Source organism: Pseudomonas sp. BIGb0558 (assembly GCF_024807515.1).
Taxonomy (GTDB): Bacteria; Pseudomonadota; Gammaproteobacteria; order Pseudomonadales; family Pseudomonadaceae; genus Aquipseudomonas; species Aquipseudomonas yamanorum_A.
In genome coordinates, this window is the sequence record NZ_JANUEW010000012.1 from 1 (window position 1) to 54,731 (window position 54,731).

General features: G+C 60.7%; 61 protein-coding genes and 1 tRNA gene. 25 read left to right on the forward strand and 37 right to left on the reverse strand.

Annotated features, from left to right (window positions below; all coding sequences use genetic code 11):
* Positions 1-172: 172 nt before the first annotated feature.
* Genes M2400_RS16080 through M2400_RS16115 form a run of 8 tightly spaced genes read right to left on the reverse strand, consistent with a single transcriptional unit; the run spans position 173 to position 9,686 of the window.
* Positions 173-724: a GNAT family N-acetyltransferase gene (locus M2400_RS16080; protein ID WP_259197342.1), complete on the reverse strand. Its 552-nt coding sequence runs from the start codon at positions 722-724 to the stop codon at positions 173-175.
* Positions 721-2,121, reverse strand: a complete 1,401-nt coding sequence (locus tag M2400_RS16085) for an LLM class flavin-dependent oxidoreductase (RefSeq protein ID WP_177043891.1) — start codon at positions 2,119-2,121, stop codon at positions 721-723. The genes M2400_RS16080 and M2400_RS16085 overlap by 4 nt, the downstream gene beginning before the upstream one ends.
* A gap of 36 nt (positions 2,122-2,157) precedes the next feature.
* On the reverse strand, positions 2,158-3,816 hold the full coding sequence (locus M2400_RS16090; RefSeq protein ID WP_259197341.1) for an ABC transporter ATP-binding protein: 1,659 nt from the start codon (positions 3,814-3,816) through the stop codon (positions 2,158-2,160).
* On the reverse strand, positions 3,813-4,676 hold the full coding sequence (locus M2400_RS16095; RefSeq protein ID WP_177078958.1) for an ABC transporter permease: 864 nt from the start codon (positions 4,674-4,676) through the stop codon (positions 3,813-3,815). Before M2400_RS16095 ends, M2400_RS16090 begins: the two co-directional genes overlap by 4 nt.
* Before the next feature lie 15 nt (positions 4,677-4,691).
* A complete protein-coding gene (locus tag M2400_RS16100; protein WP_259197340.1) occupies positions 4,692-5,744 on the reverse strand; it encodes an NADP(H)-dependent aldo-keto reductase in 1,053 nt (350 codons plus the stop codon).
* A 32-nt stretch (positions 5,745-5,776) separates the two neighbouring features.
* Complete coding sequence (locus tag M2400_RS16105; protein ID WP_177043895.1) at positions 5,777-7,030, reverse strand: acyl-CoA dehydrogenase family protein; 1,254 nt, start codon at positions 7,028-7,030, stop codon at positions 5,777-5,779.
* A 23-nt stretch (positions 7,031-7,053) separates the two neighbouring features.
* The gene (locus tag M2400_RS16110) at positions 7,054-7,986 is read right to left on the reverse strand and encodes an ABC transporter permease (protein WP_259197339.1); all 933 of its coding nucleotides are present in this window, start codon (positions 7,984-7,986) and stop codon (positions 7,054-7,056) included.
* Complete coding sequence (locus tag M2400_RS16115; protein WP_259197338.1) at positions 7,983-9,686, reverse strand: ABC transporter substrate-binding protein; 1,704 nt, start codon at positions 9,684-9,686, stop codon at positions 7,983-7,985. The genes M2400_RS16110 and M2400_RS16115 overlap by 4 nt, the downstream gene beginning before the upstream one ends.
* A gap of 423 nt (positions 9,687-10,109) precedes the next feature.
* Between M2400_RS16115 and M2400_RS16120 the strand changes: the two genes are divergently transcribed.
* Positions 10,110-12,260, forward strand: a complete 2,151-nt coding sequence (locus M2400_RS16120; RefSeq protein WP_177115334.1) for a TonB-dependent receptor — start codon at positions 10,110-10,112, stop codon at positions 12,258-12,260.
* 73 nt (positions 12,261-12,333) lie between these two features.
* Here the strand turns inward: M2400_RS16120 and M2400_RS16125 are convergent, their stop codons facing one another.
* Both M2400_RS16125 and M2400_RS16130 read right to left on the reverse strand, forming a co-directional pair.
* Positions 12,334-12,954: an NADPH-dependent F420 reductase gene (locus M2400_RS16125; protein ID WP_259197337.1), complete on the reverse strand. Its 621-nt coding sequence runs from the start codon at positions 12,952-12,954 to the stop codon at positions 12,334-12,336.
* Positions 12,955-13,006: 52 nt separating this feature from the next.
* Positions 13,007-13,948 (reverse strand): SDR family oxidoreductase, encoded by a 942-nt coding sequence (locus tag M2400_RS16130; protein ID WP_259197336.1) that lies wholly within the window; start codon positions 13,946-13,948, stop codon positions 13,007-13,009.
* Between the two features lie 141 nt (positions 13,949-14,089).
* Here M2400_RS16130 and M2400_RS16135 point away from each other — a divergent pair, with 141 nt between their 5' ends.
* Positions 14,090-14,542 (forward strand): helix-turn-helix domain-containing protein, encoded by a 453-nt coding sequence (locus M2400_RS16135; RefSeq protein WP_177043901.1) that lies wholly within the window; start codon positions 14,090-14,092, stop codon positions 14,540-14,542.
* A 78-nt stretch (positions 14,543-14,620) separates the two neighbouring features.
* On the opposite strand, the gene M2400_RS16140 is transcribed toward M2400_RS16135, so the two are convergent.
* The gene (locus M2400_RS16140; protein WP_177121299.1) at positions 14,621-15,220 is read right to left on the reverse strand and encodes an NADPH-dependent F420 reductase; all 600 of its coding nucleotides are present in this window, start codon (positions 15,218-15,220) and stop codon (positions 14,621-14,623) included.
* A gap of 15 nt (positions 15,221-15,235) precedes the next feature.
* On the reverse strand, positions 15,236-15,970 hold the full coding sequence (locus M2400_RS16145) for an SDR family NAD(P)-dependent oxidoreductase (RefSeq protein ID WP_177078967.1): 735 nt from the start codon (positions 15,968-15,970) through the stop codon (positions 15,236-15,238).
* A gap of 111 nt (positions 15,971-16,081) precedes the next feature.
* Between M2400_RS16145 and M2400_RS16150 the strand changes: the two genes are divergently transcribed.
* Positions 16,082-16,444: a helix-turn-helix domain-containing protein gene (locus M2400_RS16150; protein WP_177043904.1), complete on the forward strand. Its 363-nt coding sequence runs from the start codon at positions 16,082-16,084 to the stop codon at positions 16,442-16,444.
* A gap of 84 nt (positions 16,445-16,528) precedes the next feature.
* On the opposite strand, the gene M2400_RS16155 is transcribed toward M2400_RS16150, so the two are convergent.
* The 9 genes from M2400_RS16155 to thrS form a co-directional block, all read right to left on the reverse strand.
* Positions 16,529-16,605 (reverse strand) — tRNA-Pro (locus tag M2400_RS16155).
* A gap of 90 nt (positions 16,606-16,695) precedes the next feature.
* Positions 16,696-17,052 carry a MerR family transcriptional regulator gene (locus tag M2400_RS16160; protein ID WP_003174972.1) on the reverse strand — a complete coding sequence of 119 codons (357 nt, stop codon included), beginning with the start codon at positions 17,050-17,052 and terminating at the stop codon, positions 16,696-16,698.
* Positions 17,033-17,335, reverse strand: coding sequence for an integration host factor subunit alpha (gene ihfA / locus M2400_RS16165; protein ID WP_002553164.1), 303 nt, complete (start codon positions 17,333-17,335; stop codon positions 17,033-17,035). The genes M2400_RS16160 and ihfA overlap by 20 nt, the downstream gene beginning before the upstream one ends.
* A 3-nt stretch (positions 17,336-17,338) precedes the next feature.
* A complete protein-coding gene (gene pheT / locus M2400_RS16170; protein WP_259197335.1) occupies positions 17,339-19,717 on the reverse strand; it encodes a phenylalanine--tRNA ligase subunit beta in 2,379 nt (792 codons plus the stop codon).
* 26 nt (positions 19,718-19,743) lie between these two features.
* Positions 19,744-20,760 (reverse strand): phenylalanine--tRNA ligase subunit alpha, encoded by a 1,017-nt coding sequence (gene pheS / locus M2400_RS16175; protein WP_003219939.1) that lies wholly within the window; start codon positions 20,758-20,760, stop codon positions 19,744-19,746.
* A 109-nt stretch (positions 20,761-20,869) separates the two neighbouring features.
* Positions 20,870-21,226, reverse strand: a complete 357-nt coding sequence (gene rplT / locus M2400_RS16180; protein ID WP_003219940.1) for a 50S ribosomal protein L20 — start codon at positions 21,224-21,226, stop codon at positions 20,870-20,872.
* Between the two features lie 28 nt (positions 21,227-21,254).
* Positions 21,255-21,449, reverse strand: coding sequence for a 50S ribosomal protein L35 (gene rpmI, locus M2400_RS16185; protein WP_002553160.1), 195 nt, complete (start codon positions 21,447-21,449; stop codon positions 21,255-21,257).
* A gap of 59 nt (positions 21,450-21,508) precedes the next feature.
* Positions 21,509-22,060 (reverse strand): translation initiation factor IF-3, encoded by a 552-nt coding sequence (gene infC, locus M2400_RS16190; protein WP_169850653.1) that lies wholly within the window; start codon positions 22,058-22,060, stop codon positions 21,509-21,511.
* Positions 22,060-23,982: a threonine--tRNA ligase gene (gene thrS / locus M2400_RS16195; RefSeq protein ID WP_177078969.1), complete on the reverse strand. Its 1,923-nt coding sequence runs from the start codon at positions 23,980-23,982 to the stop codon at positions 22,060-22,062. The genes infC and thrS overlap by 1 nt, the downstream gene beginning before the upstream one ends.
* Positions 23,983-24,346: 364 nt before the next feature.
* On the opposite strand from thrS, the gene M2400_RS16200 reads away from it, so the two are divergent.
* Positions 24,347-24,661, forward strand: a complete 315-nt coding sequence (locus M2400_RS16200; RefSeq protein ID WP_259197348.1) for a hypothetical protein — start codon at positions 24,347-24,349, stop codon at positions 24,659-24,661.
* Positions 24,662-24,950: 289 nt separating this feature from the next.
* Positions 24,951-25,163, forward strand: coding sequence for a cold-shock protein (locus tag M2400_RS16205; RefSeq protein WP_003179963.1), 213 nt, complete (start codon positions 24,951-24,953; stop codon positions 25,161-25,163).
* Positions 25,164-25,236: 73 nt separating this feature from the next.
* On the opposite strand, the gene M2400_RS16210 is transcribed toward M2400_RS16205, so the two are convergent.
* Together M2400_RS16210 and M2400_RS16215 are read right to left on the reverse strand one after the other, a co-directional pair.
* On the reverse strand, positions 25,237-25,557 hold the full coding sequence (locus tag M2400_RS16210) for an I78 family peptidase inhibitor (RefSeq protein ID WP_177115339.1): 321 nt from the start codon (positions 25,555-25,557) through the stop codon (positions 25,237-25,239).
* Positions 25,558-25,703: 146 nt separating this feature from the next.
* Positions 25,704-26,009 (reverse strand): hypothetical protein, encoded by a 306-nt coding sequence (locus M2400_RS16215; protein WP_177043907.1) that lies wholly within the window; start codon positions 26,007-26,009, stop codon positions 25,704-25,706.
* Positions 26,010-26,154: 145 nt separating this feature from the next.
* On the opposite strand from M2400_RS16215, the gene M2400_RS16220 reads away from it, so the two are divergent.
* Complete coding sequence (locus tag M2400_RS16220) at positions 26,155-26,367, forward strand: hypothetical protein (RefSeq protein ID WP_003219951.1); 213 nt, start codon at positions 26,155-26,157, stop codon at positions 26,365-26,367.
* A 33-nt stretch (positions 26,368-26,400) separates the two neighbouring features.
* Here M2400_RS16220 and M2400_RS16225 read toward each other — a convergent pair whose 3' ends face one another.
* From M2400_RS16225 to M2400_RS16255, 7 genes are read right to left on the reverse strand one after another with little or no spacing between them, the layout of a single operon-like run.
* On the reverse strand, positions 26,401-27,429 hold the full coding sequence (locus tag M2400_RS16225) for a nucleoside hydrolase (RefSeq protein WP_010175635.1): 1,029 nt from the start codon (positions 27,427-27,429) through the stop codon (positions 26,401-26,403).
* A gap of 26 nt (positions 27,430-27,455) precedes the next feature.
* Positions 27,456-27,860, reverse strand: coding sequence for a D-ribose pyranase (gene rbsD / locus M2400_RS16230; RefSeq protein ID WP_177043908.1), 405 nt, complete (start codon positions 27,858-27,860; stop codon positions 27,456-27,458).
* Complete coding sequence (gene rbsK, locus M2400_RS16235; RefSeq protein ID WP_259197334.1) at positions 27,857-28,774, reverse strand: ribokinase; 918 nt, start codon at positions 28,772-28,774, stop codon at positions 27,857-27,859. The genes rbsD and rbsK overlap by 4 nt, the downstream gene beginning before the upstream one ends.
* 23 nt (positions 28,775-28,797) lie before the next feature.
* A complete protein-coding gene (locus M2400_RS16240; RefSeq protein ID WP_003219958.1) occupies positions 28,798-29,820 on the reverse strand; it encodes a LacI family DNA-binding transcriptional regulator in 1,023 nt (340 codons plus the stop codon).
* A gap of 3 nt (positions 29,821-29,823) precedes the next feature.
* Positions 29,824-30,801: an ABC transporter permease gene (locus M2400_RS16245; RefSeq protein ID WP_003219960.1), complete on the reverse strand. Its 978-nt coding sequence runs from the start codon at positions 30,799-30,801 to the stop codon at positions 29,824-29,826.
* The gene (locus M2400_RS16250) at positions 30,798-32,351 is read right to left on the reverse strand and encodes a sugar ABC transporter ATP-binding protein (RefSeq protein ID WP_177043910.1); all 1,554 of its coding nucleotides are present in this window, start codon (positions 32,349-32,351) and stop codon (positions 30,798-30,800) included. The genes M2400_RS16245 and M2400_RS16250 overlap by 4 nt, the downstream gene beginning before the upstream one ends.
* Before the next feature lie 58 nt (positions 32,352-32,409).
* On the reverse strand, positions 32,410-33,369 hold the full coding sequence (locus tag M2400_RS16255; protein ID WP_259197333.1) for a sugar ABC transporter substrate-binding protein: 960 nt from the start codon (positions 33,367-33,369) through the stop codon (positions 32,410-32,412).
* A 568-nt stretch (positions 33,370-33,937) separates the two neighbouring features.
* On the opposite strand from M2400_RS16255, the gene M2400_RS16260 reads away from it, so the two are divergent.
* The 3 genes from M2400_RS16260 (at position 33,938) to M2400_RS16270 (ending at position 36,201) form a co-directional block, all read left to right on the forward strand.
* Positions 33,938-35,026, forward strand: a complete 1,089-nt coding sequence (locus M2400_RS16260) for an asparaginase (RefSeq protein ID WP_010175648.1) — start codon at positions 33,938-33,940, stop codon at positions 35,024-35,026.
* 229 nt (positions 35,027-35,255) lie between these two features.
* Positions 35,256-35,507: a DUF1654 domain-containing protein gene (locus tag M2400_RS16265; RefSeq protein ID WP_177043912.1), complete on the forward strand. Its 252-nt coding sequence runs from the start codon at positions 35,256-35,258 to the stop codon at positions 35,505-35,507.
* 4 nt (positions 35,508-35,511) lie between these two features.
* On the forward strand, positions 35,512-36,201 hold the full coding sequence (locus tag M2400_RS16270) for an endonuclease (RefSeq protein WP_177078972.1): 690 nt from the start codon (positions 35,512-35,514) through the stop codon (positions 36,199-36,201).
* Between the two features lie 42 nt (positions 36,202-36,243).
* On the opposite strand, the gene M2400_RS16275 is transcribed toward M2400_RS16270, so the two are convergent.
* Positions 36,244-36,636, reverse strand: coding sequence for an SPOR domain-containing protein (locus tag M2400_RS16275; RefSeq protein ID WP_256390381.1), 393 nt, complete (start codon positions 36,634-36,636; stop codon positions 36,244-36,246).
* Between the two features lie 247 nt (positions 36,637-36,883).
* Between M2400_RS16275 and csrA the strand changes: the two genes are divergently transcribed.
* Positions 36,884-37,078, forward strand: coding sequence for a carbon storage regulator CsrA (csrA, locus tag M2400_RS16280; RefSeq protein ID WP_003192511.1), 195 nt, complete (start codon positions 36,884-36,886; stop codon positions 37,076-37,078).
* Between the two features lie 120 nt (positions 37,079-37,198).
* Here the strand turns inward: csrA and M2400_RS16285 are convergent, their stop codons facing one another.
* A complete protein-coding gene (locus M2400_RS16285; protein WP_259197332.1) occupies positions 37,199-37,657 on the reverse strand; it encodes a DUF2214 family protein in 459 nt (152 codons plus the stop codon).
* 212 nt (positions 37,658-37,869) lie between these two features.
* Here M2400_RS16285 and M2400_RS16290 point away from each other — a divergent pair, with 212 nt between their 5' ends.
* Both M2400_RS16290 and M2400_RS16295 read left to right on the forward strand, forming a co-directional pair.
* Positions 37,870-38,088, forward strand: coding sequence for a hypothetical protein (locus M2400_RS16290; protein WP_371321481.1), 219 nt, complete (start codon positions 37,870-37,872; stop codon positions 38,086-38,088).
* 116 nt (positions 38,089-38,204) lie between these two features.
* Entirely contained in the window at positions 38,205-38,519 is a 315-nt protein-coding gene (locus M2400_RS16295; protein ID WP_259197331.1) for a hypothetical protein, read from the forward strand.
* A gap of 17 nt (positions 38,520-38,536) precedes the next feature.
* Here M2400_RS16295 and M2400_RS16300 read toward each other — a convergent pair whose 3' ends face one another.
* Complete coding sequence (locus M2400_RS16300; protein ID WP_177043917.1) at positions 38,537-39,211, reverse strand: HAD family hydrolase; 675 nt, start codon at positions 39,209-39,211, stop codon at positions 38,537-38,539.
* A gap of 251 nt (positions 39,212-39,462) precedes the next feature.
* Between M2400_RS16300 and M2400_RS16305 the strand changes: the two genes are divergently transcribed.
* The 7 genes from M2400_RS16305 to M2400_RS16335 all read left to right on the forward strand — a co-directional run bounded on the left by M2400_RS16305 (position 39,463) and on the right by M2400_RS16335 (position 44,340).
* Complete coding sequence (locus tag M2400_RS16305) at positions 39,463-39,675, forward strand: phage infection protein (RefSeq protein ID WP_177043918.1); 213 nt, start codon at positions 39,463-39,465, stop codon at positions 39,673-39,675.
* A gap of 169 nt (positions 39,676-39,844) precedes the next feature.
* A complete protein-coding gene (locus tag M2400_RS16310) occupies positions 39,845-40,615 on the forward strand; it encodes an alpha/beta fold hydrolase (RefSeq protein ID WP_177078975.1) in 771 nt (256 codons plus the stop codon).
* 111 nt (positions 40,616-40,726) lie between these two features.
* Positions 40,727-40,978, forward strand: a complete 252-nt coding sequence (locus M2400_RS16315; protein WP_177043920.1) for a DUF2790 domain-containing protein — start codon at positions 40,727-40,729, stop codon at positions 40,976-40,978.
* Positions 40,979-41,028: 50 nt separating this feature from the next.
* On the forward strand, positions 41,029-41,700 hold the full coding sequence (locus M2400_RS16320; RefSeq protein WP_010175671.1) for a heavy metal response regulator transcription factor: 672 nt from the start codon (positions 41,029-41,031) through the stop codon (positions 41,698-41,700).
* A complete protein-coding gene (locus M2400_RS16325) occupies positions 41,697-43,097 on the forward strand; it encodes a heavy metal sensor histidine kinase (protein ID WP_177043921.1) in 1,401 nt (466 codons plus the stop codon). Before M2400_RS16320 ends, M2400_RS16325 begins: the two co-directional genes overlap by 4 nt.
* 93 nt (positions 43,098-43,190) lie before the next feature.
* Positions 43,191-43,736: a hypothetical protein gene (locus M2400_RS16330; RefSeq protein WP_259197330.1), complete on the forward strand. Its 546-nt coding sequence runs from the start codon at positions 43,191-43,193 to the stop codon at positions 43,734-43,736.
* A 100-nt stretch (positions 43,737-43,836) separates the two neighbouring features.
* Entirely contained in the window at positions 43,837-44,340 is a 504-nt protein-coding gene (locus M2400_RS16335; protein WP_177078976.1) for an SPOR domain-containing protein, read from the forward strand.
* Between the two features lie 3 nt (positions 44,341-44,343).
* On the opposite strand, the gene M2400_RS16340 is transcribed toward M2400_RS16335, so the two are convergent.
* Positions 44,344-44,769 carry a GNAT family N-acetyltransferase gene (locus M2400_RS16340; RefSeq protein ID WP_259197329.1) on the reverse strand — a complete coding sequence of 142 codons (426 nt, stop codon included), beginning with the start codon at positions 44,767-44,769 and terminating at the stop codon, positions 44,344-44,346.
* Between the two features lie 165 nt (positions 44,770-44,934).
* Between M2400_RS16340 and M2400_RS16345 the strand changes: the two genes are divergently transcribed.
* Positions 44,935-45,855, forward strand: coding sequence for an SGNH/GDSL hydrolase family protein (locus tag M2400_RS16345; RefSeq protein ID WP_259197328.1), 921 nt, complete (start codon positions 44,935-44,937; stop codon positions 45,853-45,855).
* Positions 45,856-45,878: 23 nt separating this feature from the next.
* Here M2400_RS16345 and M2400_RS16350 read toward each other — a convergent pair whose 3' ends face one another.
* The 3 genes from M2400_RS16350 to M2400_RS16360 form a co-directional block, all read right to left on the reverse strand.
* Positions 45,879-46,355, reverse strand: a complete 477-nt coding sequence (locus M2400_RS16350; RefSeq protein WP_259197327.1) for a hypothetical protein — start codon at positions 46,353-46,355, stop codon at positions 45,879-45,881.
* A 55-nt stretch (positions 46,356-46,410) separates the two neighbouring features.
* Positions 46,411-47,040: a flagellar biosynthesis protein gene (locus M2400_RS16355; RefSeq protein ID WP_259197326.1), complete on the reverse strand. Its 630-nt coding sequence runs from the start codon at positions 47,038-47,040 to the stop codon at positions 46,411-46,413.
* 101 nt (positions 47,041-47,141) lie between these two features.
* Positions 47,142-47,915 carry an AraC family transcriptional regulator gene (locus M2400_RS16360; protein WP_259197325.1) on the reverse strand — a complete coding sequence of 258 codons (774 nt, stop codon included), beginning with the start codon at positions 47,913-47,915 and terminating at the stop codon, positions 47,142-47,144.
* A gap of 211 nt (positions 47,916-48,126) precedes the next feature.
* Between M2400_RS16360 and M2400_RS16365 the strand changes: the two genes are divergently transcribed.
* The 5 genes from M2400_RS16365 to M2400_RS16385 all read left to right on the forward strand — a co-directional run bounded on the left by M2400_RS16365 (position 48,127) and on the right by M2400_RS16385 (position 54,694).
* A complete protein-coding gene (locus tag M2400_RS16365) occupies positions 48,127-49,743 on the forward strand; it encodes an APC family permease (protein WP_177043932.1) in 1,617 nt (538 codons plus the stop codon).
* Positions 49,744-49,773: 30 nt separating this feature from the next.
* Positions 49,774-50,700: a 4-hydroxyproline epimerase gene (locus M2400_RS16370; RefSeq protein WP_259197324.1), complete on the forward strand. Its 927-nt coding sequence runs from the start codon at positions 49,774-49,776 to the stop codon at positions 50,698-50,700.
* 38 nt (positions 50,701-50,738) lie between these two features.
* Positions 50,739-51,686 carry a dihydrodipicolinate synthase family protein gene (locus tag M2400_RS16375; protein WP_259197323.1) on the forward strand — a complete coding sequence of 316 codons (948 nt, stop codon included), beginning with the start codon at positions 50,739-50,741 and terminating at the stop codon, positions 51,684-51,686.
* 179 nt (positions 51,687-51,865) lie between these two features.
* On the forward strand, positions 51,866-53,437 hold the full coding sequence (locus M2400_RS16380; RefSeq protein ID WP_259197322.1) for an aldehyde dehydrogenase (NADP(+)): 1,572 nt from the start codon (positions 51,866-51,868) through the stop codon (positions 53,435-53,437).
* A gap of 3 nt (positions 53,438-53,440) precedes the next feature.
* The gene (locus tag M2400_RS16385) at positions 53,441-54,694 is read left to right on the forward strand and encodes an FAD-binding oxidoreductase (protein WP_259197321.1); all 1,254 of its coding nucleotides are present in this window, start codon (positions 53,441-53,443) and stop codon (positions 54,692-54,694) included.
* Positions 54,695-54,731: the final 37 nt, after the last annotated feature.

Genomic DNA, 54,731 nt, shown 5'->3' on the forward strand with positions numbered 1-54,731 from the left:
TTTTGCGGACTATCGACGTGAATAAGCCAGATTACGGACCATAATGTGTCAACCATGTCCCCGCACATGTGTCCACCATGTGTCCGGTCCGTACACGCTTTTGCAAAGTGACTCGCTGTAAGAGCGAAACCATAAGCCGCCGTTACCTAACTAACGGATATGTACACAACCCTCACCCCCCAGAAATCACCAAAGGCACCCGATAACGCACCAACGGCAACGGCTCATCATGTTCCACCACAGTCTTTTCAGTATGCAGCTCAGCCACAAACCCAAGCGCCCGATAGAAACCCAGAGCACGCCGATTCCCCTGCACCACCCAAACGGTCGCACTGGTATACCCAGCCTCAACCAACTGATCCCGAACCCGCCCCCAAAGCCGCGTGCCAATCCCCTGCCCCCAAATCCCGGGCAACAGATTGAGCGCACGCAATTCTCCAGTGGCCGACGACGCATCCACATCCCGACTGCTGCCAAAGGACGCCCACGCCACCAACTCCCCATCCAGCTCCACCACCCACACCGACAATGTGCCGCCGGCTAGGGCCTGGGCCAGAAAAGCCGTGCGCTGGGACACGCCACCGTTCAGGTCAGCAAGAAAACGCTCGGACAGAATCTCCCGATACGCCGCCTGCCACGTCTGCAAATGAATGTGCGCCAACTGCGGCGCATCTTCCACCCGTGCCGGCCTGAAATACAGCTCGCCCTGAAGCACCCCGCTCACGACGAAAACCGCAACGGCAACGCCGCCTGAAGCAACGCCGCCGGATCCCGATAACGCGCGCCAAAATGATCATGCGGCAACCGCGCCCGCCCAGCCCCGAACAACCGCTCCCGCAGCGTCTCCCCCTCGTTGTACCGCTCACGAAACCGCCCCCGACGACGCAACTCCGGCACCACCAATTCGATAAAATCCCGCGCCGTCTCAAACGACAAATATTGCCGCAGATTAATCCCGTCGATCCCATCCTCATCCAGCCATTTCTCAATGGCGTCCGCCACCACCGTCGGCGTACCCGCCACAAAAAACCGCTCGCGATTAAAACCACCAAGCTGCGCCAATACCGCCCCAACGGTGGAGTCCGCTTTGTACCGACTCAAACTCTCCCACCCCTTGACCTGCAGACTCACCAGATCACTGATCAACGTATCGCGCGGATACGCCGTCAAATCGATCGCAGACTGCCCATGAGCCAGCGACGCCTCGACACTCACCAGCTTGCGATAACTGTCGAGCTTGGCACTGACCTCCTCATCGGTCCGCCCAACGATCACCCCAGCCATGACGATAAACTTCACCCCCGCCGGATCGCGATCATGCTCCACCGCCTTCTGCCGCATGGCCTGGATATTCGCACGCACCTCCGGCGCATCACTTCCACCGGTGAACACCACTTCAGCATGCCGCCCCGCAAACTCGATGCCGGCAGGCGACCCGGTGGCCTGGAACAGCACCGGCGTACGCTGCCGCGAAGGCTGGCACAGGTGCGGCCCGGCAACCTTGAAGTGCTCACCCACGTGGTTGATGTAGCGCACCTTGTCCGGATCGGTATAGATCCGCCGCTCGCGGTCGACAATCACCGCATCGTCGTCCCACGAGCCCTCCCAAAGTTTGTACAACACGTCGAGGTATTCGTCGGCGATCTCGTAGCGGTGATCGTGGACCACCTCGGTGTCGTGCCCAAAGTTGCGCGCCGCATTCGGCAGGTACGAGGTGACGATGTTCCACCCCACCCGGCCCTTGGTCAGGTGATCAAGGGTGCTCATGCGCCGCGCAAAGGCGAACGGCGGTTCGTACGTGGTGGAAAAGGTCGCACCAAAACCAAGGTTTTTGGTCACCCCGGCCATCGCCGGAATCACCAGCAACGGATCGTTGCTGGGGATCTGCATGCCTTCACGCAAGGACGTTTCGGGGCCGTCGCGAAAGCGGTCGTAAGTGCCGATCACGTCAGCCAGGAACACCCCGTCAAAGGTGCCGTATTCCAGCAATTGTGCAAGCTCGGTCCAGTAGTCCAGGTCGTTGAAACGGTGCCGGTTGTTGTCCGGGTGCACCCACAAACCATGGACGATGTGACTGACGCAGTTCATCTCAAACAAATTCACGTGCAGTTGCTTGGGCACCAGGAGCACTCCTTCGTAGATGCTTTTTCCAGGACGTCAGATCGCTACGTTCAGGTAGAACGGGACTGGCGTGTAGTCGGTTTCAAGGGTCGGAATCGCGTCGATCAGCGCGCGGGTATAGGCGTGGGCCGGGCGGTCGAACACGGCCCGTACCGAGCCGGACTCCACCACTTCGCCGGCCTTCATCACCAGCACGCGCTCGCTGACGTGGTTGATCACGCCAAGGTCATGGGAGATGAACAGGCAGGCCAGGCCGAGGCGGCGCTTGAGGTCGTCGAGCAGCTCCAGAATCTGTGCCTGTACCGACACGTCCAGCGCCGACACCGGCTCATCGCAGATCAGGATGTGTGGCTCGCAAGCCAGGGCCCGGGCAATCGCGATGCGTTGACGCTGGCCGCCGGAGAGTTCGATGGGCCGGCGCGACAAGGCGCTGGCATCGAGGCGCACCAGGTCCAGCAGTTCCAGGGCGCGGTCGCGCCGGGCATGCCGCGGTACACCGGCCACCACCAGCGCTTCGAATAGCACACGTTGCACGGTGTAGCGCGGGTCGAAGGAGCTGAGCGGGTCCTGGAACACCACTTGCACTGCACGCCGGGCTTCGCGTTTTTGCTTGGCGTCGAGGTCGGACCAGCGCTGGCCCTTGATCCACACCTCGCCAGCGTCGGCGGTTTCCAGGCCGAGTATCAGGCGGGTCAAGGTGGTCTTGCCGCAGCCCGATTCGCCCACCACCCCCAGCGTCTCCCCACGACGCAACTGCAACGACACCTGGTTCAGCACCGTGCGGGTTTTGCCGTCGGGGCCGACAAAGGTCTTGGACAGCTCGCGCGCTTCCAGCAGTACTTCGCCCTGGGGCGCAGGCTCGGGTTCAACCGCCGTGAGCAGTCGGCGGGTGGGCTGGAAGTGCACGGCCTTGGCGGCCCGCAGCAGCAGTTGCGTATACGGATGACGCGGGTCTTGCAGGACCTGTTCGGTGCTGCCCTCCTCCACGATCACCCCATGGCGCATCACGGCCACGCGGTCGGCCAGGCGCGAGACCACCGACAGGTCGTGGCTGACCATCAGCAGTGCGTTGTGTTCGCCGCGCAGGCTTTCCAGCAGCGCGATGACCTGAGCCTGCACCGTGGCGTCCAGTGCGGTGGTGGGTTCATCGGCAATGATCAGCCGCGGGTTGCAGGCAATGGCCGAGGCGATCAGTGCCCGCTGGCGCAAACCGCCGGAGAGCTGCCAGGGGTATTGGCTGGCGCGCAGTTCGGGTTCCGGCACGCCGACATCCCGCAACAGCTCCAGCACCCGCAGGCGGCGTGCTTCCAGGCCCAATGCGGTGTGCAGGTGCAACGGTTCCTCGATCTCGGCACCCACGCGGCGCAGCGGGTCCAGCGCGCCAAGGGCATCCTGCATCACAAAGCCGATGTTCGCGCCGCGCAGTTGTTGCCAGGCCCGCTCGTTGAGCTGGCGCAGGTCGATGCCCTGGAAAGCCAGCTTGGCGGCCTGCACGTGGGCGTCCTTGCCGGTGAGGCCGGCCAGGGTGCGGGCGGTGACGCTTTTGCCGGAGCCCGACTCCCCCACCAGCGCCAGGCATTCGCCGCGATGCAACTGCAGGCTGACACCGTGCAATACCGGTTCGGCCTGACCGAAACGTACGGTCAAGTCGCGGATGTCGACCAGTGGGCCGAGGGTATGGATATTCATCGTCATAGGGGCTTTCCTTCGCTGCGGCGCAACAGTTCGCGGCCGATGGCACTGATGGAAACAACGGTCAGCGTGATGATCAGGGCGGGCCAGGCCACCAGCCACGGCGCATTGGCCAGGAAGCTGCGCCCGATGGCCAGCATGCCGCCCCACTCAGGCGCGGGCGGCGGTGCGCCGAAGCCGAGGAAGCTCAAGGCGGCACCGGCGGTGATCGCACCGCCGATGCCGATGGTGGCGAGGATCAGCACCGGCTTGAACGCATTCGGCAGGATGTGCCGCAGCACCACCGCCAGGTGCGATTGGCCGAGGGTGACGGCGGACTCGACGTAGCCGGCGTTGCGTACGGTGAGGGTTTGCGCCCGCACCAGCCGCGCATACCGCGGCACGCCGGCGATGCCCACGGCAAGGATCAGGTTGGCGGTGCCCTGGCCGAAAAACGTGATGATCACCAGCGCCAACAACAGGTCGGGAAACGACAGCAGCACGTCAATCCCGCGCATCAAGGCGCCGTCCAGCCAGCGCGGGCCGAGGCCGGCGATCAGCCCGAGCAAGGTGCCCCAGGCCAGGCCCAGCGCAGTGGCGGCCAGGCCCATGAACAGCGACGAGCGCACGCCGTAAATCAAGCGGCTGAGCACGTCACGCCCATTCTCATCGGTGCCCAGCCAATGCACGTTGCTCGGTGCCTGGAACGCCAGGCGCGCCGAGGCATCCAGCGGGTCATACGGGGCCAGCCACTGTGGAAAAACAGCGGCCAGCAGCAACAGCCCGACAAATACCCCGGCGAGCAACAGCCCCGGTCGCAGCTGGGTAAAACCGGCAAGACGCAACGGACGATTGCCGATCAACGTTTCAATGCTTTGCGTCATGCCAGGCTCCTGGTACTAGGGCGCGGGGTTGGGAATGCGCTGGTGGATGGCCTGGATCTGCGCCTTGATCTCGTCGCTGAGGCTCACGTCCAGCGCGCCGAGGTTGTCGCGCAATTGCGCCAGGCTGGTTTGCCCGGTGAGCGCGCTGGTGACGAAGGGTTTGTCGATGATGAATGCGAGGGCCAACTGGGCCGGTGTCAGGCCGTTTTGCCGGGCAATTTCCACGTAGCCGGTGATGGCTTCCTGGGCCGAGGCGCTGTCATAACGGTTGAAGGTGCGGTACACCGCCGACAGCCGCGAACCCTCGGGGCGTGCGCCACCGAGGTACTTGCCGGTGAGCGCACCGAAGGCCAGCGGCGAGTACGCCAGCAGGCCGACGCCTTCGCGGTGGCTGAACTCCGAGAGCCCGCCTTCGTACAGGCGGTTAAGCAGGCTGTAGGGGTTTTGCACGCTGGCAATCCGCGGCAGGCCAAGGCGTTCGCTTTGCTTGAGAAACTCGGCGACGCCCCACGGGGTTTCGTTGGAGACGCCGATATGCCGCACCTTGCCGGCCTTGACCTGGTCGGCCAGCACCGCCAGGGTTTCCTCGATGGCAACGCTTTGGTTGTCTGCCTGATACGGGTATTCGCGCTGGCCGAAGATGTTGGTGGTGCGGTCGGGCCAGTGCAGTTGGTAGAGGTCGAGGTAGTCGGTGTTCAGGCGCTTGAGGCTGCCGTCCAGGGCTTCGACGATGTTGCGCCGGTCGTGGTGGCTGAGGCCGTCGCGGATGTGCTGCTGGCTGTTGGGGTCACGGGCCGGGCCGGCAATTTTGCTCGCCAGGATCACCTCGTCGCGTCGACCACTGGCCGCCAGCCAACTGCCGATATAGCGCTCGGTGGTGCGCCAGGTTTCGGCCTTGGTGGGCGTGGGGTACATCTCGGCGGTGTCGATGAAGTTGATGCCTTCGGCCAGCGCCAGATCAATCTGCTGATGGGCATCGGTTTCGGTGTTCTGGTGGCCCCAGGTCATGGTGCCCAGGCCCAGCACGCTGACTTGGAGATCGCTGTTGCCCAGTTGACGGTAACGCATGGGTGATCCTTTTTTATTCAAGGGTTGGAGGCTCATACCGCACTCGCTTCGTCGCGGGCGGCCTGCTGCTCGGCGTCGGCGGCTTGCAGGCTGCGCCACGCGGCGTTGGGAGTGACGTCGTTGAGGTAGTAATTGCCCAGGGCCCGTTCGCGAAAGATCGCCGGGTTGTGGGAGGCCAGGGTGCGGGCGTTGCGCCAGTGGCGGTCGAAGCGGCGCGACTCGCTGGTGGCAGAGGCGCCGCCGACTTCGAACAGCAGCGTGGTGGCTTCCAGCACTTGTTCCAGCACAATCTGCTGGGCTTGAAAGGCGCGGATCTCGGCCTCGGTGTAATGCTGTTCGCTGGCGTAGCCGCCCTGCTCCGCGTCGTGCACTTGCTGCAGCACCTCGGCAACGGCCAGCACCTGAGTGCGGGCCGCGTAAGCCAGGCTCGACAGGCGACCGATCACCCGCTGCACCAGCGGGTCATCCTTGGGACTCGATTGCCCCGGCACGCCAAACGCACGGGTGCGGCCTTTGACGAATTCGGTGGCGTCGCGCAGCACCGCGTTGGCGATGCCGGCCAGGGTCGCCAGGTGGAACAGTTGGTAGAACGCGCTCAGGTAGGACTCGGCACGCAGCTCGTCTTTCTTGAAGCGCCGCACGATGTGCTGCGCCGGTACGTCGACCGCCTTGAAGCGGGTGGTGCCGCTGCCGGTGAGGCGCTGGCCGAAGCCGTCCCAGTCGTCCTCGACAGTCACACCCGGCGCATCGGTACGCACCGCAAGGCTGACAAAGTCCTCGCCATCCAGGGCCACGGCGGCAATCCAGTTGGCGTACAGCGTGCCGGTGCAGTAGTACTTCTCACCGTCCAGCTGCCAGCCGGAGTCGACTGCGCTGAGGGTCACCGAGTTGCGGGTGGTGTCGGTGCGCTCGGCCATGGCGGCGCCCCACAGTTCGCCGTCGACGACTTTGGCGAACCAGTAATCCTGGGACTCGCTGTCGCGGCTGGACAGCCGGCCTTCAACGAAACCGAAATGCGCACGCACGATCTGCGGCAGGTTTGAATCGGCCTCCCCCAGTTCAATCAACAGGCGAAACAACTGCGGCAGGCTGGCACCCAGGCCGCCCTGGGCCTGCGGCACGCGCAGGGCACCAAAGCCGGCTTCCCGCAGCCATGCCACCGCATCGTGGGCCAGCTCGCGCTGCTGCTCGCGGGCGACGGCGGTGTCGGCTATCCGTGCAAATACGTCGGCGAAACGCTGGTGCAAGTCGGCATAACTCACTTCAGCGGGGATCGAAGCACTCATGGTTTTTCCTTCTTCAAAGGCACTCACGCTTGATTGGCCCGGGGGTCGATCCAGCGGTTGATCAAATCGACAGCCAGGTTCACCAGCACGTACACCGTGGCGGCGAGCAAGGTCACGCCCAACACCATCGGCACGTCTTTGTTGCTGGTGGCGTCGAGCATCAAGCGCCCGATGCCCTGGCGTGCAAACAGCAATTCCACCACCACCGCGCCGCCCAGCAGGCTGGCGAACACGAACCCGGCCAGCGTTACCAATGGCACCAGCGCGTGGCGCAAGGCGTGACGCAGGCGCACGGCGGTTTCGGACAGGCCGCGTGCACGGGCCATGGCGATAAAGGGTTGTTCGAGGGTGTCTTCCAGGGACTGGCGCAGCAGTTGGGTCAGCACCGCCGCCACCGGCAAGGCCAGCGCACCGGAGGGCAGGATCAACGAGCGCCAGCCCACCGAACCGGACGGCGGCAACCAGTGCCAATGAAACGAAAACACCAGCAACAGCAGCATGCCGATCACGAACGAAGGCGCCGACGACAGCACCAGCTCGCTGCCTGAAGCAACCGAGCGAACCCAGCGCGAACGGTTGGCAGTGAGGATCGCGCACACCAGCGCCAACACCACCGCCAGCAGCGCGGCGCTAAGGGACAATTGAATGGTTGCGCCGATCTGCTCGGCAATCGCCTGCTGCACCGGGATGCGCAGGCGGTAGGACTCGCCCAGGTCGCCGTGAGCCAGACGCAGCAGATAATTGCCGTATTGCACGATCAGCGGTTGGTCCAGGCCGTACTCGGCCCGCACCCGCGCCAACAGCTCCGGGGTGGGCATCGCATCCGGGCCACCGAGGATCGCCAGCGCGGTGTCACCGCCGCTGAAGTTGACGGCCAGAAAGGTCAGCGTCGCCGCGCCCCACAGCACGCCGATGCCCGCCAGCAGGCGCCAGGCGATGGATTTGAACAGGCTCATGGTTGCCCCCGGTCCAGCCAGATGCTGGTGAAGAACGGTACGTTGTGGGAGGTGTCGAAAATCACGCCCTGGACTTGTCGGCCATAGGCAGTGAGTACCTGAGCTTCCACCGAAGGCACCGACGGCACGGTTTCAGTCAGGCGCTTTTGTGCTTCGCCGTAGAGCGCCTGCAACTCAACCGGATCGCGGGATTGGCGAGCGGCGCTGAGCACTCGATCCAACTGCGCATCACGGAAGCGCCCAACGTTCTGGCCAATCCTTTTATCGGTGCTGATGGACTCGCTGTGATAAAGCACGAACATGCCGTCGGGTGTGTTGGTGTGCCAGTAACCGTCCGCCATCGCCTGGAACTTCCCGGCATAGCGCCGCTCGATCACCCGGGTCAGCGGCAGCATCTCGACGGTCATCTCAAAGCCGACTTTTTTCAGGTCGGCCTGGATGGCCACCGAAACGCTGCCGGGAAAGGCCGGGCTGCTGTAGGCCAACAAGGTCGCCTTCAGGCGCTGCCCGGCCTTGGTCCGATAGCCCTGGGCGTCGCGCCCTGTCCAGCCGGCGTCGTCGAGCAAGGTATTGGCCGCCTTGACGTCGTAGGCCAGGGCCTCTTTGTTGGGTTGATAAAACCGGGTATTCGCCGCCAGGAAATCGGCTTTGGCGATGTATTCGCCGAAGCCGGAAATCCACGCCAGACCTTCGCGGTCGACGGCTTTGGCCACGGCGCGACGTACTCGCACGTCGTCGAAGGGTGCCTGCTCAACGTTGAACACGATGCCGCGGCTGGGGTTGCCCTTGCGAATCCGACTGCGCATCACCAGGTTGGGGTTGGCGCGGATGGCGGCGGCGTTCTGGGCTGGGGCGTCGAGGGCGAAATCCGACTGGCCGGACTCAAGTGCAGTGAAACGAATCATGGCTTCGGGGACGTAGCTCAATTCGATACGGTCCAGGTATGCCTCACCCTTGTGACGGGTCACCGGCGGCGCCCAGTTGTAGCCGGGGCGCTTGATGAACACTGCGCCCTGGTCACGGGTGTAGCTCTGCAACAGAAACGGGCCGCTGCCAATGGGATGTTCGGCGATGGTCTTCGGCGCCTCGCGGATCTGCCTGGGGGAGATCATGCTCAGCCAGGACTGCGCCAGCACATCCAGGAAGGGCGTGTAGGGTTCGCGCAAATGGGCTTCGAAGGTGTAGTCGTCGATGACCTTGCCATCCAGATACGGCGCGATATAGGCCGCTGCCAACGGGGACTTGGTTGCCGGATCGCGCATGTGCTCCAGGTTGGTTTGCAGCGCCTGGGCGTTGAATTTCTCGCCGTCGCTGAAGGTCACGTCATCGCGCAGGTGAAAGGTGTAGGTCTTGCCGTCGTCGGAGATGTCCCAGGAGCGGGCCAGCCAGGGGCTGATATTGCCCTGCTCGTCCTGATACACCAGGCAATCGAAGAGAATCCGACCCATCCACTGGATGTTGCCGTTAGACAGTGCATGAACATCGAAACTGCCGGCGTCGGAGGCGGCTGAGACTCGCAAAGTTCCTCCGCTACGCCCCGGTGACGACTCATGAAAGTCCGTCGCCGAATAAGTCACTACACCGTTGGTGACCGTGCCATCAGCCGCAGACGTTTCATGTTTCGGTGCCGCAGCCGGCGAACAGGCATTGATCGCCAGGGACAGTGAAATAACCGCGGAAAGTTTCAGGATGGTTGTCAATGACGCTTCCTTTGAGGAACTCTGAAAGTTTGCAACTACACGGTGTAATGCAGTGAGCATGCCAGTCTTCAAGAAATGCCTTTTTGACCAACAGACAAGCGCACAACCCTTACAAACAGGGCTTTTCGCTACCAAATACTTATATGGTTATACCCGCAATATCACACTGGGTTGTTGGTAGCCTTACACACTGCTTATCAACTGTTGCGTTCGCGACAGTTACAGTAAACCGGTTAAAAAAGTTGACTGTTGAGAATTAAACATCGATTCAAAACAAAGTGTCCGGTAGAACACTTCACCCCCACTAAACCACCGTATTCCTTGATAAATAGCGTTGGCACAGAAACTGCTCAGAGCGAAACAGGCATGACTATTCGAATAGAAAGCTGGGGCTCATTTATCTATTCACAAGGAACACGCTTAATGGATCCAATCTTTCGGGGAGAGTTGCAAAAGTTGACACTTGCCGTGCGGCAGGCAACTTGGCTGGCCATGTTGGGACTGGGCTCGGCCCTGGCATTTTCCGCCAGCGTACAAGCCGATGACGAAGTCACGCCCGCCACCGGGACGCGGCTGAAAACGGTGACGGTAGAAGCACGAAAAATCACGCCCGTTGAGGCGGCAAAAAGTCAGTTGTCCGAAGTGCCAGGCGGTACCAGCGTGGTCGACAGCGAACAAGTGGCCAAGGGACGGACCGCCACTTTGCAGGACACCCTCGCCTATCAGCCGGGCGTGTTCGTGCAGTCCACCGGCGGCAACGACGCCGCCAAGATCTCCATCCGCGGATCGGGCGCCAACACCTCGCCGGGGTACTTCCGTGAGGGCATCAAGTTCCTGTTCGACGGCCTGCCGATCACCGGGCCGGGCGGTACACCCTACGAATTCCTCAACGGCTCGGGGGTGAACTACACCGAGATCCTGCGCGGTGCCAACGCCTTCCAGTACGGCGCGCTGAGCCTTGGCGGCGCCATCAACTTCGTCAACCAGACCGGCTACACCGCGCCCGGCCTGCGAGTGCGGGCGGAAACCGGAAGCTACGGCTACAACAAACAAAGCCTGAGCGTCGGCGGCGTAGAAGGTGCGTTCGATTACTATCTGAATGCCGACAACTACCGCAGCGACGGTTACCGCGACTACAGCCTGTCGAAAAGCCAGGGCGTGGTGGCCAACTTTGGCTACCGCTTCAGCCCGCAACTCGAAACCCGAGTGATGCTGCGCTACCGCGACGAGTTCCACAACGACCCGAGCGCCACCACCCTGGATGCGGTCAAACACCGCTCCGACCGCGCCAGTGACACCGCCGAAAGCAGCGGCGCCGGCAGCCGTCGCCCCGGTAGCGTATGGGCCGGCAGCAAGACCACCTACACCTTCGACGACGACGCCACCCTGTCGGTGGGTTTCGTCTACTACCAGTACGCCCACAACAACAGCCCGAACAGCCCGAGCAACCCCAGCTACTGGGACTGGCATGACCTGAGCGCGGTGATCAACTACGACCGCCGCGACACCCTGTTCGGCCACGAAAGCCGCTCCAGCCTGGCCTTCACCTCCACCGAACACCTCAAGGGCCAGGTCGACTCCACCTTCGCCAACAAACAGACGCGCAAGTTCGTCGACTACAGCTCCTCGTTCGATCACGTGTTCTCCGTGGGCAACGACCTGGAACTGGTGGACGGCCTGTGGCTGACCAGCGGCGTGTCAGCGATCAACGTACGCCGCCATGCCGACGTCAAGGAAGCGCTGGTGGCCAACACCACCACTTACCCGAGCGACGTGACCTACGACAACTGGAGCCTGGCACCGCGACTGGGCGTGCGTTATGAGTTCACCCCGCAACTGCAAGTGTTTGCCAACGTCAGCCGCTCGGTCGATCCACCGGCGTCGTGGGAATACTCCGGCTCCGGGCCGACCACGCCGTACGTACGGCCGCTGGTGGAGCAAAAAGCCAACACCGTGGAAATCGGCATCAAGGGTTCGTCGGGCATCTTCGACGGCAGCCTGGCGCTCTACCGTTCGTGGGTGAAAGATGAATTGCTCAACGTGCAGATCATCCCGGCCACCTCCACTGCCGCGGCGATCACCGGTGCCTTCAACGCCACACCGACGATCCACCAAGGCATCGAGGCCGGCTTGAATACGCGCCTGTGGGAGAACACCTCGGGTGAAAAGGTCACCCTGCGCCAGGTGTACACCTACAACGACTTCTACTACCGGCACGACCCGACCTTCGGCGACAACCAGTTGCCGGGGATTCCGAAGCATATCTACCAGGGCGAGCTGCAGTATCAGCACCCGGCGGGCTTCTATACCGGGGTGAATGTGCAATCGGCGTCGCGTACGGCGGTGGATTATGCGAACAGTTTCTATGCGCCCTCCTACACCATCTTCGGGGCGAACGTGGGGTATGAGACGCCGAGCAAGGACTGGAAGGTGTCGCTGGATTTGAAGAACCTGACCAACCAGAAGTACGTGACGGCAGTGCAGCCGCTGTATGACGCGAAGGGGCAGGATACGGCGTCGTTGTATCCGGGGGATGGGATTGGGGCTTATGTGGCGGTGGAAATGAGGTACTAGGTCGGAAATGATCAAGCATCGGCGGCTGGGGTTAGTCGTAGCCCCAGCCGCCGAGCCCATCACCGAAAAGGACTCAGCCGATATCGACATTCATGGCGATGTCCCAGGTGCCGGCGCCGTTTTTGGCCAGGCCGATCATCATCAGGCCGAGCCACTCGAGCGACTGGGCCATCTGCAGGCCGCCGACATCCAACGGACGCAGCCCGAGACTCTCGAGGAAGGTCGAGAAGCGCGCCTTGGTGTCCGCATCGTCCGCCGCGATGAACGCATCGAGGCGTTCACCCTTGGCAAGTACGTGGCCGAAGAGCGTATTGAACGCCTTGACGACATGCGCGGTGGCCGGGGCGACCTTGGCGATCTCCTGCGCGCCGGAGCTGCCCTGGGAAGTAACGAGACCCGAGAGATCGGGAGCGACCGGGTTGGTGATGTCGATGATCACCTTACCGTCGAGCGCTTTCCCGAAGTCGGCCAGTACCGCGAGCGCATGGGTGTACGGTACGGCGAGAATGACGATGTCGCCCGCCGGAGTGGCGCCGTAAGTCCCGGTGATCGCTCCGGATGCGAGCTTGTCGGCAAGCGCCTGGGCCTTGGCGGGATCGCGGCTGACCACCTCGACGGTGTATCCGGCCTTGGCGATGCGGCCGCCGACCGCTGTGGCCATGCCTCCCGAACCGATGATGCTGATAGTGCTCATGTGCAGTCTCCGTTTGAAATCGGGTAGTTTTCCAGCATGTGCCCTCATCCCATCAGCCGGCCGGGAAGTAATGACCGTTATCCAGGTCGGCGAAGAGTCCGGGCTGGGTCGGTTCCCAGCCAAGCAGCCGGCGCGTGATGGCATTCGATGTCGGGGTGTCCAGCGTGACCAGATTCGCAAGGAACCCGAAGTATCCGGGCAGCATCAGCACGTCCGCGGGGATTGGCACGGCCGGCAGATTCAAGCGGCTGGCAATGGCTTCGGCGATCTGACGGTATGGGATAGCGACCTCGGCGATTGCATGCCAGTTTCTGCCCGCTGCGCCTTTTTCCAGCGCCAGGCGAAATACGGTGGCGAGGTCGCGGACATGCACGGCACCCCAACGGTTGGCACCGTCTCCGGGATAGCCGACGACGCCCTTTTCCTTGGCCAGCCCGATCAACAACGCAAGGAAGCCGGCGTTATCGGTGGAGCTGTGCATGATCTCCGGGATCCGCACGATAGAAGACCGTATGCCCTTTTCGGCGAGACCGATCACCGTGGTTTCCACGATGTTGCGAACCCGCAGGGTGTTCTTGTACGGATCGCCGCCAGGAAGGGGCGGATCCTCCTCGGTGGCCGGCCGGCCCAGGCCCTCCCACCCGGGCGAGCCGACGCTACCAGACACGACCAACGGCTTTGCGCTCCCGGCCAATGCCTCGCCATAGGCGAGCATGATCTCAAGCTCGGCGGCTGCAACGGCGTTGATCCCGCCGGTTGGAATCAGATCCTGCCGATGCGCGAGGTGAATGACGCCGTCCGAGGCTGCGGCCGCTTCCTTCAGCCCGTCGAGATCCTCGAGATTGCCGCGACGCACCTTGGCGCCGAGCGCAGCAGCCTGCGCCGCGGCCGTGTCGGACCGAGCGAGGGCCGTGACCTCATGGCCGGCAGCGATAAGATCGGAGATGACGTATGGACCGGAATGGCCGGTGCCGCCGGTAACAAAAACATGCATGTGCGTGTTCCTCGTGAGTGATGGGGTGCGCGAAAGGTGTTGGGGACTCAACGTAGGAACCATGCTGGTCGCATCACTTGTAAAAAGCAAGTGATCTGGCGAATCTTACTTGCGCCACGCAAGTGATGCTAAGATGCGGCCATGAAAAAAACTCTCAAAGAAGACTTTCGGTCCCATTGCGCGGTGAACTACGGCGTGGAGATTTTTGGCGACCGGTGGTCGCTCTTGATCATTCGCGACATCGTTTTTGTGGGAAAGAAAACGTATGGCGATTTCCTGAAATCGGAAGAGGGAATCGCGACCAATGTGCTGGCTTCCCGATTGGCCTTTCTGGAGGAGCAAGGGGTTCTCTCCAAGGCCCCCAGCCCCGACGACAGGCGCAAGGACTTTTACACGTTGACCGAGAAGGGCCTGGACCTCATTCCCATTGTGATCAACATCGTGCTCTGGAGCGCGAAGCATGATTCGAAGTCGTACGTGCGGCGCAGCGAGGAGTTTTTTGCTCGATTAAGTCAAGACCCGATGCAGGTGAGCGAGGAAGTGAAGGCGCTGGTCCGCAATGGCGGGTGCATCTTTCCTGAGAGCGGAGGATGAACAAGGCGGCTGATGCCGCCCTGTCTATCGGCGAGGACCTGAGGTCATCTCGCATCAAAATGTGCGATCACTGATCCCTCAATCGAACTTGACCAAGTCCTTGAAGATCAGCTGACCCCAGCTGTTTCCGCGCGCCTGCACAAGCAGCCCGCCTTCCGAAAGCCCGCCAAGTTTGATCGGCGAAAAACCGAGATTTTCCGCGAGCACACCAATCTCCGCTGCGGCGCCGTCATCGTCGCTCGCCAGGAACACGACTCTCCTGCCACCCTGTACGGCCGGGTCCTGGTCTAGAACGGCAGCGGCCAAATGGTTGAACCCCTTGACCAGTCTCGCACCCGTGAAGGCCTGCGCGACGACCCTGGAGGAAGGCTGACCTCCCAGTTCCTCAGGCGGCACACCGTAGGCATTGGTCACATCGATGACGGTCTTGCCCTTCCAGGTCGGCAGTGTCTTTGCGACATCCGGGTGAGACTCAAAACGAACGGCCAAAAAGACGGTATCCGCCTCGAGGGCTTGCGCCAGTGTGTTTGGAATAACCCCGGGGCCGATCGCGGCCGCTTCGGCTGCAAAACTTTTCGGATCGCGCGTGGTTGCAACGGATACTTCGATGCCTTTGCGGGCAAATGCCTTGGCAAGCGCCTGGCCGAGTTTGCCGAAGCCGATAATGGCGTAACTCATAAAAATCTCCTTTGGTCAGATTTGCGCCAGGCCGCCGTCGACGGCGAGCTCACTGGCAGTCATGAAGCTGCTGTCCCGGGACGCAAGAAACGCGGCTGCCGCTCCGATTTCCGCCGGATCGGCCATGCGCTGGAGCGGATTCATCGAGGCGAAGACCTTCATGCCTTCTTCGCCCAGCGCTGCCTTCGCGAGTTCGGTCGCAGTCGGCCCGGGCGACAACACATTGACCCGGATACCCGTGCCCTTCAGATCTTCCGCCCACGTGCGCGCGAGGTTGCGCACGGCCGCCTTGCTTGCGCTGTAGACGCTGAATGCCGGGGCGCCCGTGGTGCCGGCGCTGGATCCGGTCAGGATGATCGAACCGCCCTGCCCCATCAGCGGCAGCGCCTTCTGGACCGTGAAGATCAGGCCCTTCACGTTGGTCTCGAAGGTTTCGTCAATGTGCTCGGCGGTGAGCTTGCCGAGCGCAAGCGGGCTACCCGCCCCGGCATTGGCGAAGACGATGTCGAGGGTTCCGCGCTCGGCCTTCACTGCCGCGTAGAGTCGGTCGAGGTCGGCCTGATCGGAGACCGAGCCCTTCACCGCGCGGGCATTGGGCCCGAGCTCGGCCACGGCGGCATCGAGCGCTTCCTGGCGGCGGCCGAAGATGAAGACAAAGGCACCCTCTTCGATGAAGCGTTTTGCTGCGGCGAGGCCGATGCCCGTAGCGCCGCCGGTGATCACGGCGGTCTTTCCATTCAGTCTGGTCATGACGTGCATCCTTCGTTGGCGTTGTACCCAAGCAGGAAATTGCTTGCTTGAGACGAGGATGCAGCGCTGCTAACCTAAGGACAAGTATGCACCTTTTGGTAAGTATCAAAAATGACGACAACATCTGAAATCTGCGACACCGGCTGCGGGCTCAACGCCACGCTGCGCATCATCTCGGGCAAGTGGAAACCGCTGGTCCTGTTTTTCCTGCGCGGAGGCCCGAAACGCTATGGCGAGCTCAAGCGCTTGATCCCTGGCGTCAGCGACAAGGTACTGATCCAGCAGTTGAAGGACCTGGAAGCCGATCAGGTGCTTGCACGGACCGACTACAAGGAAGTGCCCCCGCGCGTGGACTACACGCTGACCCCGCTTGGCCTTAGCCTGGCGGATGCGATCATCCCGCTGTGCACATGGGGAACCGAGAACGCGGCGCAAATGGCAGACATCTTTGCCAGGCGCGACGCGTTGGCCTAGGGAAGAGCCGGCTGTTCTGTGAAGGGTAAAATGCAGGCAAATAAAAAGGCCGCGAGATAAATCTCGCGGCCTTTTCAAATTATATGGTCGGGACGGAGTGATTCGAACACTCGACCCCTAGCACCCCATGCTAGTGCGCTACCGGACTGCGCTACGCCCCGACTAGGCGTGTTACTGGGTTTGCTTCGCGACGAAGCGATCAGGAATATACCGCAAGCTTTTGAAATGTGGAAGTATTTTAAAAGCCGGAATTACTTCTTCAAAACCACCAGCACATCTTCCAGTTCGGAGATCATCTGGCGGATCAGTTGCTTGTATTGGGTGGTGTCGTCTTTGGCTTCATCACCGGACATACGCTGGCGCGCGCCGCTGATGGTGAACCCCTGGTCGTACAACAACGCACGGATCTGCCGGATCATCAGCACATCCTGGCGCTGATAATACCGACGGTTCCCGGTGCGTTTGACGGGGTTGAGTTGAGGAAACTCCTGCTCCCAATAGCGCAGCACGTGCGGCTTTACCGCACAGAGCTCGCTGACTTCACCAATGGTGAAGTAGCGTTTGCCTGGGATGACGGGCAGTTCGTCGTTATGACTTGGTTCCAGCATAAGCCTCAACTCGGGCCTTCAACTTCTGCCCTGGACGAAAGGTGACCACACGGCGAGCCGTGATCGGGATTTCTTCTCCCGTTTTTGGATTGCGGCCAGGCCGCTGGCGTTTGTCCCGCAGGTCAAAATTGCCGAAACCGGACAATTTGACCTGTTCGTTGTCTTCAAGAGCGTGCCTGATTTCTTCAAAGAACAGCTCGACCAATTCCTTGGCCTCGCGTTTGTTCAGGCCCAGCTCTTCATACAGACGTTCCGCCATCTCAGCTTTCGTCAAAGCCCCCATACGTCACTTCCTTAACGTGGCGTTCAACCTTTGTTCGAGCGAGGTGAGGATATTTTGTGTCGTCGTATTCACCTCATCGTCATTAAGAGTGCGCGATGGATGCTGCCAGGTCAAGCCAACTGCAAGGCTTTTTCTATGCGGATCAATGCCTTTACCCTGATAGACGTCAAATAGCCTGAGGTCTGTCAGCCATTCCCCTGCATTTTCACGGATTACGTCCAGAACCGCACTGGCTGCAACACCTTGATCAGCAATCAGCGCCAGATCACGTCGTACTTCAGGGAAACGCGACAACTCGCTGAATTTAGGCATTTTGCCCGAGGCGACTTCAGCCAAGACTAGCTCAAAAACGAAGACTGGACGGTCCAGCCCCAGGGTTTTCGACAGTTCAGGGTGAATCGCACCCACGAAGCCCACCAGGCGACCTTCACGTTCGATACGTGCGGTCTGCCCCGGGTGCAACGCCGGGTGTTTGCCTGGGGTGAAAGTGAAGGCATCCAGCGCACCGGCAAAGCCCAGTACCGCTTCCACATCGGCCTTGACGTCGAAGAAGTCGACGGTGTCGCGCCCCTGTGCCCAGCCTTCCGGCAGACGGCTGCCGCAGACTACGCCAGCCAGCATCGGCTCTTGCTTCAGGCCATCCAGCTGACCGACAAAACGCAGGCCGCTTTCGAACATGCGAACGCGGTCTTGCTGACGGTTCAGGTTATGGGAAAGCGCTTTCACCAGACCCGGCCACAGCGACGAACGCATGGCCGCCATGTCGTTGGAGATCGGGTTAGCCAGCAACAGCGGCTCGACGCCTGGGTTGAACAGTTCGAATTGCTTTGGATCGATGAAGCTGTAGGTCACCGCTTCCTGATAACCACGAGCCACCAGCAGGCGACGCAGTTCCGGCAGGTGCGCACGGGCTTCAGCTTTCGGCTGTGGCGCCAGGCGCGCTTGCGGGTAACGGACCGGCAGGCGGTTGTAGCCGTACAAGCGGGCCAGCTCTTCGATCAGGTCGACTTCCAGGCTGATATCGAAGCGATGGCTTGGCACTTCTACGTGCCACTGCCCCGCTTCACCGGCAGAAATACCGAGACCGAGTGCCGACAGCAGGCGCTCGATTTCAATCGGGTCGATCACCAGGCCAAGCATTTGCTCAACGGCCTTGGCGCGCAGGATGATCGGTGCAACCGACGGCAGGTGCTGCTCGCTGACGGTCTCGATGATCGGGCCGGCTTCGCCGCCAGTGATTTCCAGCAGCAGGCCAGTGGCGCGCTCCATGGCTTCACGGGCCAGTTGCCAGTCCACGCCACGCTCGTAGCGGTGCGAGGCGTCGGTGTGCAGGCCGTAGGAGCGGGCCTTGCCGGCAATGGCGATCTGATCGAAGAAGGCGCTTTCGAGGAAGATGTCACGAGTGGTTGCGGACACGCCGCTGTGCTCGCCACCCATCACACCGGCAATCGCCAGGGCGCGGGAGTGGTCAGCGATCACCAGGGTGTCAGCGCGCAGGCTGACTTGCTGGCCATCGAGCAGCACCAGCTTTTCGCCTTCTTCGGCCATGCGCACGCGGATGCCACCGTTGATTTCGGCAAGATCGAAAGCGTGCAGCGGTTGGCCCAGCTCCAGCATCACGTAGTTGGTGATGTCGACGGCAGCGTCGATGCTGCGCACTTCGGAACGGCGCAGACGCTCAACCATCCACAGCGGGGTTGGCTTGGACAGGTCGACGTTACGGATCACACGACCCAGGTAACGTGGGCAAGCGTTGGGTGCCAGCACTTCGATGGAGCGTACTTCGTCGTGCACGGCAGGGACGGCTGCAACCGCCGGACGTGTAACGGCGGCGGCGTACAGCGCGCCGACTTCACGTGCCAGGCCGGCCAGGGACAGGCAGTCGCCGCGGTTCGGGGTCAGGTCGACCTCGATGCTGGCGTCTTCCAGTTCCAGGTAGACACGGATGTCCTGGCCCACTGGTGCGTCGGCCGGCAGTTCCATCAGGCCATCATTGCCTTCACCGACCTGCAGCTCCGCCTGGGAGCACAGCATGCCGTTGGATTCAACGCCACGCAGCTTGGCCTTCTTGATCTTGAAGTCGCCCGGCAGCTCGGCACCGATCATGGCGAACGGGATTTTCAGGCCCGGGCGCACATTGGGCGCTCCGCACACGACCTGGAAGGTTTCCGCACCATTGCTGACCTGGCACACACGCAACTTGTCAGCATCCGGGTGTTGCTCGGTGCTCAGCACCTCGCCCACTACCACGCCACTGAAAACACCGGCGGCCGGCGTAACGCTATCGACCTCAAGGCCGGCCATCGACAGACGGGCAACCAGCTCGTCGCGACTTACCTGCGGGCTTACCCAGCCACGCAGCCATTGTTCACTGAATTTCATCCTGCTCTCCTAAAGATCCGTTACGACTAGCGAAATTGCGCGAGGAACCGCAAGTCGTTGTCGAAGAACAGACGCAAGTCGTTCACGCCGTAACGCAGCATGGCCAGACGCTCAACGCCCATGCCGAAGGCAAAGCCCGAGAATTCTTCCGGGTCGATCCCGGACATGCGCAGCACGTTGGGATGAACCATGCCGCAACCCATCACTTCCAGCCAGCCGGTCTGTTTGCAGACGCGGCAGCCTTTACCGCTGCACATCACGCATTCCATGTCGACTTCAGCGGATGGCTCGGTGAACGGGAAGAACGAGGGACGGAAACGCACCGCCAGCTCTTTCTCGAAGAACACCCGCAGGAACTCTTCGATGGTGCCTTTGAGGTCGGCGAAGTTGATGTCGCGATCAACCAGCAGGCCTTCGACCTGGTGGAACATCGGCGAGTGGGTGATATCGGAGTCGCTGCGGTACACACGGCCTGGGCAGACGATGCGGATCGGCGGCTTCTGCGATTCCATGGTGCGGACCTGTACCGGCGAGGTATGGGTGCGCAGCAGCATGTTCGCATTGAAATAGAAAGTGTCATGCATCGACCGGGCCGGGTGATGGCCTGGGATGTTGAGCGCCTCGAAGTTGTGATAGTCGTCTTCGACCTCAGGGCCTTCGGCAATGCCGTAGCCGATGTGGGTAAAGAACTGCTCGATACGTTCCAGAGTCCGGGTAATCGGATGCAGGCCGCCCGAGGTCTGGCCACGGCCAGGCAGGGTCACGTCAATGGACTCGGCGGCGAGCTTGGCCGCAAGATCGGCCTCCTCGAGCGACGCCTTGCGCGCATTGAGAACCTCTGTAACACGCTCCTTGGCCACGTTGATCAGCGCACCGACTTGCGGACGCTCTTCAGCCGGCAAATTCCCCAGGGTCTTCATCACCTGAGTCAATTCACCCTTTTTGCCAAGGTAGTGAACCCGGATTTGCTCCAGGGCATTGATATCTTCTGCGCTTTGCACAGCCTCTAGTGCTTGAGAGACCAGCGCATCCAGGTTTTCCATGTACAGACTCCAGATACAAAATAGGGGAAGAGCTTGAAGGCTCTTCCCCTATTTAAGACGTTTAACACCTTGGGCCACGAAAGCGGCCCAGGGTGACTGTCGGGGGTACTTAAGCCAAGGTGGCTTTAGCTTTCTCGACAATCGCAGCAAACGCCGCTTTTTCGTTCACTGCCAGATCAGCCAGAACCTTACGGTCGATCTCGATGGACGCTTTTTTCAGGCCAGCGATGAAACGGCTGTAGGACAGACCGTTAACACGTGCACCAGCGTTGATACGAGCGATCCACAGAGCGCGGAACTGACGTTTTTTCTGACGACGGTCACGGTAGGCATATTGGCCAGCCTTGATAACCGCTTGCTTGGCAACACGGAATACGCGTGAACGCGCGCCGTAGTAGCCTTTAGCAAGTTTCAGAATTTTCTTGTGGCGCTTACGCGCCATGACGCCACGCTTTACACGAGCCATGAGTTACTTCCTCTATTCTTGACTAAAATTAACGAAGGCGCAGCATGCGCTCGACTTTTGCCACGTCAGACGGATGCAGCAAGCTGCTACCGCGCAGTTGACGCTTACGCTTGGTCGACATTTTAGTCAGGATGTGGCTCTTGAAAGCGTGCTTGTGCTTGATACCGTTAGCAGTTTTCAGAAACCGCTTAGCAGCACCACTTTTAGTTTTCATCTTTGGCATGTTCGGTACTCCGCATTCAGTTGATAAACATAATCAGAAGGCCTGCCGTGCCCTATTGATTACTTCTTCTTTTTCGGGGCGATGACCATAATAAGCTGGCGTCCTTCCATCTTCGGATGCTGTTCGACCGAACCGTACTCGAGCAGGTCAGCTTCAACCCGCTTGAGGAGTTCCATCCCCAGCTCCTGGTGGGCCATCTCACGGCCGCGGAATCGCAAGGATACCTTGGCCCTGTCCCCATCACTCAGGAAACGTACCAGGTTGCGCAGTTTTACCTGGTAATCCCCTTCCTCCGTCCCTGGACGAAACTTGATTTCTTTTACTTGAATCTGCTTCTGGTTCTTCTTCGCCGCGGCAATCTGCTTCTTCTTTTCGAAGATCGACTTGCCGTAGTCCATCACCCGGCAAACGGGTGGGACTGCGTCGGCGGAGATTTCCACCAGGTCCAATTTGGACTCTTCAGCAATACGAAGCGCTTCATCAATCGAGACGATGCCAATCTGCTCGCCGTCAGCGCCAATTAACCGAACCTCGCGTGCCGAGATATTCTCGTTGATCGGGGCTTTCGGTGCAGCTCGTTTATCTTGTCTCATTTCACGCTTAATAATAATTACTCCGAATCTGGGCGACCACGCCGGGAAACCGCTTGCGCGAGGAACTCAGCGAACTGGGCGACGGGCATCGAGCCCAGGTCAGCACCTTCACGAGTACGCACAGCGACAGTCTGCATCTCGACTTCCCGATCTCCGATAACCAAAAGATAGGGAACCTTGAGCAAAGTATGCTCGCGGATTTTAAAGCCGATCTTTTCATTTCTCAAGTCGGACTTGGCACGAAACCCGCTTTCATTGAGAGTTTTTTCAACTTCAGCGGCAAAATCTGCCTGTTTATCAGTGATATTCATGATCACTGCCTGTGTCGGAGCCAGCCACGCAGGGAATGCACCCTCGTAGTGCTCGATCAGGATCCCGACGAACCGTTCGAACGAGCCGAGGATCGCCCGGTGCAGCATAACCGGGTGTTTACGGCTGTTGTCTTCGGAGACGTATTCGGCTCCCAGACGGATCGGCAGGTTAAAATCGAGCTGCAGGGTACCACACTGCCAGACGCGACCAAGGCAATCTTTCAGCGAGAACTCGATCTTCGGACCGTAGAACGCGCCCTCGCCCGGTTGCAGGTCGTACGCAAGGCCCGCGCTATCAAGGGCGGCGGCCAGTGCAGACTCGGCGCGATCCCACAGCTCATCGGAACCGACGCGTTTTTCCGGACGAGTGGACAGCTTCATTTCGACTTCGGTAAAGCCGAAATCGCGGTACACGTCCATGGTCAGCTTGATGAACGCAGCGGATTCGGCCTGCATCTGCTCTTCGGTGCAGAAGATGTGGGCGTCATCCTGGGTGAAGCCGCGCACGCGCATGATGCCGTGCAGCGCACCCGACGGCTCGTTACGGTGGCAGGCACCGAACTCGGCCAGACGCATCGGCAACTCGCGGTAGCTCTTCAGGCCCTGGTTGAACACCTGTACATGGCACGGGCAGTTCATCGGCTTGATGGCGTAGTCGCGGTTTTCCGACTGGGTGGTGAACATGTTGTCGGCGTAGTTGGCCCAGTGCCCGGATTTCTCCCACAGGCTGCGGTCAACGACTTGCGGAGTCTTGATCTCCAGGTAGCCGTTGTCGCGCTGAACCTTGCGCATGTACTGCTCGAGCACCTGGTACAGGGTCCAGCCGTTCGGGTGCCAGAACACCATGCCCGGCGCTTCTTCCTGGAGGTGGAACAGGTTCAGGCGCTTGCCGATCTTGCGGTGGTCGCGTTTTTCGGCTTCTTCGATGCGCTGGATGTAGGCCGCCAGCTGCTTCTTGTCAGCCCAGGCAGTGCCGTAGATCCGCTGCAGTTGTTCATTCTTTGCGTCACCGCGCCAGTAGGCACCGGACAGCTTGGTCAGTTTGAACGACTTGAGGAACCGCGTGTTCGGCACGTGCGGGCCACGGCACATGTCGACGTATTCTTCGTGGTAATACAGGCCCATGGCCTGCTCGTCCGGCATGTCTTCCACCAGGCGCAGCTTGTAGTCTTCGCCGCGGGCGGTGAACACATCGATCACTTCGGCACGCGGAGTGACCTTCTTGATGACGTCGTAATCTTTCTCGATCAGCGCGTGCATGCGCTGCTCGATGGCCGCTAGGTCGTCCGGAGTGAAGGGACGCTCGTAGGCGATGTCGTAATAGAAGCCTTCGTCGATGACCGGGCCGATGACCATCTTCGCGGTTGGGTACAGCTGCTTGACCGCATGGCCAATCAGGTGCGCGCAAGAGTGGCGAATGATCTCCAGCCCCTCTTGATCCTTGGGCGTGATGATTTGCAGGCTGGCATCAGAGGTGATCAGGTCGCTGGCGTCAACCAGCTTGCCGTCGACCTTGCCGGCCACGGTGGCCTTGGCCAGGCCGGCACCAATGGATGCGGCGACCTCGGCTACGGAAACCGAATGATCGAATGAACGTTGACTGCCGTCGGGAAGAGTAATAGTTGGCATGGCGCCTCCTCTCCTAGTGGTGACCCCTACCAAAGGTCACGTGGGTTGGGATGAGCCAGTACAAGATCCAACACCAGGCCGTTCAGTGATGAACGCCTGCCTTACAGCGGCAGGAGCCTTTCGGCCAACCGATAATCGAACCAGAGTGACTGGAGTTAAACAAAAAAGACCTTGGCAAGGCGGCAAAGGGCGCGCCGGAAAATAGCCAAGCGAAAGATGCTAGCACAGATGAACGGTCATGGCGCCGGCTCCGCTTCATGAAACGCAAATTCCCGGCTTTTAGCGCCAAAAGTGAACTTGAACTGTACGGCGAGCCTCAAACACACCGAGAATCACCGTTCGTCCACGACTCCAGGAGCATTTCATTATGCGTTTTACCTCGACTTTCGCCCTTGCTGCATCCCTGACCTTCATGTCCCTTGGCGCGCACGCCGCAGCCCCTTCGAACTGGCCTGCCGGCGCGCGGGACAGCTTCATCAAGGATTGCAGTGCTGCCGCCCAACAAAGCGTTGATAAAAAAACCGCCCAAGACCATTGCGAATGTGGCGCGGACAAGATCAATGCCGAATTGAGCGGTGCGGAGATCAAGGAACTCATGACCAACCAGAACGTAGATCCCGCGCTCAAGAACAAAGCTGTCGCGGCTATTTCGTCCTGCAAAGTCGTGAAGAAAAAGTAATATTCAGGCCCTGCCAGACCAGTTAATGGACCAAAAACAGCCCTGAAAACTGCCATTTCTCACAAATTACGCAGCTTTTACGGCTTTTTTTACCAGCTGATATTTCGTGCAGAAGCCCCGTAGATCGGGGCTTTCAGCCAACCAAGGCATGAAACACAACGCGATTGATTAGCAAACAATGCCTTGGGGGGGCTCCCAAGCCGAACATTTCGACTATGATAGCTCGGTGTGCCCAGTTGGCCTGAGCAGCACAGCACTACTGAAAATATATGTTTCTTGGAGATACACCATGTCTAATCGCCAAACCGGCACCGTTAAATGGTTCAACGATGAAAAAGGCTTCGGCTTCATCACTCCTCAAGGTGGCGGTGACGACCTGTTCGTACACTTCAAAGCTATCGAAAGCGACGGTTTCAAAAGCCTGAAAGAAGGCCAAACCGTTTCCTTCGTGGCTGAGAAAGGCCAAAAGGGTATGCAAGCTGCACAGGTTCGCCCAGAGTAATTTCTGCGCTGATCTAAAAAACCCCGTCCATGTGACGGGGTTTTTTATGGCCTGGATAAAAGCGCTGTAACAATCAGCCGCAATTGACCCGATTGATCACCAGGTTGTCATCGGTATTGAGGTTCAGGCGGTCGGAGCGGTATTCCAGGGTGACCATGTCGTCTGGCTTGAGGATTCGTGCGTTCTGCGCACCGGCGCGGCTACGGGCCTGTTCCAGCAGTTGTGGCGAAGCCTTCTGGCCGATTGCGAACTCGGCAGCCTTCGCCTCACAGCGGCTATGACCGGCATCGGTCACGGCAGTGTCTTTGGCTGGCTCAGAGGTACCCGGGGTGCTGCAGCCCGTCAAGACAAGCGCAGCCAACAAAGTACCGAGTGATGCGAGCTTCCAAGGCATGAAGCCTCCTTTGAGAAAAATGGACAGAGATCGTGCGACCATGGTTTGGCCGTTTGGTTTCAGAATTGTCACAAATGGCCGTGGGCCAGTCTGCCTGAGTCGACGCTTCAGATTGGCGAATCAATCGTCACCAGATATGAACGCACTCAGTAGATGTCGATGTAATCAAACGGTGGCTTCGGCCAGTTCTGCTTGAGGGCGTTGAAAATCTGCATCACCCACACTTCATCGCTGGCCGCGACGTTGCCGACATAACCGGAACCCGCCGCCCAAGTCTCCAGGCGGAACAACAGGCCATCGATATCAACACCGCCCACCACGCCCGAAGAGATGTAGGCAATGCCGGCCTTTGTGACGCGCAATTGGGTGTGAACGTTGTCACTGGCGCTGGCAAGCAACTGCCTCACAGCGTCCAGCGTGAGGCTCTCGGGGTTGTTCAAATCGATCTGCACGCGGTTTGCCCTGGCAATTAAACAGGCCGACAGTGTCGCACAGCCCTCCCCTCATGCCTAAGTAGCAGTGTCAAACGCTGCGCAAAATGGTTAACTCCACGCGCCAGTTAATGCACCAACCGCCTTTCAGCCTCGCGAGACACCCATGACCATCGTGACGATCCACGCCGACATCAAAGCCAAGTGGCCCCACGGGCAAAGCTCCTACAGCCCGGGCAGCCCGGAGGAGTTGGCAATCATCGGTATCGACCTGCTGGTCAAGGAACTGGGAACACAGGCCGCGCAGGCATTTATCGGCCAGGTATTCGAGAAATACCCGGCCGATCACATGGGGGCACCAGACCCCGAGCGCGAATAAGACCCGGCCGACGAGCGTCGACCGGTAGACCGCTTACTTCAGGCGACCAAGACGTTCGGTCAGCAGATCGAAGAAGCCCTGGGCATCGCCGTTTTCAACCCAGAACGCGTTCTTCGGTTGTTTCAGACCGTCGTACCAGTCGACGATGGTCTGGCCGAAGGTCGGGCCTTCACGGCTGTCCACCACCACGTTGACCTCACGGCCACTGAACAGCGAAGGCTTGAGCAGGTAGGCAATGACGGTTGCGTCATGCACCGGGCCACCCGGGATGCCGTAGTGCTCCATGTCGCCTTTGACATATTCATTAAGAATATCGCCCACCACCTTGCTCGCGTTGTTGTTCAACGCAGCAATCTGCTTCAGGCGTGCGTCGCTGGTCAGCACTTTGTGGGTCACGTCCAACGGCAGATACGTCAGCTTGACGCCACTTTTGAGCACGATCTCGGCCGCGATTGGGTCCGCGAACAGGTTGAACTCAGCCACCGGCGTGATATTGCCGCCGTTGAAGTGCGCGCCGCCCATCACCACCACTTCCTTGATGCCTTGGGTGATTTCCGGTGCCTGGGTCAATGCCAGCGCCAGGTTGGTTTGCGGGCCGAGCATGGCGATGGTGATGCTGTGAGGCTTGGCGGTGCTGAGGGTCTTGATCAGGTAATCAACGGCATTGCCCTCGGCCAGGCCTTTTTTCGGCTCATGCACGGTGACACCGGAGATGCCTTCCTTGCCGTGGATGTTTTCGGCATAGATCGGCGTGCGCAGCATCGGCTTCGGAGCACCAGCGTATACCGGGATTTCCTCGCGCCCTGCCCACTCGCGGGCCAGGCGCGCATTGCGAGAGGTCTTGTCGAGACGCACATTGCCGGCAACGGTGGTCAGCGCGCGAATCTTCAACTCATCGGGCGAGGCCATGGCGAACAGCAGGGCCACCACGTCATCGGCACCGGGGTCGGTATCGATGATCAGGTCGATTTTTTCCGCCCCATGGGCGCTTGCAGCAGTTAGCACGGACAAAAGCAGCACACTCCGGAACAGGTGTCGCAGGGTTTGGGTACCACGTTGCATGACGCACTCCTTGTCGTTGGGAAATTCTAGAACGTTACGCCGGAGACCAGCGCGATATTGCAGTAAGGCTGGCACTCGCCGGTGCGCACCACCGCCCTCGCCTTGCGGCTGAGCTGCTTGAACTCTTCGTGGCTGACCAGGCGGCGCTCGCCAAGGGCGGCCTGCTCGGTCAGGGTATTGAGATCAGCCAGGGCCGGCGGTTGCTTGAGCAGGATTTCTTCGGCAAGCACGTGGCTTTCCACCTGCATTTCGCTGAGCACGATGCGCAGGGTGCTGACGAAATCCGGGATGCCTTTGGTCAGTGCCAGGTCGATCAGCTCGACGCCCGGCGGCACAGGCAGGCCGGCATCACCGATCACCAGAATGTCGCCATGGCCAAGGGACGCGATCAGCCGCGACAGCGCGATATTGAGCAAGGGAGTCTTTTTCATGAGGGCACAAAACCTTGGACGTCATGCAATGTAGGAATGGAGGGTTGTGCGCCGGCCCGGGTCACGGACAACGCCGCCGCCACCTGGCCGAAACGAATGGCCTCGGCCTCGCTCTTGCCGTTGGCCAGCGCCGCCGCAAAACCACCAACGAAGGTGTCACCGGCAGCCGTGGTATCCACCGCCTTGACCTTGGGCGCCACCAGGTGCTCAAAGCCCTGGCCGTCGGCAAACAACGCGCCTTCGGAGCCGAGGGTAATGATCACTTTGCCGGCACCGGCCTTGATCAAATGCGTGGCGGCGACCTTGGCGCTGTCCAGTGAGTCGACCACCACGCCACTCAAAGCCGAGGCTTCGCTTTCATTGGGAATCAGGTAGTCGATGGCAGCGTACCAATCCTCAGGCAGCGGACCGCTGGCCGGCGCCGGATTGAGGATCACGGTCTTGCCCAGTGCGCGACCGCGCTTGAGGGCATGGCCGACGGTGTCCATCGGTGTTTCAAGCTGGCAGACGATGACGTCGGCGGCCTGCAGCACGTTATCAAATGTCTGCAATTTGGCAGGAGTCAGCTCGCCGTTGCTGCCGGCGACGATAACGATCGCGTTCTGGCTGCTGTCATCCACCACAATCAGCGCCACGCCACTGGAACCGTCGACGGTGCTGACGGCCTGGCAATCGATACCTTCCACCAACAATGCATCGCGCAGTTGCGCGCCATAGGCATCGGAGCCCACGCAGCCGACCATAGCGACCTCGGCCCCGAGGCGCGCCGAAGCGACCGCCTGGTTGGCGCCCTTGCCGCCCGGGACGGTAGAAAACGATTGGCCGATCAGGGTTTCACCGGCGCGGGGCAGCCGGCTGGCCCGGGTGACCAGGTCCATGTTCAGGCTGCCTATTACCACTATTTTTGCTGGCATACATCAGTACTCATCAATTCGGTTCAGCGGTATTGGGCGAACACACCGGCCAACGGCGCCGTCGACTCGCGCAGGACAATACTCGGCGTCACGATGCGTTGATCGATCGGCAATTGGGGTGTCGCAATTCGTCGCAACAAAAGCTCGGCCGCCATCTCTCCCAGTTGCAGGATCGACTGGCCTACCGTGGTCAGCGCCGGGTACACGTACTGGCTCATTTGAATATCATCGAACCCGATCACCGACAGCTCGCCGGGTACGCGGATATTGCGTTCGGCCGCCGCGCGCAAGACGCCGAAGCCGATCATGTCGTTGCCGGCAAAAATCGCGCTGGGCGGATTATCCGCCAGCAGTTGCGCCGCAGCCGCGTAACCACCGGTGCTGGTGAAATCACTTTCCAGCACGCGACCGGCAGGCACTTCCAGCCCGGCCTCGGCCAGGGCGCGGTAGTAACCCGCCATACGCATCTGCGCCACACGGGTATGGCTCGGGCCACCAATGCAGGCAATGTCGCGATGGCCCAGATCCAGCAAGTGCCGAGTCGCCAGGTAAGCGCCCTGTTCGTGGTCGATGCGCACCAGGTCGACATCGATCCCGTCCAGCGCCCGGTCGACGATGACCATGGGCGTGCGCACCGCTTTCAGGCCCGTCGCCAGGCCGCTGTCGTCACCGCCAACGGAGGTCACGATCAGCCCGTCGATGCGTTTTTCCAGCAGCACCCGCAGGTAGCTGCGCTGCTTTTCGGCATTGTCGTCGGAGTTGCAGAGGATCACGCAATAGCCGTTACGCTCGCAGTAATCCTCGATGCCCCGGGCCAGCTCCGCAAAGTACGGGTTGAGGCTGTTAGGCACCAACAGGCCGATGGTCGCGGTGGTCTTGGCCTTCAGCGATCGCGCGACCGCACTGGGCACGTAGTCGAGCTGCTTGATGGCCGCCTCGACCTTGATCCGCACCGGCTCGCTGACCGGGCGCGTCTTGTTCACCACATGGGACACGGTGGTGTAGGAAATCCCCGCCAGCGCAGCCACATCCTTGATCGTTGCCATGGCTCAGGCTCGCCGACTGGCGCGCTGGCTACGGTAAGTATCCAGCACCACCGCGATCACGATCACGGCACCGGTGATGATACGTTTGGTCGGTTCGGTGGCACCAATCTGCGCCAACCCTGCCGCCAGTACCGAGATGATCAGCACGCCGAAGAACGTGCTGATCACCGAGCCACGCCCGCCCATCAGGCTGGTGCCGCCAATGACCACGGCAGCGATCACTTGCAACTCCAGGCCGGAACCGGCGTTGGGGTCTGCCGCTTCCAGGCGGGAAATCTGGAACAGTGCCGCCACGCCGGCCAGCAGGCCCATCAGGCTGAACACCAAAATCTTGTAGGGCTTTGGATTGATCCCGGCCAGACGCACGGCCTCTTCGTTGGTACCGATGCCGATCAGGTAGCGACCGAACACGGTACGCGTCAGCACCAGCTGCGCGGCGATAATCACCAGCAGAGCGATGATGAACGACGGAGAAATCCCGAAAGCCACCGGGTTGGACAGCCAGGCAAACGAATCACCGATATAGGCGGTGCGCGAGCCGGTCATCTGGTACGCCACGCCGCGGGCCATTTCCAGCACGCCGAGTGACACGATGAACGACGGAATACGCCAGGCCACGGTGATCGAACCGGTAATGGTACCAGCCAACGCGGCGCAACCCATGCCCAGCACAGCGGCCGGCAACACACTCCAGCCCCAGCCGAGAATCGCCACGCTGACGGCGGATGCGGCCAGGGCCAGCACCGAGCCCACCGACAGGTCGATGCCGCCGATGATCAGCACGAAGGTCATACCGACCGCCAACACCATCAGGTCGGGAATCTGGTTGGCCAGGGTGCTGAAGGTGTCGTACGAGAGGAAGTGGTCGCTCAGGAACGAGAACAGCGCAATCATCGCCAGCAAGGCGCCGGCCAGGCCCAGGTAGGTGCCCAGGCCGTAGAAGTTGCCGCCACGTTTTGCGGGGGAAGAAGTGGTTTTCATGGGGTATTCCTAGGCGCTGCCTCATTGAGCAACGCATCACGTTTCTGATAGCCGGCAAAAGCAGCGGCAAGCAATTCGTCCTGGGTCCAGCTGTCGCGCTCGAAGGTCTCGATCAAGCGCCCGGCGGAGAGCACGCCGATACGGTCACAGATCAGCATCAACTCACGCAGGTCGCTGGACACCACCACCAGCGCCTTGCCCTGGCGGGTCAGATCGCCGAGCAAAGCGTAAATATCGAATTTGGCGCCGACGTCGATGCCCCGGGTGGGCTCATCAAACAGCATCACCTCACAATCGCGCTCCAGCCAGCGGCCAATCACCACTTTCTGCTGGTTACCGCCCGACAGCTCGGACACCAACTGCGCCGGGCTGGAACTGCGGATGCGCATCGCGTCGACCTGGCGTTTGGCCAGGGCGGTTTCATCGCGACTATTCACCATGCCGGCACTGGACACTTTCGGCATGTTGCCCAGGGCGATATTGGCGCCGATGGATTGGGTCAGCAGCAGGCCTTCGCCTTTACGGTCCTCGGTGATCAGGGCGATGCCATGACCGACCGCGTCGGCGGGCGAGCGAATGCTGACGACTTGTGCAGGCGTGCCCAGGGCGACGGTGCCGCTGTCGGCCAGGTCGGCCCCGAAGATCAGGCGCAACAACTCTGTACGGCCGGCACCGATGAGGCCGGAGATGCCGTAGATTTCGCCGGCACGCACTTCAAACGACACGTCGCGGACCTTGTCCGAGCGCGTCAGGCCTTTGACCGTCAACAGCGGCGCGCCGATGGTGCGCGGGCCCAGGTCGATTTTCTCGCCCAGTTCGCGGCCCACCATCAGCGTGACCAACTGCTCGCTGTTGTAGTTGGCCATCGGCTCGACACACACCAGTTTGCCGTCACGCAATACCGCGATGCGCTGGGCGACACGGGCCAGTTCTTCGAGCCGGTGGGAAATATAGATAATCGCCACGCCCCGGGCTTGCAGGCGGGTGATTTGCTCAAACAGCATCTCGACTTCACGGGCGGTCAACATCGCCGTGGGTTCGTCGAGGATCAATACGTGGCAATCGCCGATCAGGTTGCGGGCGATCTCGACCATCTGCTGGTGGCCGATGCCGAGGCTGCCGACCAGAGTGTCCGGGTCGATGGCGTCCAGGCCAACCTGGGCCATGGCTTCAATCGCGGCCTTGCGCAATTGCTTGCGGCTGATCCAGCCACCGTGGCTGGGCAGGTTATCGAGGAACAGGTTTTCGGCGACCGTCAGGGTCGGCAGCAGGTTGAGTTCCTGCATGACCATGCGGATGCCCTGCTCTTCGGCCTGGGTGCGGCTACCCGGCGTGTAGGCCTGGCCATTGAACTGCATGTGGCCGTCGGTCGGTGTGACCAGCCCACCGATGATCTTCGACAGGGTGCTTTTACCTGCACCATTCTCACCGGTAAGCGCCAACACTTCCCCACGATTGAGCGTCAGGGTGATGTCGGATAGAACCGGTTGGGCATAGGTCTTGCCGATACCGCTGACCGAGAGGACAGCGTTCGGTGCGGAAGATGACATAGGAACGTCTCCAGGCGTCCGCTCGGGGTGAGCGGACGCTGTTTTGTGCTGCCGGGGATTACTTCTTGAGGATGAGTTCGACCGGGGTTTCGATCATGCCATCCACTGCATCGACTTTTTCACCCTTGACCAGTTTCAGAGCGTTCTGGATACCGAACACGGCTTGCTGGGCAGCGGCCTGGTCGGCGGTGGCCAGGACACGGCCGTCCTGCAGCATCGGCTTGATGGCTTCGATGTTGTCGTAGCCAACCACGAATACCTTGCCCGCCTTGCCGGCGCCGCGCACGGCGGAGACTGCGCCCAGTGCCATGTTGTCGTTACCGGCCAACAGTGCCTTGATGTTCGGGCTTGCCTGGAGCATCGCAGCGGCAATCGCGTTGCCCTTGTCGATTTCCCATTCGCCGGACTGGGTGGAGACGATCTTCACGCCGGCGGCATCCATCGCATCCTTGAAGCCAGCGGTACGCTGCTGGGCGTTAGTGGTGGTGGACACACCTTCGATGATGCCAACCTCGTCACCCTTGGTGAGGTGCTTGGCCAGTTCTTCACCCACCAGGCGCGCGCCTTTGCGGTTGTCCGGCCCCACGAACGGAATATTCAGGGATTTGCTTTTCAGCACGTCCACATCAAGACGGTTGTCGATGTTGACGATCTTGATGCCTTTGTCGGAGGCCTTTTTCAGCACGGTGACCAAGGCTTTCGAATCAGCAGGAGCAATGACGATGGCGTCCACTTTGGACAGGATCATCTGATTGACGATATCAATCTGCGCAGCGGTATCGGTTTCGTTCTTGATCCCGTTGGTGATCATGTCGAAATCGGCGGCGTGGGCTTTCTGGTATTCCTTGGCACCGTCTTGCATGGTGACGAAGAATTCATTGGCGAGGGATTTCATGACCAGGCCGACCTTGGGTTTGGCGGCGGTCTCGGCGGCAAATGCAGAGGAAAGAGGCAGGGCAGCGGATGCGGCAGCAAGCACAGCGACAGCAAGAAGACGTCCAGCAAATGGCAGCTTCATGGGTTCACTCCGATCTTATGATTATTGTGAGCAACGCTTGCACCGAAGAACGCTTCGGCAGCCATCCCACCCGGGCGACTGATACGAGTTTTCACGACACTCGGGGGGCACCCCGTGAAACAACTCGCAAACGTTTGCGTTAGATCAAACTATGAGAAGCTTGTCGAGATTTGTCAACGGGAGAAAACAGCCTTTTGATGAATACGCTCTACGCCCCGCCCTCGCGGCCATTGGCTGCCCTCATTAAACATCGGCGCCGTTTGCTCGTTCTCTGAAACGACAGGTCGCGGTGTGCCTGCCACGTATAACGCCCTCTCTTTTCCGTCATCCCTTTCGGACAACCGAACACTCACCCGCCAGTTTGTTCGGAAAGCCGGACACGAAACAAAAATCATCGGCTGAAAACCGAACAAAAATAGATATAAATCAATAAGTTAAATTCTATTTAATAACAAAATACCGCTGGTACAAATCCTGCTCTTACTCAGCACCTCGCGGCGCTCAGAACCGCCCGGGTGTTTCTAGATGAACCTGCATCAGCACTCATCCAAAACTAGAGAGAAGAATAATGAAATCTGCGTTGAAAACTTTCGTCCCGGGCGCGTTAGCCCTCCTGCTGTTGTTCCCTGTTGCCGCTCAGGCAAAAGAAGCTGAAACCAAGCAAAAACTGTCCAACGTGGTGATCCTCGCCACTGGCGGCACCATCGCCGGCGCTGGCGCCAGCGCAGCCAACAGTGCGACGTACCAGGCCGCCAAAGTCGGCATCGAACAATTGATCGCCGGTGTTCCTGAGCTTAGCCAGATCGCCAATGTACGCGGCGAGCAAGTGTTGCAAATTGCCTCCGAAAGCATCACCAACGAAAACCTGCTGCAACTGGGTCGCCGCGTCGCCGAACTGGCAGACAGCAAGGACGTCGACGGCATCGTGATCACCCACGGTACCGACACCCTGGAGGAGACCGCCTACTTCCTGAACCTGGTGGAAAAGACCGACAAGCCAATCGTGGTGGTCGGCTCGATGCGCCCGGGCACTGCCATGTCGGCTGACGGCATGCTCAACCTGTACAACGCCGTTGCCGTAGCCGGCAGCAAAGACGCCCGCGGCAAAGGCGTACTGGTGACCATGAACGACGAGATCCAGTCGGGCCGCGATGTCAGCAAGATGATCAACATCAAGACTGAAGCGTTCAAGAGCCCATGGGGCCCGCTGGGCATGGTAGTTGAAGGCAAATCCTACTGGTTCCGCCTGCCAGCCAAGCGCCACACCATGAACTCGGAATTCGACATCAAGACCATCAAAAGTCTGCCGGATGTCGAAATTGCCTACTCCTACGGCAACGTAAGCGACACTGCCTACAAAGCCCTGGCCCAGGCCGGTGCAAAAGCCATCATCCACGCCGGTACCGGCAATGGTTCGGTGTCTTCCAAGGTGGTGCCTGCCCTGCAGGAACTACGCAAGCAAGGCGTGCAGATCATTCGCTCTTCCCACGTGAATGCCGGCGGTTTCGTTCTGCGTAACGCCGAACAGCCTGACGACAAATACGACTGGGTGGTTGCCCACGACCTGAACCCGCAGAAAGCCCGCATCCTGGCGATGGTCGCCCTGACCAAGACTCAGGACAGCAAGGAACTGCAACGGATGTTCTGGGAATATTGATCGCCCTCAGGCCTGGCCGGTAACGGTTGGGCCATCCCGCTCGTGGCGCATCGCGAGCGGGTCCAACTTCCCCCGCTTTACCCCTCGCGCAAAAAATCCTTGAAAAACAAAGCCCTCCTACACCAAATCGGCAAAAGCATTGTCAGAAGAACTTCTTGAATTTTAAGCAGTTGCGAAATTGCCCACAGTTAAATACTGTATGCACGTACAGCCTAATAAGGAATACTCCGTGGCAAAGCCCTCCTCCGCCGTATCGACAACCCCTGATGCCTACGAACGCCTGGCCGTTCGCGTGCAGAAAATCATCAATTCCACCAATGCCCAAAAAAACAAGGCAGCGTTGATTTTCCGTTTGCCGGAGGAACCGGAAGACGAGTGGGCGCGACTACTGGAGGAGATTGCAGAAAACGACAACGTCACCCTCGCCTATCGCGATGACGGTGGCGTGCAGATTTTCTGGGTTGTGCCGAAGGAAGATTGAGTCAATGAGTGTCCGTTTTATCAGTGTGTTGTTTGTGTTTTTTGCTGTCACCGCTCACGCGCAAGCCCCCAAGACCTTCAGCGAAGCCAAGAAAATCGCCTGGAAGCTTTACCAGCCGCAATCCACGGAGTTTTATTGCGGCTGCAAATACAACGGTAACCGGGTGGACCTGAAAGCCTGCGGCTATGTCCCGCGCAAGAACGCCAACCGGGCGGCACGTATCGAGTGGGAGCACATTGTTCCCGCCTGGCAAATCGGCCATCAGCGCCAGTGCTGGCAGGAGGGCGGGCGCAAGAACTGCACCCGCAAGGATGCGGTATACAAGCGTGCCGAGGCGGACCTGCACAATCTGGTGCCGAGCATCGGCGAGGTGAATGGCGACCGTAACAACTTCAGTTTTGGTTGGCTGCCGGTGCAAAGCGGGCAATACGGCTCGTGCCTGACGCAGGTGGACTTCAAGGCCAAGAAGGTCATGCCTCGCCCATCCATTCGCGGGATGATCGCCCGTACGTACTTCTATATGAGCAAGCAGTATGGCTTGCGTCTGTCGAAACAGGACCGCCAGCTCTACGAGGCCTGGAACAAGACTTATCCGGTACAACCCTGGGAACGCCAGCGCAATCAAACCGTGGCGTGTGTGATGGGGCGCGGCAATGAATTCGTCGGCCCGGTGAACCTGAAAGCCTGCGGCTGAATAAAAACGCGGGAGCGCTGGCGTCTCCCGCAGGCCGGTAGCTTACTGTGCAACCTTGTGTTCGATGACCTCGGACACGGTGTCATTCTTCTTCGCCGTGACCAGTTTCTGGGTCAACTGCGCCTGCTTCGCTTCAGCCTCGGCCTTGGTGCTGAACGGCCCCATCAATACCTGGTCCTTACCGTCTTCCTTCACCAGATAGAAACTGAAACCGTGTTCGAGCAACCACGCGGTCAGGTCAGTCATCGCCTGGAGCTTGTGATCCGGCGGCCCCACCCATACATCCCACTCTTGAGAGGCGATCGCACCGACCGCAGGTTGAGCCTGGGCGGGCGCCTCGGCAACGGCAGGCCTGGCCTTGGGCGCATCGACGCTTTTACCTTCACCGCAACCGGCCAATGCCAACACCGCAATTGCCATCGCTACTTTACGCACTACCCTGCTCCTTAGAGGATCAAAGAGGCGACTTTATCATTCACTGTCTATTCTGGCCGTCATAAACGTTGGCTTAAACAATGCGAATGATGTATCGCAGACCTGTATGATGGCGCCATGGGAATTAATGCCGCCTCTATGCGTCCTAAAAGAGGCAGCCACAGGGAAGCGCTTCGCAGTAAGCTACACACATCCGACATCTGCCCTGTCTGAACATGTGCCTTTCAAAGCAATCAAGGAGAAGTCCATGCTGATACTCACCCGCAAAGTCGGTGAAAGCATAAATATCGGTGATGACATTACCATCACCATTCTGGGCGTTAGCGGCCAGCAAGTAAGAATCGGCATCAATGCTCCAAAGGACGTTGCCGTGCATCGCGAGGAGATCTACCAACGTATCCAGGCGGGCCTGACGGCTCCGGATAAAAACCAGACACCTTGAAGCGCCTCCAGTAGCCAGCCCTTTCGTTCACTGTAACGGCTGGCGAAAACCTCTTTAGCCTGCTCGCGGCTTTACGCGGCCAGCGCGCCCTATTTCCCTCGCTCCAACCCCGGGCCGCCTTCAGCCAAGGCCGACGCCGCGCGCCATACCCGTTGCCGCGATCATCATCAGCACAACCAGCAGCGCCTGCAGGTGGCTGATGCGTGCAAAAAGACCTGCCTGGTGCAGATCCAGACGCGTGCCCCGAACCAAGCCGATACGCCATTTGATAAAGCGGATCATCGGCGCGAGCTCAAGTAACAAAATTAATGCAAACAGCGTCATCTTCACGTGAAACAACGGCTGGTGCAGGTAATACTCACTGCCTTTTTCGTAACTGCCAAAGGCCCGCAGGCCACCGGTTATCAGGAGCACCAGAGCACTGATCCCCCAGATGTTGTCCGCGATCAACACGCTGCGTACGGTGGATGGGGCACTATCAGAAACACCGCGCAGGGCCTTGCCCCGCGCAATCACGGCTGATAACGCCATGGCGAATGCCAGTAAATGGACGGCTGCAAGAAACCACTGGATGAACATAAGGCGTACTCCCTTCTGTCTGACACATGGCAGGAACCCTGTTCAGTAATAGCCGCTGGCTGCGTTACACGCATGAAACAACCTGCAAACAAAGGGAACTTGTTGAATGTTACAGAGCCGAATCTCGTGACAAATCTTTTACAGTCTGCAGCGCGCCAAGGAGCACGTTGATGAGGCGACCTGGTAAACAACCCCACTTATCCAAGTCCTGGATGATCGCCGTGCTGATAGGCGTGGTCTTTTTTGGGCTGGAATATGGTCTGCGGTACAAAATGGAGGGCACCTCCGACAAGGCCTACTCCTGGCTGGACCTGACGCTGTTCCTGAGCGCCTATTTGTTTTTCTTCTGTCTCAAGCCGATCCAGGCCGCCATTCATCGAAAACTGTGCCGGCGTGCTCCTCGCCGCGAGCGCCGGAAAGCGTCCTCCTGATCCCAGGCAGGGCCCCCGTGAAACCCCGTTTAATCGCTATCAGATCGCCGGTATTTACAGGCGCCCGCCACAACCTATGCTAGGGCGTGCACGGTCAGTGAAAGGTTGCAGCGCAGATGGACACTCTGAGCAAAACTGAAATCGAAGCGGCACTGGCAGCGCGCCTGCCGAGCTACAAAGTCGTATGCACCCTGCATGCCGACGGCACGCTTTCGGCGGTCCTCAGCGGCCCGGAAGCTGATCACTTTGCGGTGACCGGTATCGTCCGGGCGCACCATCGAGGGCCGGAGGCGATTGCCAGGCTCGCCAGCGAAATCCTCAAGGAAATGGTGTTGTCTCGTCAGGGGCTCAAGAGCAACCGCCTCCAGACGCTGGCCGACAACGACCCCGCTGCTGAACCGTCTGCTTGCAAAGAAGGCCGATCCGGGTAACCCGATCGGCCTTCTTTTCATGTCAGGCGCTGTAAGTGCAGCAGCCCGGCATCATCGCGCTGAACCTGCAAATGCTCGTACCCGGCAATCGACGGGTGCTCGGTGACCATCGGCACAAGGTGCGTCGACGTCACCACCATCACATCGGCCCCCGCCGCCTCACCGGCGCGAATCCCGACGCTGGCATCTTCAAACACCAGGCAGTCCTGTACCGCCACTCCCAGCCGTTGCGCACCGAGCACATAACAGGCCGGATCCGGCTTGCCGCTGGCGACGTCCTCCGCCGTGACCAAGACCGCCGGCGGATTGATCCCGGCCGCTTGCATACGGCGCAGGGCCAATGCCCTGGGCGCAGACGTGACCAGCGCCCATTGATCGCCAGGCAACGCGTTGAGAAATTCCACCGCGCCGGCAATCGCCACTACCCCTTCCACATCCTCGAGTTCAGCCTCGGTGATCCATTGCGCCTCTGCCTGCGCATCAACACCGGGCAACGCCTGACGGGTGATGGTATCGATGGCCCGGGCGCCATGGATGGTCTTCAGGAACGCCGCGACATCCAGCCCATGGCGTTCAGCCCAGGTGGCCCAGACGCGCTCGGCGGCGGCAATGGAGTTCAGGAGCGTACCGTCCATATCGAACAGAAAGGCACGGTAACGATTGGCGAATACAGCTGAATCGCGGGTGGACACTGCTCGGCTTCCTCTTGCTTTCGTCACCCGGTCTTGGGTGCTGACGAACCACTTGCCTGATGCAATCTACGGATCGGCCCAAACGCTGTAAACCTTATTCCGGGCGACGGTTTTGTATCGGACTGTATGGAAACCCTGCCTGGATACGCGGACCTGCATTTGGCCACGCCCGGGCACACATGGCGGATACACCGCGAGGATCAACTACGACCACCAGCCAATCCGGCTGCCTCACTCGCAGGAGCATCACCATGTTCAATTTCTCGAAAGCTTCCTCCCTGGTATTCGGCCTGGCGGTCGTCGCAGGCCTCGGGCTGTCATCCGTGGCGTCGGCCCACACCCACGCCGCGGTAGTCAAAGGCGAAGCTTCGCACCTGGTTGCCGAGGGTGGTGCGGACCGCCTGCATGAGCGCGGCCTGGCAGAAGGTGGCGCCGAGCGCGTGCAGGCAGCCCGTACGGTGTGATGCGGCATCACACCACGCTGAACCCGGGCAGCCTCCAGGCTGCCCATTGCATTACAAACTTGTCATTAAGCTGTCAGTGTTGCCAGCACCCTCACTTCATACAGTGAAGTCGTCAGTCACCCACAGCGGGTGACCCAACTTCCCACTGATAAAGAAGCGAGCCCGCCCCATGAAACCTGCAAGCAAACTCTGCCTGATCGCCGCCAGCCTGTTGATGCTGGGCACCGGCGCCGCCGTAGCCGGCCCGATTGCCCCGGTGAAAGCCAACAACGTGGTACTGGTACACGGCTCCTGGGCTGACGGCTCCAGCTGGTCCGAAGTGATCACCCGCCTGCAAGCCGCCGGCCTGCATGTGACCGCCGTACAAAACCCGCTGACCTCGGTGGCAGATGACGTCGCCGCCACCAACCGCGTACTCGATCAACAGGACGGTCCTACCGTGCTGGTGGGCCATTCCTACGCTGGTACCGTGGTCAGCGACGCCGGGGCCAACCCGAAAGTCAGCTCGCTGGTGTACGTCGCCGCCCGCGCCCCGGATGCCAACGAAGACTTCGTCGCCCTGTCGGCCAAGTATCCGTCCACGCCCGTACGTGCAGGCGTGGTGGAGCACGACGGCTACCTGACCCTGAACCAGGATGCCTTCCTCAAGTACTTCGCCGCCGACGTGCCTCGCGCCAAAGCCATGGAGTTGTACGCAGTCCAGCAACCCATCGCCAAGACTCTGTTCAGCGGCCGCACCGTCAACGCCGCGTGGCATACCAAGCCGTCCTGGTATGCGGTGTCCAGCAACGACCAGACCATCAACCCGGACCTGGAACGCTTCCTCGCCAAGCGCATGAACGCCACCACCATCGAGCTGCCGTCGAGTCACTTGTCGCTGGTTTCCCACGCCAAGGAAATCACCGACCTGATCCTCGAAGCGTCCGGCCGCCAGCCTTAATCCCTTCATTACGATCTTGTCATCATCCTGTTGGTTGGCTGTTTGTGTCCCCTGGTTACTGTGAACTCACTGCCGCAGACCGGCAGCCAACCCTTAAAGAGAAATACCGCCATGAAAACTTTTATCCTCGGTTTTGCCGCCCTCCTCGCCACCGGCTCGGCCTTTGCCGATACCACGACCTCGGTGATCCACGACAAACCTGGCTTCTTCATGCACATGGACGTGGCGAAAGTACTGTCGAGCACCGACACCTACGGCCAGTGCGGCATCGTCCCCGCCCGCCTCGACTACCTGGACAGCCAGGGCCGCGAACACGTGCTGGACTACCAGGTACAGGGCATCGGCTGCCCCAATGACAATTGATCGGGCTACACTTGCGCCACGCACAACCGGCACATCAACAGGGCAATCCCATGAATATCCTCGTAGTCGAAGACGAGCCCAAGGCGGGCAACTACCTGCTTAACGGCCTGCAGGAACTGGGTTACTCCGTGAGCCTCGCCCGCGATGGCGTAGACGGTTTGCACCTGGCCCTGGAAACCCCGTTCGACGTGATCGTGCTGGACGTGATGATGCCGAAGATGGACGGCTGGGAAGTGCTGCGTCGCCTGCGCAAGGAAGCCGATACGCCGGTGCTGTTCCTCACCGCCCGGGATGACATCGCCGACCGCATCAAGGGCCTGGAGCTGGGCGCCGATGATTACCTGATCAAGCCGTTTTCCTTCGCCGAACTGGTGGCGCGCCTGCGCACCCTGACCCGGCGCGGGCCAAGCCGTGAAGAAGAACAACTGCAGATCGCCGACCTGCAGATCGACGTGCTCAAGCGCCGCGTCACCCGCGGCGGCGTGCGCATCACCCTGACCAACAAGGAGTTCGCCTTGTTGCACCTGTTCGCCACCCACCAGGACCAGGTGCTGTCGCGCTCGCTGATCGCCTCGCGGGTATGGGACATGAATTTCGACAGCGACACCAACGTGGTCGACGTGGCCGTGCGCCGCCTGCGCCTGAAAATCGACGACCCGTTCCAGCTCAAGCTGATCCACAGCGTGCGCGGCATCGGCTACCGCTTCGATACCCAACCATGAGCCAGCCTCGGCATTACTCCCTGACCCTGCGCCTGGCACTGATCTTTGCCTTGCTGGCCTTCGCCCTGCTGGCCACTCTCGGCGTAGCGCTGTACCGCGAGCTTGAGCGTGAACTGATCCACCGGGACGACGCCGCACTGATCTACCGCGTCGACCAACTGCGCAACCTGCTGAACGACAGCAACACCCTGGACCTGATCAAGACCAAGCCGGAGCTGTTCCAGAACATGCTGGGCAACCGCGAATCGGTGCTGAGCATCGCCGCGCCCGGGCAGAAGCCATTGCTGGAGGTGAACCCCGGCAACATCGACATGCCCGACGTGACCCCGGTACCCCGGGACCACACCCTGGAATTCGCCGACGTGCAGCACTTGCCCGGCATCAATGGCGTGCCCTTCTCTACCCTGGCAGCCACTATCGATTCGGGCGACCTGGGCAGCCTGCAAGTCACCACCGGGCGGCTGATGACCGAGCGCACCGCCGTGCTCGCCAGCTATCGGCTGAGTGTCTACATCCTCGCCAGTATCGCCGCGCTGGTGCTGGCGGTGGTCGGCTACCTGATGGTGCATCGCGGCCTGCTGCCATTGCGGCGCCTGGCGGTGCATGCCCAAGGCATCGGCGTGGGTAACCTCGCCGCGCGCCTCGACAGCCACGGCGCACCGAAAGAACTGCTGCCGATGATTGATTCGTTCAACACCATGCTCGAACGCCTGGCCAAGGGCTTCGTGCAATTGGGCCAGGTCTCCACCGACATGGCCCACGAACTGCGCACACCGATCAATAATTTGCTTGGAGAAACCCAAGTGGCGTTGCAGCAACACCGCAGCGTCGAGGCCTACCAGCAACTGCTCGCCTCCAACGTCGAAGAGCTCGAACGCCTGGCGCGCATGCTCGACAACATGCTGTTCCTGGCCCGCACCGACCCGGCCAGCGCCCTGCGCCAACGCCAGGAACTGGACGCGGCCGACGAAGTGGAACGCATGGCCGACTACTTCGAAGGGCTGGCGGGCGACGTCGACATCAGCATTCTCGCCCAAGGGCACGGGGTGATCTGGGCCGAACCCATGCTGCTGCGCCGTGCCCTGGCCAACCTGTGTGCCAATGCCATCAAATATGGTGCGCCAGGTACCGAACTGCTGATCCGCGCCACGCCCTGCGCCGAGGGCATCAGCCTGAGCGTGACCAACCACGGCGCGACCATTGCGGCGGAGCACTTGCCGAGGTTGTTCGAGCGGTTTTATCGCGTGGATGAATCCCGGGAACGTTCGGCCCATTCCAACGGGTTGGGGCTGTCGATTGTCGCGACCATCATGCTATTGCATAACGGCCGGTACAGCGTGAGCAGTGAAGACGGCGTGACGTGCTTCGCGTTGTTTTTTCCCGGGCGGGAGGCATAGCTGCTTGCCATGGAGCAGGGTCTTCAAGCATCGTAGCGCCCCCATCGGATACGGTGGCTTCCCCTCTCTCAATCTCTGTGGATACGGAAATCAATGAAAGCCTCCAAGGCCCTGTTTGCCCTATCGTTCGCTGTCGCCCTTTCGATGCTGGGTGGTTGCGCCGCCAAGGTAAAAAGCGGCGGTACAGACGCCCTGGCCATTCCGGAATCGGCCAAACAAAACCTGGTGGTGAGCTTTAAAGGCAACACCACCGTCGAGCAAAACCAGGACTGGCCACTGCTCAAGCAACAATGGGGCGCGGCCCTGCAAACCGAAGCGCAACAGGCCGGCTATAGCCTCAAGGAAACGCCAACCATCAACACCGGCAGTGCCGACGGCGTGGGCATCACCATCAACGTCAGCAAGTTCCGCTACCTGACCGCGGGCACCCGCTACGCTGCCGGTGCGCTGGTGGGCAACGCCTGGGTGTTCTCGAAAGCCGACTTTTCCGACTTGAAGTCCGGCGCACTGCTGGGCGCGCGCACCTATGAAACCGAGTCTTCGGCGTGGGAAGGCATTGCGTCGGCCATGACCCAGAAGCAAGTCCAGGCGATTGCCAAGCAAGTAATCGCGGATATCAAGAACGCCAAGGCGCAGTAATCGCCTGGCGGGTATCCATGTTGCCAGCGCTGCGAGTGCCGACGTTGGGCTATGCCCGGCGTCGGCATTGGGCTCGCTAAATAAAGACAAGGACGAATAAATGAGCATCTACCCTCCCCTTTTGCTGGCACTCGCCATTGTGACCGCCTACGTGGCCAGTCAGCGCGGCCGATCAGGGCCAAGATGGTTTGCGATAGCCGTGTTCGTGCCCGTGGTCCCGCTGATTGTCCTCCTGCTGCTGCCACGCATTCCCAAGACCGGTGTTGACGCCCTGGTGCATGAAGACCTGCGCCCTTGCCCCGCCTGTTCCAGCCCCATCAAGGCCGCCGCCGCGCAGTGCAAACACTGTGGCGCCGAGGTGGAGCCCATCGCCCTGAAAGATCGCAGCGGCTGGGTCGTGCGCATTACCGCCGATAGCGATGAAGGGTTTGGCCTGCTGGTGGCGCAATTGCAGGAACTCGATGTGCCCACCGTTCTCGATGAACCTCCCCACGCCTTTGTCGGCCCGTTTGAAGAAAAGGCCCAGGCCCAGAATGTGCTCAGGTATTTGAAGTCCGATCAGGGTTTGGACGGACTGGTGACGTGGCGGTCCGTGAGTCGCTAGCCCTCAGGCCAGGTGCTTCTGGAAAAAGTGGCGTTTGTGCCCTGGCGGGTAGTCGGCGATATGCCCGAACTCGCTGAAGCCCAGTTTTCGATAAAAGCCGGGAGCCTGGAAGCTGAAGGTATCCAGCCAGATCCCCGCGCACTTTTTCTCCCGCGCCAGGTCCTCTGCCGCCTGCATCAGCTTTGAACCGGTGCCTTGGGTGCGCATCGATTCAGGCACGCTCAAGAGTTCAACGAACATCCAGCCATAAGAGATTTTCCCGTAGAGGCCGCCCACCACGTCCTGGCTGACAGGATCGCGCAGCAAAAGCCCGAAGGTTTCAAACGGGTTCTCGCCACATTGGCTGATGTTGTACGCCCTCAGCGGCTGGAGGATGGCCTGGCGCTCTTGTTCCGTAACGTCGAAAGACAACTCTATCGCTGATGTCATCTCAATCTTCCTGATGTGAATGCCCAATCCGGCGGACATTAGCAGCGATAACCCCCTGTCGCATACAGAACAGTCCTTGCGCCCTCAGCTACACACAGGTCGTAACCGCCCCAGGACAAATACCGCGTGGCCGGTACTCTGGGATGATCACCCGGGAGATTTCCAATGACTTTACGCGCTTACCTGGCCGCTCTATTGGTACTGACCGCCTCCACCGCCTTTGCCACCCCACGCTACGATCACCTGTATGCATTCGGAGACAGCTACTCCGACAACGGTGCGGGTGAACGCTTCACCAAAACCCTGGCCACGCAGAAGGTCAAGGATGCGCAGGAACTACCCGGCTCGCTGTATTGGAAAGGCCGCTGGAGCAACGGCCCGACTGCCGTCGAGAAGCTGGCTCGCGCCTTGAAGACACCCTTGACCGACTACGCCGTCGGCGGCGCCAAGAGTGGCAACGGCAACTACTACGCCTGGATGGAACCGGCGCGCGACACCGGCGTTTCCGGCCAGATCGCCGACTACCTGAAATCCGCCAAGGCACACAAGGCGGACCCGAACGCGCTGTATTTCATTTTCATCTCGGCCAACGACTTTTTTGAATGGGCCGACTTCTCACACCCCGAGTCGGTTGCCGTGCTCAGCCAGAACAGCGTGGCGAACATTCAAAAAGCCACCGAGACACTGATTGCCGCAGGCGCCAAATATGTGATGGTAGTAGGCACCACGGATTTGAGTCATGTGCCGGCCGTGGTGCAGGGCAATCAAGTCGAGAACGCGAAAAGCTACCAGCAGGCGCTCGAACAAAAGTTGCCGGTGGTGCTCAGCACATTGGCCAAAACCCATCAGGTCAGCATCAGCTACTTCGACCACGTGGCGTTCAGCGACCAGCTGCGCGCGGCTCCCGGGGTTGCGGGGTTGAGTGACCTCGATACGCCGTGCCAACACACCTATCCAGACGTGAAGCCGGTATGCGAAAACCCGGATGCGCATTACTACTGGGATGAATGGCACCCGACGCGCAAGGTGCATGCGCTGGCAGCGCAGGCGATGCTTGAAATGCTGAAGGCTGGCCAGGGTATTTGAACAGGTCACACAGCCCTATTGAATCAAGGCGAGCACCCACCCGTGACAGCTTCCCTCCTGAAGGAATCAGGCGAGAGTCTGGTGCTTTTGTCGGTGATCTCCACCACGCAGCCACTCACGGGTACCGCCTGGATGATTTGATAAGTCGCGCCAACGGCAGGGATAAAACTGGCGACGTTGGCGCAACTGCGAAAATAATTTGCGCCTTCCTTGTTGGCTCCACCGCTGCTCATGACATTCACGTAGACGCGTCGATCGGGGATCAGTAAAAACCGCTCACTGGCCTCGCCTTTGCGAATACCCAGCACGCCGGTCTCTGCCGTGTCATTGCAGCCCGGGTCGTAGTAGGCCCAATACATTTGCACGCCACCGTTGAGTAGGGTGTTGGTTCCCTGGATGGCTTCAAGTGTGGCGTGGGGAGCAGTGGGGGCGGGTTGCTGGTAAAAACCGACACAACCTGTGGTCAGGCTGCAGAACAGCGCCAGGGCCAGTTTTTTCAAAGGCAGATCTCCATGAAAAAAGCCCTGTCATCAAGACAGGGCCAGTCGTTGCCCATCAGAGTTTCTTGAAGGTTTCCTGGGAGACTTCCTGAAGACCGGCTTCGGTGATTTTCTTCCAGTCGCTTTCAGTCACCGCCTGCATGCTTTCCTTCTTGCGGGTGATCACTTCCAGGGTGTTGGGGGCCGAAGTTTCGATGCGCAGATGAGACTTGTTGTTCACGTCCACCGAGAAGAAACCCGGGGTAAACCAAGACCAAAACTCGACGATGTGCACCTTCACCGGCTCTGCACCCGTTGCGTTGGCTTCAGTCACCACTTCATAACCCGCCTGCTTGTAGGCCAGGGCTACAGACTCACTGACCAGTTGCGACACCGTACGACCGGACGGCAACAAAACGTCACCCAGCCCTTTCCCGTAGGTGTTGCGCTTGCGGGCGATAGCGCGCTCGGTGATGGTTTTGTCCGTCACTTCGTCGTTTTTCAAGGAGGGGATATCGGCTTCGGGAGGATCAATCTGGAACACACGCTCGTCCACAGCACTGATCAACACCTTTTTACCGTTGCTGGCTGCAGCGACGTGAGCAGCGCTCAGCGGTGCAACGTTCACATCGACTTCCGAACGGCTGGTAGCGCAGCCCGCCAATACCATCAGTGCCACCATCCCCAACGCTATCCGAACGCTCATCTGAATCACCTATTCCATATCGCCATCATTGGCTTGGCCGGGATCGGCCGCGGGTGATTGTATCTGAGTGATAGCAATTCGACATCAACCTCTACATGACATTAACTGCCGGTTGCCTGCCGATACTGCCTCGGCGTAAACCCGGTCAACGCCTTGAACTGCCGGGTAAACGCACTGTGATCCGTATACCCACACTGCAACGCCACGTCGGTGATCGGCATCTCGGTATGCAGCAGCCGGTGCGCATGTTCCAGGCGCACCTTCTGGATCATCTGGCGCGGCGTCAGGTGGAACACGCGTTTGCAGTAGCGCTCCAGTTGCGCCACTGAAATCCCGGCGATCCGCGTCAATTCACCCAAGGTAACGCGGCGATTGAAATGCGCCCGAATGTGCTCGTCCACCGCCGCCAGGCGTTGATAGGCCGGGTGGGTTTCACTGGCGGTTTGCAGGTCGACCGAGATGCCCGCCAGGCCGATGATTGCACCGTCGCGGTTATACAAAGGCCATTTGTGCGTCAGGCACCAACCCGGCTCGCGGGTGCCGTACAGGTGCAATTCCAGCTGATCCTCCAGGACAAATCCCTGCTCCAGAACCCGCCGATCCTGCTCCGTGTAGCCGGGCCCCAACTGCGCCGGAAATACCTCGGCGCTGGTTTTTCCCAGCAACGGTTGCAGGTGCTTCAACCCGCACCGCTGCACCAGGGTGCGGTTGGCCAATACGTAGCGCGCCTGCAGGTCCTTGATAAAGATCGCGGCATTGGGAATCACGTCCAGCATCGGCAACAACAGCCCCACGCCGGCCAGTAATTCTTCAATGGTTTGCGGGCGGTGGGTCTCGCTCCCTTGGCAAAGGGTTGCAAACGCGCTCTGCATCATGACGCTCTCTCCTGCATTTTGCGGACAGGCCAGGCGCCCGGCGGGCGGTGCCTGGCGAGCAGATTGCCGCATGGTGGCGGCCATGTCGAGTACCCGAAACTGTGCTGATTTCGTCATCGCAGCCTGCGCAAAACATCAATCGCGGCGCCGTTGATGGGTTCACTGTATGGCCACTGCATGCCTATCCAATAACCCACAAGAAGGCGCCGCCATGTCAGCCCAAGGCAAGTTCAAGAAACAGCTTTCATTGATCGACCTCACCTTTATCGGACTGGGAGCGATCTTCGGTTCGGGCTGGCTGTTCGCGGCCAGTCACGTCTCCGCCATCGCCGGGCCGGCGGGGATTTTTTCCTGGTTGCTGGGCGGTTTTGCCGTGCTGCTGCTGGGCATCGTGTACTGCGAACTGGGGGCGGCATTGCCCCGTGCCGGTGGCGTGGTGCGCTACCCGGTTTACTCCCATGGCCCGCTACTGGGCTACCTGATGGGCTTTATCACGCTGATCGCGTTTTCGAGCCTGGTGGCGATTGAAGTGGTCGCCTCACGCCAATACGCTGCGGCCTGGTTTCCCGAACTGACACAGGCCGGTTCCAGCAACCCCACCGTGCTTGGCTGGTTCGTGCAGTTTGCGCTGCTCTCGCTGTTTTTCGCTCTCAACTACCGCAGCGTAAAGACCTTCGCCATGGCCAATAACCTGGTCAGCGTGTTCAAGTTCATCGTGCCGCTGCTGGTGATCGGCGTGCTGTTCACCTTCTTCAAACCGGAGAATTTCCATTCCCAGGGCTTTGCACCGTTCGGCCTGTCGGGCATCGAAATGGCCGTGTCCGCCGGGGGTGTGATTTTCGCTTACCTGGGCCTGACGCCGATCATCTCGGTGGCCAGCGAAGTGAAAAACCCACAACGCACCATTCCGATTGCGTTGATCCTGTCGGTACTGCTCTCCACGGCGATCTACGTGCTGTTGCAGACCGCCTTCCTCGGCGGCATCCCCACCGAAATGCTCGCCAACGGCTGGGCCGGCGTGGCCAAGGAACTGGCCCTGCCGTATCGCGATATCGCCCTCGCCCTGGGTGTGGGCTGGCTGGCCTACCTGGTGGTGGCCGATGCGGTGATCTCCCCCAGCGGTTGCGGCAATATCTATATGAACGCCACGCCACGGGTGATCTACGGCTGGGCGCAGACCGGGACCTTCTTCAAGGTCTTCACGCGCATCGATGAAAAGTCCGGCATCCCACGCCCGGCGTTGTGGCTGACCTTTGGCCTGTCGGTGTTCTGGACCCTGCCCTTCCCGTCGTGGGAAGCGCTGATCAACGTGGTGTCCGCCGCGCTGGTGTTGAGCTACGCCGTAGCACCGGTTTCTGTTGCCGCGCTGCGCCGCAACGCGCCAGACCTGCCGCGCCCGTTCCGGGTCAAGTGGATGGCGGTGCTCGGCCCGCTGTCGTTCATCATCGCCGCGCTGATCGTCTACTGGTCCGGCTGGAGCACCGTGTCGTGGCTGCTCGGCCTGCAAATCCTGATGTTCGTGGTGTACCTGCTGTGCGGGCGTTTTGTGCCGACCCTGCACCTGAGCCTGGGCCGCCAGGTGCGTTCCTCCGCCTGGCTGATCGGCTTCTACGCCGTGACCATCCTCCTGTCGAAACTCGGCAGCTTCGGTGGCCTGGGCATCCTCAGCCATCCCTTCGACACCGTGGTCGTCGCCGTTTGCGCGCTGGGTATTTATTACTGGGGCGCAGCCACCGGCGTGCCGGCCCATCTGGTTCGCCTGGAAACCGAAGACGACGAAAGCGAAGCGCCTGAGCCCGACATCGGCCGAGTGCAGCTTGCTTCCTGAGCCTCAGCCCACCCCTGAATGGATAGCGATATGAAACGAGTCCACATCATTGACTCCCACACCGGCGGCGAACCCACGCGCCTGGTGATGAGCGGTTTTCCCGAGCTTGCCGGCGAAACCATGGTCGACAAGCTCGACGACCTGCGTACCCGGCATGACCAATGGCGCAGGGCGTGCCTGCTGGAACCCCGTGGCAACGATGTACTGGTGGGCGCGCTGTATTGCGCACCGGTCTCGGCCGATGCCACCTGCGGCGTGATTTTCTTCAACAACGCCGGCTACCTCGGCATGTGCGGTCACGGCACCATCGGCCTGGTTGCCTCGTTGCATCACCTGGGGCAGATCGCGCCAGGCGTGCACAAGATCGACACGCCGGTGGGCCCGGTCAGCGCCACGTTGCACGCAGACGGCGCGGTGACCCTGCGCAATGTGCCCGCCTATCGCTATCGCCAAAAGGTGCCGGTAGATGTGCCCGGGTACGGCCGGGTGTACGGCGACATTGCCTGGGGCGGCAACTGGTTCTTCCTGGTTTCCGAGCACGGCCAGGTGCTGCAAATGGACAACGTCGAAGCCCTGACCGATTACACCTGGGCGATGCTCAAGGCCCTTGAACACCAGGGCATCCACGGCGAAGACGGCGCCCTGATCGACCATATCGAACTGTTCGCCGACGACGCTCAGGCCGACAGCCGCAACTTCGTCATGTGCCCGGGCAAAGCCTACGACCGCTCGCCCTGCGGCACCGGTACCAGCGCCAAGCTGGCGTGCCTGGCGGCCGACGGCAAACTCGCCGCCGGTGAACCCTGGGTGCAGGCGAGCATCACCGGCAGCCAATTCGAAGGCAGCTATGAATGGGAAGGCGAACGTGTGCGCCCTTCCATCACCGGCCGCGCCTACATGACCGCCGACAGCACCTTGCTGATCGACGAACAGGATCCCTTCGCGTGGGGCATCTGAACCGCCCCCGCCCCTTCAATCAAACTGGAGCTGAAACCATGAACACCAACATCTTCACCGGCTGCATCCCCGCGCTGATGACCCCGTGCACCGCCGAGCGCAAACCGGACTTCGACGCACTGGTCGCCAAGGGTCGCGAACTGATCGATATCGGCATGAGCGCGGTGGTGTACTGCGGCTCCATGGGCGACTGGCCGCTGCTGACCGAGGCCGAGCGCCAGGAAGGCGTGGCGCGCCTGGTGGCCGCCGGCGTACCGACCATCGTCGGCACCGGCGCAGTCAACAGCCGTGAAGCAGTCGCCCACGCGGCGCATGCAGCCAAGGTCGGCGCCCACGGCTTGATGGTCATCCCGCGGGTGCTGTCCCGTGGCGCGTCGGCGACGGCACAAAAGGATCACTTTGCGGCCATCCTCAAGGCAGCGCCGAACCTGCCGGCGGTGATCTACAACAGTCCTTACTACGGCTTCGCCACCCGCGCCGACCTGTTCTTCGAACTGCGTCGCGAGTACCCGAACCTGATCGGTTTCAAGGAATTCGGCGGCGCTGCCGACCTGCGTTACGCGGCAGAACACATCACCTCCAAGGACGATGACGTGACCTTGATGGTGGGCGTAGACACCCAAGTGGTCCACGGCTTCGTCAACTGCAACGCCACCGGCGCGATCACCGGCATCGGCAACGCGCTGCCACGGGAAGTGCTGCAACTGGTGGCCCTGAGCAAGAAAGCCGCCAAGGGTGACGCCACGGCACGCCGCCAGGCACGGGAGCTGGAAGCCGCTCTGGCGGTGCTGTCGTCCTTCGACGAAGGCTGCGACCTGGTGCTGTTCTACAAGCACCTGATGGTGCTCAACGGCGACAAGGAATACACCCTGCATTTCAACGAAACCGATGCCCTGAGCGAAGCCCAGCGCCGTTATGCCGAGAACCAGTACGCGTTGTTCCGCCAGTGGTACGCCAATTGGTCGGCTGAGCAGAACGTCGCTTAACACTATTCAAGGCAGCAAAGATCAATTGTGGGAGCTGTCGAGCCCCGGCGAGGCTGCGATGGGATCACCGCGGTGTCCCTGTTAAACCGCGGCGCCTGCATCGCAGCCTCGCTCGGGCTCGACAGCTCCCACAGTGGATGTTCTTTGCCCGCCCCATCTTTAGCTTTCAGGACTACGCCATGACTCTGACGGGCACCATGCTGATTGGTCAGCACTCCATTCCAGGCAGCCGCGAAGCAATCCGGGCGATCAATCCTGCCACCCACCTTGCGCTCGAACCCGCCTACGCCGGCGGCACCGCCGAGCATGTGGAACAAGCCTGCACCTTGGCCTGGAGCGCCTTCGACAGCTATCGCGAAACGCCGTTGGCGGCTCGCGCCGAATTCCTTGAAACCATCGCCAGCGAAATCGAAGCCCTGGGCGATGAATTGATTGAACGGGCGATGGCCGAGACCGGCCTGCCCCGCCCACGGATCCAGGGTGAACGCGGGCGCACCTGCCAGCAACTGCGCACCTTTGCCCGCACCGTGCGCGCCGGTGAATGGCTGGATGTGCGGGTCGATACCGCGCAACCGGATCGCCAACCGCTGCCCCGCTCGGACCTGCGTCAGCGCCAGGTGCCGCTGGGGCCGGTGGCGGTGTTCGGGGCGAGTAATTTTCCGTTGGCATTTTCGGTGGCGGGCGGTGATACCGCGTCGGCACTGGCGGCCGGTTGCCCGGTGATCGTGAAGGCTCACAGCGCGCATCCTGGCACCAGCGAACTGGTGGGGCGCGCGGTGGCCAAGGCGGTTAAGCAATGTGGGCTGCCTGAAGGTGTATTTTCGCTGTTGTATGGCTCGGGCCGCGAGGTCGGTATCGCACTGGTCTGCGATCCGCGTATCAAGGCCGTGGGCTTCACCGGTTCGCGCAGCGGCGGTATTGCCTTGTGCCAAGCGGCCCAGGCGCGTCCCGAGCCGATCCCGGTGTATGCGGAGATGAGTTCGATCAATCCGGTTTATCTGTTTCCGGCGGCATTGAGCACGCGGGGCGAAGCATTGGCGCAGGGATTTATCGCGTCACTCACCCAGGGTGCCGGCCAGTTCTGCACCAATCCTGGACTGGTGATAGCGGTTGCAGGGCAGGCACTGGACCACTTCATCGACAGCGCCACCCATGTGCTTCAACGCAGCGCAGCCCAGACCATGCTCACGCCGGGGATCTTCAAGGCTTACGAAGACGGCGTCAGCGAGTTTGCCAAGCACGCTCAGGTCGCGGGTACCGGTTTGCCGGCAGCGGGCCCCAACCAGGGCCGAGCCCATCTGTTCGTGACCCATGCCCGGGATTTTCTCGCCAATCACAGCTTGCAAGCCGAAATATTCGGCGCCGCCTCGTTGATCGTGCAATGCGCCAATGCCGATGAAGTCCGCCAGGTCAGCGAACACCTGGAAGGCCAACTGACCGCCACCCTGCATCTGGATGAGGACGACCTGGACACCGCCCGCGCATTGCTGCCGACCCTGGAGCGCAAGGCCGGTCGCCTGCTGGTCAATGGCTGGCCGACCGGCGTGGAAGTGTCTGATGCGATGGTGCACGGCGGGCCTTTCCCGGCTACCTCGGATTCGCGCACTACCTCGGTGGGTACGGCCGCCATCCTGCGATTCCTGCGGCCGGTGTGCTACCAGGACTTCCCGGATGGCTTGCTGCCGACGGCGCTCCAACACGGCAATCCATTGCTGCTGCGGCGCTTGCTTGACGGTCAGAGAGAAGCCTAGGCCATGTCCGATAACGTCATGCCTGATATCGCCGTAGTGGGCGCCGGAATCATCGGCGTTGCCTGCGCGCTGCAACTGGCTCGCCAAGGCCGGCGCGTGGTCATCATCGACCAGCAGGAACCCGGCCACGGCGCTTCGTTCGGCAACGCCGGCCACCTGGCGACCGAGCAAGTGTTCCCGATCGCGGATGCGTCGATCCTGACGCGCTTGCCCGCCATGCTCATGGACCCGATGGGGCCGCTGCGCCTGGACTGGAAATACATGCCGCGTGCACTGCCCTGGTTTACCCGCCTGCTGTTGAACCTGCGGCCGGCGGCCTTCCAGCGTACGGTCGCCGGCATCCGCGCCCTTAATGAAAGCAGCCTGGGCGCCTGGCACCGTCTGCTGGGCAGTATCGATCGCCCCGGGCTGATGCGCGAAGACGGCTCGCTGCTGATCTTCGAACGCCCCGACTCGCGACACGCCATCGATGCCTTGCAGGCCCGCATGCACCAGCAGGCAGTGCCGGTGGATTACTGGCAGGCCAGCGCAGTGCAGGAGGTGGCGCCGCAACTCAGCGAAGGGATTCAGGGCGGCTTATTCTTTCCACGCACCGGGCACTTTCTCGATCCTTATCGGGCGGTCTGCGAGCTGATGGAAGCAGCCAAGGCCAGTGGGGCGCAGTTTCTCAAGCGCCAGGTGGTGGGCGCAAAGCTGGACGAGCACGGTGTTTCGTTGATGACCGGACAAGGCGTAGTAGCGGCGCGTCAGGTGTTGATCGCCTGCGGTGCGCATTCGGCCAGATTGACCGCCGCGCTGACGGGCAAGAAGGTCCCGCTGGACACCGAGCGTGGCTATCACCTGATGCTGCCCCACGAGCACGGGCGACTGCCGTTTGCCGTCACCTCCCTGGAGCGCAAGTTCATCATGACGCCGATGACCGACGGGCTGCGATTGGCGGGCACGGTGGAGTTCGCAGGCCTGGATCGCCCACCGAACATGGAGCGCGCATGGCAGTTGCATCGACTGAGCCGGGGGTTGTTTCGTCGTGACTTGACGGCTGAAGACGCGACGCCGTGGATGGGGTTCCGGCCTTCCCTGCCGGACTCACTACCGATCATCGACAAGGTGTGCCAGGGCAAGGTGTTGCTTGCGTTCGGGCATCAGCATCTGGGGCTGACACAGGCGGCGGTGACGGCGGAGTTGATTGCACAGCTGGCATCGTCTGCACCCGATGGATTACTGGCACTTGGGCCCTATCGACTGGATCGTTTCTGAGATCGCAAGAAACGTCTTGCTACTGTTTCGCACTATC

What these genes read in the sequence shown, in the direction of transcription:
- M2400_RS16090 (WP_259197341.1), bottom strand. Translation starts at nt 3,816, where the DNA reads ATGACGATGAATATCCATACCCTCGGCCCACTGGTCGACATCCGCGAC.
- M2400_RS16095 (WP_177078958.1), bottom strand. Translation starts at nt 4,676, where the DNA reads ATGACGCAAAGCATTGAAACGTTGATCGGCAATCGTCCGTTGCGTCTT.
- M2400_RS16100 (WP_259197340.1), bottom strand. Translation starts at nt 5,744, where the DNA reads ATGCGTTACCGTCAACTGGGCAACAGCGATCTCCAAGTCAGCGTGCTG.
- M2400_RS16105 (WP_177043895.1), bottom strand. Translation starts at nt 7,030, where the DNA reads ATGAGTGCTTCGATCCCCGCTGAAGTGAGTTATGCCGACTTGCACCAG.
- M2400_RS16110 (WP_259197339.1), bottom strand. Translation starts at nt 7,986, where the DNA reads ATGAGCCTGTTCAAATCCATCGCCTGGCGCCTGCTGGCGGGCATCGGC.
- M2400_RS16120 (WP_177115334.1), top strand. Translation starts at nt 10,110, where the DNA reads ATGGATCCAATCTTTCGGGGAGAGTTGCAAAAGTTGACACTTGCCGTG.
- M2400_RS16125 (WP_259197337.1), bottom strand. Translation starts at nt 12,954, where the DNA reads ATGAGCACTATCAGCATCATCGGTTCGGGAGGCATGGCCACAGCGGTC.
- M2400_RS16130 (WP_259197336.1), bottom strand. Translation starts at nt 13,948, where the DNA reads ATGCATGTTTTTGTTACCGGCGGCACCGGCCATTCCGGTCCATACGTC.
- M2400_RS16135 (WP_177043901.1), top strand. Translation starts at nt 14,090, where the DNA reads ATGAAAAAAACTCTCAAAGAAGACTTTCGGTCCCATTGCGCGGTGAAC.
- M2400_RS16140 (WP_177121299.1), bottom strand. Translation starts at nt 15,220, where the DNA reads ATGAGTTACGCCATTATCGGCTTCGGCAAACTCGGCCAGGCGCTTGCC.
- M2400_RS16145 (WP_177078967.1), bottom strand. Translation starts at nt 15,970, where the DNA reads ATGACCAGACTGAATGGAAAGACCGCCGTGATCACCGGCGGCGCTACG.
- M2400_RS16150 (WP_177043904.1), top strand. Translation starts at nt 16,082, where the DNA reads ATGACGACAACATCTGAAATCTGCGACACCGGCTGCGGGCTCAACGCC.
- M2400_RS16160 (WP_003174972.1), bottom strand. Translation starts at nt 17,052, where the DNA reads ATGCTGGAACCAAGTCATAACGACGAACTGCCCGTCATCCCAGGCAAA.
- ihfA (WP_002553164.1), bottom strand. Translation starts at nt 17,335, where the DNA reads ATGGGGGCTTTGACGAAAGCTGAGATGGCGGAACGTCTGTATGAAGAG.
- pheT (WP_259197335.1), bottom strand. Translation starts at nt 19,717, where the DNA reads ATGAAATTCAGTGAACAATGGCTGCGTGGCTGGGTAAGCCCGCAGGTA.
- pheS (WP_003219939.1), bottom strand. Translation starts at nt 20,760, where the DNA reads ATGGAAAACCTGGATGCGCTGGTCTCTCAAGCACTAGAGGCTGTGCAA.
- rplT (WP_003219940.1), bottom strand. Translation starts at nt 21,226, where the DNA reads ATGGCTCGTGTAAAGCGTGGCGTCATGGCGCGTAAGCGCCACAAGAAA.
- rpmI (WP_002553160.1), bottom strand. Translation starts at nt 21,449, where the DNA reads ATGCCAAAGATGAAAACTAAAAGTGGTGCTGCTAAGCGGTTTCTGAAA.
- thrS (WP_177078969.1), bottom strand. Translation starts at nt 23,982, where the DNA reads ATGCCAACTATTACTCTTCCCGACGGCAGTCAACGTTCATTCGATCAT.
- M2400_RS16205 (WP_003179963.1), top strand. Translation starts at nt 24,951, where the DNA reads ATGTCTAATCGCCAAACCGGCACCGTTAAATGGTTCAACGATGAAAAA.
- M2400_RS16210 (WP_177115339.1), bottom strand. Translation starts at nt 25,557, where the DNA reads ATGCCTTGGAAGCTCGCATCACTCGGTACTTTGTTGGCTGCGCTTGTC.
- M2400_RS16220 (WP_003219951.1), top strand. Translation starts at nt 26,155, where the DNA reads ATGACCATCGTGACGATCCACGCCGACATCAAAGCCAAGTGGCCCCAC.
- M2400_RS16225 (WP_010175635.1), bottom strand. Translation starts at nt 27,429, where the DNA reads ATGCAACGTGGTACCCAAACCCTGCGACACCTGTTCCGGAGTGTGCTG.
- rbsD (WP_177043908.1), bottom strand. Translation starts at nt 27,860, where the DNA reads ATGAAAAAGACTCCCTTGCTCAATATCGCGCTGTCGCGGCTGATCGCG.
- rbsK (WP_259197334.1), bottom strand. Translation starts at nt 28,774, where the DNA reads ATGCCAGCAAAAATAGTGGTAATAGGCAGCCTGAACATGGACCTGGTC.
- M2400_RS16240 (WP_003219958.1), bottom strand. Translation starts at nt 29,820, where the DNA reads ATGGCAACGATCAAGGATGTGGCTGCGCTGGCGGGGATTTCCTACACC.
- M2400_RS16245 (WP_003219960.1), bottom strand. Translation starts at nt 30,801, where the DNA reads ATGAAAACCACTTCTTCCCCCGCAAAACGTGGCGGCAACTTCTACGGC.
- M2400_RS16250 (WP_177043910.1), bottom strand. Translation starts at nt 32,351, where the DNA reads ATGTCATCTTCCGCACCGAACGCTGTCCTCTCGGTCAGCGGTATCGGC.
- M2400_RS16255 (WP_259197333.1), bottom strand. Translation starts at nt 33,369, where the DNA reads ATGAAGCTGCCATTTGCTGGACGTCTTCTTGCTGTCGCTGTGCTTGCT.
- M2400_RS16260 (WP_010175648.1), top strand. Translation starts at nt 33,938, where the DNA reads ATGAAATCTGCGTTGAAAACTTTCGTCCCGGGCGCGTTAGCCCTCCTG.
- M2400_RS16270 (WP_177078972.1), top strand. Translation starts at nt 35,512, where the DNA reads ATGAGTGTCCGTTTTATCAGTGTGTTGTTTGTGTTTTTTGCTGTCACC.
- csrA (WP_003192511.1), top strand. Translation starts at nt 36,884, where the DNA reads ATGCTGATACTCACCCGCAAAGTCGGTGAAAGCATAAATATCGGTGAT.
- M2400_RS16285 (WP_259197332.1), bottom strand. Translation starts at nt 37,657, where the DNA reads ATGTTCATCCAGTGGTTTCTTGCAGCCGTCCATTTACTGGCATTCGCC.
- M2400_RS16290 (WP_371321481.1), top strand. Translation starts at nt 37,870, where the DNA reads ATGATCGCCGTGCTGATAGGCGTGGTCTTTTTTGGGCTGGAATATGGT.
- M2400_RS16295 (WP_259197331.1), top strand. Translation starts at nt 38,205, where the DNA reads ATGGACACTCTGAGCAAAACTGAAATCGAAGCGGCACTGGCAGCGCGC.
- M2400_RS16305 (WP_177043918.1), top strand. Translation starts at nt 39,463, where the DNA reads ATGTTCAATTTCTCGAAAGCTTCCTCCCTGGTATTCGGCCTGGCGGTC.
- M2400_RS16310 (WP_177078975.1), top strand. Translation starts at nt 39,845, where the DNA reads ATGAAACCTGCAAGCAAACTCTGCCTGATCGCCGCCAGCCTGTTGATG.
- M2400_RS16315 (WP_177043920.1), top strand. Translation starts at nt 40,727, where the DNA reads ATGAAAACTTTTATCCTCGGTTTTGCCGCCCTCCTCGCCACCGGCTCG.
- M2400_RS16320 (WP_010175671.1), top strand. Translation starts at nt 41,029, where the DNA reads ATGAATATCCTCGTAGTCGAAGACGAGCCCAAGGCGGGCAACTACCTG.
- M2400_RS16325 (WP_177043921.1), top strand. Translation starts at nt 41,697, where the DNA reads ATGAGCCAGCCTCGGCATTACTCCCTGACCCTGCGCCTGGCACTGATC.
- M2400_RS16330 (WP_259197330.1), top strand. Translation starts at nt 43,191, where the DNA reads ATGAAAGCCTCCAAGGCCCTGTTTGCCCTATCGTTCGCTGTCGCCCTT.
- M2400_RS16335 (WP_177078976.1), top strand. Translation starts at nt 43,837, where the DNA reads ATGAGCATCTACCCTCCCCTTTTGCTGGCACTCGCCATTGTGACCGCC.
- M2400_RS16340 (WP_259197329.1), bottom strand. Translation starts at nt 44,769, where the DNA reads ATGACATCAGCGATAGAGTTGTCTTTCGACGTTACGGAACAAGAGCGC.
- M2400_RS16345 (WP_259197328.1), top strand. Translation starts at nt 44,935, where the DNA reads ATGACTTTACGCGCTTACCTGGCCGCTCTATTGGTACTGACCGCCTCC.
- M2400_RS16355 (WP_259197326.1), bottom strand. Translation starts at nt 47,040, where the DNA reads ATGAGCGTTCGGATAGCGTTGGGGATGGTGGCACTGATGGTATTGGCG.
- M2400_RS16360 (WP_259197325.1), bottom strand. Translation starts at nt 47,915, where the DNA reads ATGATGCAGAGCGCGTTTGCAACCCTTTGCCAAGGGAGCGAGACCCAC.
- M2400_RS16365 (WP_177043932.1), top strand. Translation starts at nt 48,127, where the DNA reads ATGTCAGCCCAAGGCAAGTTCAAGAAACAGCTTTCATTGATCGACCTC.
- M2400_RS16370 (WP_259197324.1), top strand. Translation starts at nt 49,774, where the DNA reads ATGAAACGAGTCCACATCATTGACTCCCACACCGGCGGCGAACCCACG.
- M2400_RS16375 (WP_259197323.1), top strand. Translation starts at nt 50,739, where the DNA reads ATGAACACCAACATCTTCACCGGCTGCATCCCCGCGCTGATGACCCCG.
- M2400_RS16380 (WP_259197322.1), top strand. Translation starts at nt 51,866, where the DNA reads ATGACTCTGACGGGCACCATGCTGATTGGTCAGCACTCCATTCCAGGC.
- M2400_RS16385 (WP_259197321.1), top strand. Translation starts at nt 53,441, where the DNA reads ATGTCCGATAACGTCATGCCTGATATCGCCGTAGTGGGCGCCGGAATC.